At 67.0% G+C, this 57234-nt stretch carries 53 protein-coding genes (1 of these 53 only partly in view); 32 read left to right on the plus strand and 21 right to left on the minus strand.

What is annotated here, in order from left to right; all coding sequences use genetic code 11:
- The first annotated feature begins 70 nt into the window (after nt 1-70).
- The 5 genes from RHM57_RS07180 (at nt 71) to RHM57_RS07200 (ending at nt 5977) form a co-directional block, all read left to right on the plus strand.
- On the plus strand, nt 71-994 hold the full coding sequence (locus tag RHM57_RS07180; RefSeq protein ID WP_322135862.1) for a PAC2 family protein: 924 nt from the start codon (nt 71-73) through the stop codon (nt 992-994).
- Nucleotides 995-1030: 36 nt separating this feature from the next.
- On the plus strand, nt 1031-2362 hold the full coding sequence (locus RHM57_RS07185) for an MFS transporter (protein WP_322135861.1): 1332 nt from the start codon (nt 1031-1033) through the stop codon (nt 2360-2362).
- A 246-nt stretch (nt 2363-2608) separates the two neighbouring features.
- Nucleotides 2609-3976 carry an RNA polymerase sigma factor gene (locus tag RHM57_RS07190; protein WP_134561085.1) on the plus strand — a complete coding sequence of 456 codons (1368 nt, stop codon included), beginning with the start codon at nt 2609-2611 and terminating at the stop codon, nt 3974-3976.
- Nucleotides 3977-3982: 6 nt separating this feature from the next.
- Entirely contained in the window at nt 3983-5245 is a 1263-nt protein-coding gene (locus RHM57_RS07195) for a MurT ligase domain-containing protein (RefSeq protein ID WP_322135858.1), read from the plus strand.
- A gap of 3 nt (nt 5246-5248) precedes the next feature.
- The gene (locus RHM57_RS07200) at nt 5249-5977 is read left to right on the plus strand and encodes a type 1 glutamine amidotransferase (RefSeq protein WP_134558416.1); all 729 of its coding nucleotides are present in this window, start codon (nt 5249-5251) and stop codon (nt 5975-5977) included.
- A 78-nt stretch (nt 5978-6055) separates the two neighbouring features.
- Here the strand turns inward: RHM57_RS07200 and RHM57_RS07205 are convergent, their stop codons facing one another.
- The 6 genes from RHM57_RS07205 to RHM57_RS07230 all read right to left on the minus strand — a co-directional run bounded on the left by RHM57_RS07205 (nt 6056) and on the right by RHM57_RS07230 (nt 13130).
- Complete coding sequence (locus RHM57_RS07205; RefSeq protein WP_134446517.1) at nt 6056-6289, minus strand: hypothetical protein; 234 nt, start codon at nt 6287-6289, stop codon at nt 6056-6058.
- 120 nt (nt 6290-6409) lie between these two features.
- Nucleotides 6410-7864: a cardiolipin synthase gene (cls, locus tag RHM57_RS07210; protein WP_322135855.1), complete on the minus strand. Its 1455-nt coding sequence runs from the start codon at nt 7862-7864 to the stop codon at nt 6410-6412.
- 9 nt (nt 7865-7873) lie between these two features.
- Entirely contained in the window at nt 7874-9463 is a 1590-nt protein-coding gene (locus RHM57_RS07215) for a leucyl aminopeptidase (protein WP_322189675.1), read from the minus strand.
- Nucleotides 9464-9470: 7 nt separating this feature from the next.
- Complete coding sequence (locus RHM57_RS07220) at nt 9471-9773, minus strand: SHOCT domain-containing protein (RefSeq protein ID WP_134558414.1); 303 nt, start codon at nt 9771-9773, stop codon at nt 9471-9473.
- 59 nt (nt 9774-9832) lie between these two features.
- Nucleotides 9833-11395, minus strand: a complete 1563-nt coding sequence (locus RHM57_RS07225) for an SLC13 family permease (RefSeq protein ID WP_134558413.1) — start codon at nt 11393-11395, stop codon at nt 9833-9835.
- Between the two features lie 46 nt (nt 11396-11441).
- A complete protein-coding gene (locus tag RHM57_RS07230) occupies nt 11442-13130 on the minus strand; it encodes an MFS transporter (protein ID WP_322135850.1) in 1689 nt (562 codons plus the stop codon).
- 291 nt (nt 13131-13421) lie between these two features.
- Between RHM57_RS07230 and RHM57_RS07235 the strand changes: the two genes are divergently transcribed.
- The 3 genes from RHM57_RS07235 to RHM57_RS07245 all read left to right on the plus strand — a co-directional run bounded on the left by RHM57_RS07235 (nt 13422) and on the right by RHM57_RS07245 (nt 17361).
- A complete protein-coding gene (locus RHM57_RS07235; protein WP_322189676.1) occupies nt 13422-14399 on the plus strand; it encodes a helix-turn-helix transcriptional regulator in 978 nt (325 codons plus the stop codon).
- A 31-nt stretch (nt 14400-14430) separates the two neighbouring features.
- Nucleotides 14431-16512, plus strand: coding sequence for a DNA gyrase/topoisomerase IV subunit B (locus tag RHM57_RS07240; RefSeq protein WP_134446524.1), 2082 nt, complete (start codon nt 14431-14433; stop codon nt 16510-16512).
- Nucleotides 16513-16584: 72 nt separating this feature from the next.
- Nucleotides 16585-17361 (plus strand): SDR family NAD(P)-dependent oxidoreductase, encoded by a 777-nt coding sequence (locus tag RHM57_RS07245; protein ID WP_134446525.1) that lies wholly within the window; start codon nt 16585-16587, stop codon nt 17359-17361.
- 20 nt (nt 17362-17381) lie between these two features.
- Here RHM57_RS07245 and RHM57_RS07250 read toward each other — a convergent pair whose 3' ends face one another.
- Nucleotides 17382-18086, minus strand: a complete 705-nt coding sequence (locus tag RHM57_RS07250; protein WP_134446526.1) for an SDR family NAD(P)-dependent oxidoreductase — start codon at nt 18084-18086, stop codon at nt 17382-17384.
- Nucleotides 18087-18160: 74 nt separating this feature from the next.
- Nucleotides 18161-20710, minus strand: a complete 2550-nt coding sequence (locus tag RHM57_RS07255) for a DNA topoisomerase IV subunit A (RefSeq protein ID WP_322189677.1) — start codon at nt 20708-20710, stop codon at nt 18161-18163.
- Nucleotides 20711-20817: 107 nt separating this feature from the next.
- Here RHM57_RS07255 and RHM57_RS07260 point away from each other — a divergent pair, with 107 nt between their 5' ends.
- Complete coding sequence (locus RHM57_RS07260) at nt 20818-21981, plus strand: alkaline phosphatase family protein (RefSeq protein WP_322189678.1); 1164 nt, start codon at nt 20818-20820, stop codon at nt 21979-21981.
- 71 nt (nt 21982-22052) lie between these two features.
- Here RHM57_RS07260 and RHM57_RS07265 read toward each other — a convergent pair whose 3' ends face one another.
- Nucleotides 22053-22661 (minus strand): DUF3043 domain-containing protein, encoded by a 609-nt coding sequence (locus RHM57_RS07265; RefSeq protein WP_134446529.1) that lies wholly within the window; start codon nt 22659-22661, stop codon nt 22053-22055.
- Between the two features lie 37 nt (nt 22662-22698).
- On the opposite strand from RHM57_RS07265, the gene RHM57_RS07270 reads away from it, so the two are divergent.
- The 5 genes from RHM57_RS07270 to RHM57_RS07290 all read left to right on the plus strand — a co-directional run bounded on the left by RHM57_RS07270 (nt 22699) and on the right by RHM57_RS07290 (nt 27824).
- On the plus strand, nt 22699-24135 hold the full coding sequence (locus tag RHM57_RS07270) for a dipeptidase (protein ID WP_134561090.1): 1437 nt from the start codon (nt 22699-22701) through the stop codon (nt 24133-24135).
- Nucleotides 24136-24247: 112 nt separating this feature from the next.
- Nucleotides 24248-24604 carry an iron-sulfur cluster insertion protein ErpA gene (gene erpA, locus RHM57_RS07275; RefSeq protein WP_134446531.1) on the plus strand — a complete coding sequence of 119 codons (357 nt, stop codon included), beginning with the start codon at nt 24248-24250 and terminating at the stop codon, nt 24602-24604.
- 163 nt (nt 24605-24767) lie between these two features.
- The gene (coxB, locus tag RHM57_RS07280; protein ID WP_166787268.1) at nt 24768-25655 is read left to right on the plus strand and encodes a cytochrome c oxidase subunit II; all 888 of its coding nucleotides are present in this window, start codon (nt 24768-24770) and stop codon (nt 25653-25655) included.
- Between the two features lie 3 nt (nt 25656-25658).
- Complete coding sequence (gene ctaD, locus RHM57_RS07285; protein WP_134446533.1) at nt 25659-27401, plus strand: cytochrome c oxidase subunit I; 1743 nt, start codon at nt 25659-25661, stop codon at nt 27399-27401.
- The gene (locus RHM57_RS07290) at nt 27402-27824 is read left to right on the plus strand and encodes a cytochrome c oxidase subunit 4 (RefSeq protein WP_134446534.1); all 423 of its coding nucleotides are present in this window, start codon (nt 27402-27404) and stop codon (nt 27822-27824) included.
- A 65-nt stretch (nt 27825-27889) separates the two neighbouring features.
- Here RHM57_RS07290 and RHM57_RS07295 read toward each other — a convergent pair whose 3' ends face one another.
- The 5 genes from RHM57_RS07295 to RHM57_RS07315 all read right to left on the minus strand — a co-directional run bounded on the left by RHM57_RS07295 (nt 27890) and on the right by RHM57_RS07315 (nt 33159).
- Nucleotides 27890-28798, minus strand: coding sequence for a methyltransferase (locus RHM57_RS07295; RefSeq protein WP_134446535.1), 909 nt, complete (start codon nt 28796-28798; stop codon nt 27890-27892).
- 52 nt (nt 28799-28850) lie between these two features.
- Entirely contained in the window at nt 28851-30473 is a 1623-nt protein-coding gene (locus RHM57_RS07300; RefSeq protein WP_370294571.1) for a cytochrome b, read from the minus strand.
- Complete coding sequence (locus tag RHM57_RS07305; RefSeq protein WP_134446536.1) at nt 30470-31540, minus strand: ubiquinol-cytochrome c reductase iron-sulfur subunit; 1071 nt, start codon at nt 31538-31540, stop codon at nt 30470-30472. Before RHM57_RS07305 ends, RHM57_RS07300 begins: the two co-directional genes overlap by 4 nt.
- A gap of 93 nt (nt 31541-31633) precedes the next feature.
- Nucleotides 31634-32446 (minus strand): c-type cytochrome, encoded by an 813-nt coding sequence (locus tag RHM57_RS07310; protein ID WP_134446537.1) that lies wholly within the window; start codon nt 32444-32446, stop codon nt 31634-31636.
- A gap of 23 nt (nt 32447-32469) precedes the next feature.
- Nucleotides 32470-33159 (minus strand): cytochrome c oxidase subunit 3, encoded by a 690-nt coding sequence (locus tag RHM57_RS07315; protein ID WP_134446538.1) that lies wholly within the window; start codon nt 33157-33159, stop codon nt 32470-32472.
- 85 nt (nt 33160-33244) lie between these two features.
- Here RHM57_RS07315 and trpD point away from each other — a divergent pair, with 85 nt between their 5' ends.
- Entirely contained in the window at nt 33245-34297 is a 1053-nt protein-coding gene (gene trpD, locus RHM57_RS07320; RefSeq protein ID WP_134446539.1) for an anthranilate phosphoribosyltransferase, read from the plus strand.
- A 123-nt stretch (nt 34298-34420) separates the two neighbouring features.
- Here trpD and glpK read toward each other — a convergent pair whose 3' ends face one another.
- The gene (glpK, locus tag RHM57_RS07325) at nt 34421-35935 is read right to left on the minus strand and encodes a glycerol kinase GlpK (protein WP_322189680.1); all 1515 of its coding nucleotides are present in this window, start codon (nt 35933-35935) and stop codon (nt 34421-34423) included.
- A gap of 115 nt (nt 35936-36050) precedes the next feature.
- Nucleotides 36051-36767 carry an MIP/aquaporin family protein gene (locus RHM57_RS07330; RefSeq protein WP_241975266.1) on the minus strand — a complete coding sequence of 239 codons (717 nt, stop codon included), beginning with the start codon at nt 36765-36767 and terminating at the stop codon, nt 36051-36053.
- 267 nt (nt 36768-37034) lie between these two features.
- Between RHM57_RS07330 and dhaK the strand changes: the two genes are divergently transcribed.
- The 8 genes from dhaK (at nt 37035) to RHM57_RS07370 (ending at nt 44527) form a co-directional block, all read left to right on the plus strand.
- The gene (dhaK, locus tag RHM57_RS07335) at nt 37035-38036 is read left to right on the plus strand and encodes a dihydroxyacetone kinase subunit DhaK (protein WP_134446542.1); all 1002 of its coding nucleotides are present in this window, start codon (nt 37035-37037) and stop codon (nt 38034-38036) included.
- 11 nt (nt 38037-38047) lie between these two features.
- The gene (gene dhaL, locus RHM57_RS07340) at nt 38048-38695 is read left to right on the plus strand and encodes a dihydroxyacetone kinase subunit DhaL (protein WP_134561095.1); all 648 of its coding nucleotides are present in this window, start codon (nt 38048-38050) and stop codon (nt 38693-38695) included.
- The gene (gene dhaM / locus RHM57_RS07345; RefSeq protein ID WP_134446544.1) at nt 38688-39428 is read left to right on the plus strand and encodes a dihydroxyacetone kinase phosphoryl donor subunit DhaM; all 741 of its coding nucleotides are present in this window, start codon (nt 38688-38690) and stop codon (nt 39426-39428) included. The genes dhaL and dhaM overlap by 8 nt, the downstream gene beginning before the upstream one ends.
- 86 nt (nt 39429-39514) lie before the next feature.
- Nucleotides 39515-39718: a hypothetical protein gene (locus RHM57_RS07350; protein WP_134446545.1), complete on the plus strand. Its 204-nt coding sequence runs from the start codon at nt 39515-39517 to the stop codon at nt 39716-39718.
- A 132-nt stretch (nt 39719-39850) separates the two neighbouring features.
- A complete protein-coding gene (locus RHM57_RS07355; protein WP_322135841.1) occupies nt 39851-41011 on the plus strand; it encodes a hypothetical protein in 1161 nt (386 codons plus the stop codon).
- Nucleotides 41012-41056: 45 nt separating this feature from the next.
- Nucleotides 41057-42298 carry a toxic anion resistance protein gene (locus tag RHM57_RS07360; RefSeq protein ID WP_134558403.1) on the plus strand — a complete coding sequence of 414 codons (1242 nt, stop codon included), beginning with the start codon at nt 41057-41059 and terminating at the stop codon, nt 42296-42298.
- A gap of 2 nt (nt 42299-42300) precedes the next feature.
- A complete protein-coding gene (locus RHM57_RS07365; RefSeq protein WP_134558402.1) occupies nt 42301-43902 on the plus strand; it encodes a VWA domain-containing protein in 1602 nt (533 codons plus the stop codon).
- On the plus strand, nt 43889-44527 hold the full coding sequence (locus tag RHM57_RS07370) for a hypothetical protein (protein WP_322135839.1): 639 nt from the start codon (nt 43889-43891) through the stop codon (nt 44525-44527). The genes RHM57_RS07365 and RHM57_RS07370 overlap by 14 nt, the downstream gene beginning before the upstream one ends.
- A 1-nt stretch (nt 44528) precedes the next feature.
- Here the strand turns inward: RHM57_RS07370 and RHM57_RS07375 are convergent, their stop codons facing one another.
- Entirely contained in the window at nt 44529-45158 is a 630-nt protein-coding gene (locus RHM57_RS07375; RefSeq protein WP_134446550.1) for a dihydrofolate reductase family protein, read from the minus strand.
- 134 nt (nt 45159-45292) lie between these two features.
- Here RHM57_RS07375 and RHM57_RS07380 point away from each other — a divergent pair, with 134 nt between their 5' ends.
- From RHM57_RS07380 to RHM57_RS07395, 4 genes are all read left to right on the plus strand, one after another.
- On the plus strand, nt 45293-45913 hold the full coding sequence (locus RHM57_RS07380) for a helix-turn-helix domain-containing protein (RefSeq protein WP_322189681.1): 621 nt from the start codon (nt 45293-45295) through the stop codon (nt 45911-45913).
- A 1-nt stretch (nt 45914) separates the two neighbouring features.
- Complete coding sequence (locus RHM57_RS07385; protein ID WP_322140807.1) at nt 45915-46601, plus strand: SRPBCC domain-containing protein; 687 nt, start codon at nt 45915-45917, stop codon at nt 46599-46601.
- Between the two features lie 73 nt (nt 46602-46674).
- Nucleotides 46675-47025: a hypothetical protein gene (locus RHM57_RS07390; RefSeq protein WP_198413353.1), complete on the plus strand. Its 351-nt coding sequence runs from the start codon at nt 46675-46677 to the stop codon at nt 47023-47025.
- An 11-nt stretch (nt 47026-47036) separates the two neighbouring features.
- Entirely contained in the window at nt 47037-47390 is a 354-nt protein-coding gene (locus RHM57_RS07395; protein ID WP_134558400.1) for a VOC family protein, read from the plus strand.
- 175 nt (nt 47391-47565) lie between these two features.
- On the opposite strand, the gene RHM57_RS07400 is transcribed toward RHM57_RS07395, so the two are convergent.
- On the minus strand, nt 47566-49932 hold the full coding sequence (locus tag RHM57_RS07400; RefSeq protein ID WP_322189682.1) for an excinuclease ABC subunit UvrA: 2367 nt from the start codon (nt 49930-49932) through the stop codon (nt 47566-47568).
- 151 nt (nt 49933-50083) lie between these two features.
- On the opposite strand from RHM57_RS07400, the gene RHM57_RS07405 reads away from it, so the two are divergent.
- Nucleotides 50084-50677: an HdeD family acid-resistance protein gene (locus RHM57_RS07405; RefSeq protein WP_166787271.1), complete on the plus strand. Its 594-nt coding sequence runs from the start codon at nt 50084-50086 to the stop codon at nt 50675-50677.
- A 5-nt stretch (nt 50678-50682) separates the two neighbouring features.
- Here RHM57_RS07405 and RHM57_RS07410 read toward each other — a convergent pair whose 3' ends face one another.
- Nucleotides 50683-51447 carry an SDR family oxidoreductase gene (locus tag RHM57_RS07410; protein WP_134446556.1) on the minus strand — a complete coding sequence of 255 codons (765 nt, stop codon included), beginning with the start codon at nt 51445-51447 and terminating at the stop codon, nt 50683-50685.
- Between the two features lie 116 nt (nt 51448-51563).
- Here RHM57_RS07410 and RHM57_RS07415 point away from each other — a divergent pair, with 116 nt between their 5' ends.
- The 4 genes from RHM57_RS07415 (at nt 51564) to RHM57_RS07430 (ending at nt 54333) form a co-directional block, all read left to right on the plus strand.
- Complete coding sequence (locus RHM57_RS07415; protein ID WP_134558398.1) at nt 51564-52034, plus strand: NfeD family protein; 471 nt, start codon at nt 51564-51566, stop codon at nt 52032-52034.
- Nucleotides 52031-53041 carry an SPFH domain-containing protein gene (locus RHM57_RS07420; protein ID WP_134446558.1) on the plus strand — a complete coding sequence of 337 codons (1011 nt, stop codon included), beginning with the start codon at nt 52031-52033 and terminating at the stop codon, nt 53039-53041. Before RHM57_RS07415 ends, RHM57_RS07420 begins: the two co-directional genes overlap by 4 nt.
- A 4-nt stretch (nt 53042-53045) precedes the next feature.
- Complete coding sequence (locus tag RHM57_RS07425; RefSeq protein WP_134446559.1) at nt 53046-53858, plus strand: glycerophosphodiester phosphodiesterase family protein; 813 nt, start codon at nt 53046-53048, stop codon at nt 53856-53858.
- A 109-nt stretch (nt 53859-53967) separates the two neighbouring features.
- A complete protein-coding gene (locus RHM57_RS07430; protein ID WP_134446560.1) occupies nt 53968-54333 on the plus strand; it encodes an RNA polymerase-binding protein RbpA in 366 nt (121 codons plus the stop codon).
- A gap of 13 nt (nt 54334-54346) precedes the next feature.
- On the opposite strand, the gene lnt is transcribed toward RHM57_RS07430, so the two are convergent.
- Nucleotides 54347-56044, minus strand: a complete 1698-nt coding sequence (gene lnt, locus RHM57_RS07435; protein ID WP_322189683.1) for an apolipoprotein N-acyltransferase — start codon at nt 56042-56044, stop codon at nt 54347-54349.
- A 9-nt stretch (nt 56045-56053) separates the two neighbouring features.
- Nucleotides 56054-57234: the 3' portion of a DEAD/DEAH box helicase gene (locus tag RHM57_RS07440; RefSeq protein ID WP_134446562.1), read on the minus strand. The gene runs 1279 nt beyond the window's last position; 1181 of the gene's 2460 nt are visible here — the last part of the coding sequence; the start codon falls outside the window, past its right edge; its stop codon occupies nt 56054-56056.

The following is a 57234-nucleotide window of genomic DNA, read 5'->3' on the forward strand; positions in this document are numbered from 1 at the left end:
CGCTTACGGCACTATGCGGGGACCCGCGGATTCCCACCCGGCCGCGAGGACGCGGCCTAGTGTTAACGGCATGCGCGATCCTGGTGACATCTACGAGCTGACGGCTGAATCGGCATCCGTGCCCGAGGGCCTGAACCTCGTCGCGGGCCTGACCGGGTTCGCAGACGCCGGGGGAGCGGTGGCGCAGTTCACCGAATACCTGCTCGGAAACCTCACCCACACGCTGATCGCGTCCTTCGACGCGGATGTCCTCCTCGACTACCGGGCCAGGCGGCCGATCATCTACTTCGATCGCGACCACCTCACCGGCTACCAGCCGCCGGTGCTTCGGCTCTACCTCGCGCACGACGAGATCGGCCAGCCGTTCCTGCTGCTGTGCGGTTTCGAACCGGACTTCCGCTGGGAGCAGTTCACCGCCGCCGTCCTCGAGATCGGCAAGCGTTTCCGCGTCGCAGCGACGACGTGGGTGCACTCGATCCCGATGCCGGTTCCGCATACCCGCCCGATCGGCGTCACCGTGAGCGGCACCCGCTCAGACCTGATCGAGGGCATGTCCGTCTGGCGTCCGCACACCCAGGTTCCGTCCAATGTCCTGCACCTCGTGGAGTTGCGCCTGCACGAGAGCGGCGCCGCGGTCGTCGGGTTCGTGCTGCTCGTCCCGCACTACCTCGCAGACACCGAATTCCCGGCTGCAGCGCTGTCCGCCCTCGAGAGCACGAGCGCGGCAACCGGCCTGATCTTCCCGACGGACCAGCTCCGCGAGCAGAATCGCGATTTCATCAATCGGATCGACGAACAGGTGCGCGAGAACCCGGAGCTCGCGAAGCTCGTTGGCACCCTCGAGGAACGCTACGACACCTACATGGAGGGCAGCAGCGTGCGGTCGCCCCTGACCGATGAAGATGGCGAGCTTCCCAGCGCCGACGAGATCGCAGCAGAACTCGAGAACTTCCTCGCGACCCGCCGCAGCCGCGACGACGGCACGGGCGCCTGAGCCGAGGAACGGCCCGGACCGGATAGATTGGGAGCAATGAACTCCCGTCGCTCCTGGCTCATCTTCTCCATCGGGTCGTTCGCGTACCTATCGGCAGTCCTGCAGCGCACGTCGCTCGGCGTCGCCGGAGTCGCGGCGTCTGAGCGCTTCGGCGGCACCGCCGCGCTGCTCTCCAGCCTCGCCGTCGTGCAGCTCGTGGTCTACGCAGCGGCGCAGGTGCCTGTCGGGGTGCTCATCGACCGGTTCGGACCCCGGATCCTCGTGATCGTCGGGACAACGCTGATGATCGGCGGACAGGTCACCCTCGCGTTTTCCACCGACATCACCGCCGCCGTCGCCGGTCGGATGCTCGTCGGTGCGGGAGACGCCGCCATCTTCATCTCCATGATCCGCCTGATCGGATCCTGGTTCGACGGCCCCCTTGTGCCCCAGCTTTCGCAGTGGCTCGGCAACATCGGCCAGCTCGGCCAGGTCCTCTCCGCCGTTCCGCTCGCCTGGGTGCTGCACACCTTCGGCTGGACGCCCGCGTTCCTGTCCGCGGCATCCGTCGCCGTCGTCGCGCTCGTCGTCGTGATCGTCGTGATCGAGGACCGGCCGGTGGGATCGACGGACGAGGCTCGGCCGACGAGCCTGCGGGAGGCGCTCGTGCTGCTCAAGAAGAGCTTCCGCAGGCCGGGAACGCAGCTCGGATTCTGGTCGCACTACGTGACGCAGTCGCCAGGAACCGTTTTCAGCATGCTCTGGGGTTTCCCCTTCATGGTCTACGGCCTCGGCTACGACCCCGCTCTTGCCGCCTCGATGCTGATGGTGCTCGTCGCGGCCGGCATGGTTTTCGGCCCCATCCTGGGCATCCTCACCGCACGCTACCCCCAGCGCCGCAGCAACATCGTGCTCGCCGTTGTCATCCTGATGGCGGCGGCCTGGACCGTCGTCCTCGCCTGGCCGGGAACGCCACCGTTCTGGCTCATCATCCTACTCCTCGTCACCCTCGGAATCGGCGGCCCTGGCTCCCTGATCGGGTTCGACTTCGCTCGCAGCTTCAATCCGAAACGCAGCCACGGCTCGGCCAACGGCGTCGTGAACGTCGGCGGCTTCACGGCGAGTTTCGTGATGGTGTACCTGATCGGGGTCCTGCTCGACCTTCAGAATGGCTGGCGAGTCGCCGGGGGAGCGCCGAGCAACCTGTACTCCCTGGAATCCTTCCGGGTCGCCTTCCTCGTGCAGTTCCTGGTCGTCGGGATCGGCGTCGTGTTCCTGCTCCGCGCCCGGCGCCGCACCCGATTCCTGTTGTCCCGCGACGAGGGCGTCGAGGTGGCGCCCCTCTGGATCGCCGTGGCGCGGGCCTGGCGGCGTCCGCGTTCGCGCTGAGCGTGTTCGAGAGGCCGTGAACTGGCTCGTTATATACACAAAGCATGCAATAATTGTCAATAGGGCCCGTTCTGGTCCTGGGTGCACCGTTACCAGTTGATGGTGCGCAGCCCGGGACTTGACATGGGTCCTAGTACTGCCCAAAATCCATATCTGCCCGGCTTGGCGCACGGACCGTTTCCCCCGGTTCACCGCACCTGCGGGCAGCGCCGCCGGTGCACACCCGACGGCATGAGAGGTGTTCGAATGGCAACCCGCACAAAGACCGAGCCAACCGAAGAGACCACCGTTGCCGAGACGGATGCCGCGAAGAAGGCCCCCGCCAAGGCCCCGGCCCGCAAGGCAGCGGCGAAGGCCCCCGCCATCAAGCGCGCCCCCACCAAGGCCGCCGTCGCGAAGGCAGCCGCAGCGGCAGCTGCATCCGATGCCGCCGCCGTCGCTGCTGCCGGTTCAGGCAACGACGACGATGACGACGACGATGACGAGCACCGCACGCCGCGCAAGCGGGCCGGCGCGAAGTCCAAGGCCGGCGCGGACGACCACGACGACCTGAACGGTCACGATGAGGTCGAAGACGACCACAACGACGACGACCACGGCAAGAAGACGCCGACGGAGCCCCTCCCGAGCGGCGCGCTCGTCCTGTCCCTCGTCGACGACGAGGACGAGGTCCCCGTCTACTCGAGCGCCATCACCGGCGCAACGGCAGACCCCGTCAAGGACTACCTGAAGCAGATCGGCAAGGTCGCCCTGTTGAACGCGGCCGAAGAGGTCGAGCTCGCCATGCGCATCGAGGCCGGGCTGTTCGCAGAGGACAAGATGTCCCAGATGACCGACGCGGAAAAGAAGAGTGCGCTCGGGCGCGAACTCCTCTGGGTCGCCAAGGACGGCGCGCGCGCCAAGAGCCACCTTCTGGGTGCGAACCTGCGCCTCGTCGTCTCGCTCGCCAAGCGCTACACGGGCCGTGGAATGCAGTTCCTCGACCTGATCCAGGAAGGCAACCTTGGACTGATCCGCGCCGTCGAGAAGTTCGACTACACCAAGGGCTTCAAGTTCTCCACATACGCCACGTGGTGGATCCGCCAGGCGATCACACGCGCCATGGCCGACCAGGCCCGTACCATCCGCATTCCCGTGCACATGGTCGAGGTCATCAACAAGCTCGCCCGCGTGCAGCGCCAGATGCTCCAGGACCTCGGTCGCGAACCCACGCCGGAAGAACTGAGCCGCGAACTCGACATGACCCCGGAAAAGGTCGTCGAGGTGCAGAAGTACGGCCGCGAACCGATCTCCCTGCACACCCCGCTCGGCGAAGACGGCGACAGCGAATTCGGTGACCTCATCGAGGACACCGAGGCCGTCGTCCCCGCGGACGCCGTCGGATTCACCATGCTGCAGAAGCAGCTCGAGAGCCTGCTCGACTCGCTCTCCGAGCGCGAAGCCGGCGTGATCCGGATGCGCTTCGGCCTCGGCGACGGCATGCCCAAGACGCTCGACCAGATCGGTGACACCTTCGGAGTGACCCGCGAGCGCATCCGCCAGATCGAATCCAAGACGATGGCCAAGCTGCGTCACCCGTCGCGGTCGCAGTCACTACGCGACTACCTCGAATAGAATCCCGTGCGCTATGCACCGGCAATCCTGGTCGGCCGAACTGTGCGGGTCCTCGCGCGCTGGCGAAAGCCGGGCGGGGGATCCGCGGTTCCCGGCCTCGTCGTCAACAAGATCGCTCCGGGGTTCCTCGCGAGCGTTCTGAACGGCTTTCCAGACGGTCTCGTGATCGTGTCCGGCTCGAGCGGCAAGTCCACGACCACCAAGATGCTCGTCGCGGCCCTCCGTGCGCACGGCGTCACGGTGTTCACGAACCAGTCGACCGCCAACATCAGCCAGGGACTCACCTCCGCCCTGCTCGAGGAGGTCAGCCTCACCGGTCGGATCCACGGTGACATGGCCGTGCTCGAAATGGATGAGGGGCACGGCGCCCTCATCTCGGCGACGCTCAACCCCCGGGTCGTGGCACTGACGAACGTCATGGTCGACCAGATCGACCGTTTCCACGACTCCGACATGGTCGTGGCCATGCTGGCCAGGATCGCGAACCGTGCGAGCGGGACCGTCGTCATCAACGCAGACGACGCGTCCCTCCTCGGCCTCGTCGACCACCTCGACGGCCCGGCCGCCGTGGCCCGCTACGGTGTGACGGCGGAGATCCTCGCGGAGAACCCGCGCGGTCTCGGCTACAGCGTGACCGCGTCCGAGCGGATGCCGCCGGTCGGCGGCATCCTGCTCACGCGCGTCTCCGGTCGCTCGGCTTCGGTCCTGCTCGACGGCCGGTCCTTCGACCTCGGCTTGCCTGCGCGCGGCGTGCACTACGCCGTGGACGCACTCACCGCGATCGCGGCCGCCCGGGCCGCTCTCGGGGACCGCTTCGACGCGGCAACGGCCTGCGCCGCCGTATCCGCGATCCCGCCCGTCTTCGGCAGGGGCGAGATCGTCACCGTCCGCGGCCGCCGCGTCGAGTTCGTGCTCGTGCAGAACCCGGCGAGCTTCCAGCTCAACGTCGACAGCCTCGAACCCGGCCTCGACCAGGTCCTGGTCGCTATCGGGTCCGATGTCCGCGATCCGTCATACTTCTGGCCGGTCGACACCTCCGGCCTCGGCCGGGTGCTGATCGTGTCTGGATCGAAGGCCCACGACATTGCACTGCAGCTCGCATACGACGGGGTTGTCGTCGACCGGATCGAGCCAGACCTCGGCCGGGCACTCGACGACTTCCTGGCCCTGCCGGATCCGGAGCACGGCATCAAGACCATCATCTTCTCGGCGGATTCGATGCGGCGCACCCGCGCACACCTCGGCCTCGCCTCGAACCGGGAGGGTTGAGCCATGCGCGCACTCACGATACTGTCCGTGCTTCCCGAACTCCTCGACACCAACGGGGACGCCGCCAACGCACGCGTGCTCGCACAGCGCGCCCGCTGGGCCGGCTTCGACGCGACCATCGTGCCGGTCAGGTCGCTCGAGGAACTCCCGAGCAAGGTCGACGCGATCGTGATCGGTTCCGGAAACGACTCCGACCTCCTGGCGACGCGCGATCTCCTGGCCCCCCTGGTCAATGCTCTGCGCGCGTGGACAACGGCGGGCGTTCCCGTGCTCGCGGTCGGAACCGGCTGGGAACTCCTGAGCTGGGGAGTCGAACTCGCGGACGGCAGCGTCGTCGAAGGTCTCGGTCTCGTCGCGGGGCGTGCTGTCCCGCTCGCGGAGCGTGCGACGGGCGACCTTGTCGTCGAATCAGCGTTCGGCCGGCTCGTGGGCTTCGAGAACCACGCCCGCAGCTACGTCGGAGCGGAGGCATCCGTTCTCGGCCGGGTGCTCAGCGGCGTGGGCAACGGGGCGAAGACGGAGGGTCTCCGAATGGGGAGCTTCCTCGGCACGCACCTGCACGGTCCGGTCCTCGCCCGCAATCCGGGTCTGGCGGACCATATCCTCTCCGCAGCGGTCACGCGGGCAGGCGGCGTCTATGTGCGTTCGGAGCGCGCAGCTGCCGCCGATGCGATCGCGGAGGCCGCGACGGCCGTCGTGGTCTCCACCCTCAGCCTCGACGCGGACTCCTAGAGGCACAGCGGACAAGAAAACGGCGCCGCCGCGACCTCAGTCGCGTCGACGCCGTTTCCGGTCGTACTGCCTGTCGCGTTACGAACGCTGGTCTTCGAGGAGCCTGCTGGACTCGTCGTGCCAGCTGTCCGCGATGGCGGAGAGTTTTTCCTGGTGCTTGCGACCGTGGTGGGCGCAGAACATCAGTTCGCTGTTGTTGACGCTGACGCGAATGTACGCCTGCGCGCCACACGCGTCACACCTGTCGGCGGCCGTGAGCTGGTGCGTGGCGCTCTGGTTTTCGATGGCACCATGTGCTGCGATCTGGGACATTTTTTTCCTCCTCCAGACTGATACCAAGCGATACCAATTGAACTTGGTCCTATACAAACACGGCCGAGCCTCGATAAGGAGTCGATTCGGTTACATTTCGCTTACCGCGTAGCGGATTGCTCACTGCAGTGAGGAGGTGAGTCGCGCCAGGCTGTCACCGATTTTCTGGGTGACCGGCCGTGCGAGCCAGTCGGCTAGTTCGAGCCTGACGCTGTTGGCCCGGTAGCCGTCTTCGACGAGCCGCATGCCGGTTGTGAAGTCCCGTCCGTGGACGAGCACCGAAATCTCCATGTTGAGACGGAATGAGCGGATGTCCATGTTGCTCGATCCGATCACGGCGATGTCATCATCGATCGTGAAGTGCTTGGCATGCAGCACCGTCGGGGCTCGGTACAGGTAGATGGAGACGCCTGCGCGCAGCAATGCCTCGTAGTACGACCGCTGGGCGTGGTAGACGAGGGCCTGGTCTCCGACAGCGGAGACGAACAGCTCGACGTCGAGTCCGCGCGACGCCGCGGTGATGATCGCGAGGAGCGTGGACTCCTCCGGCACGAAATACGGGCTCGTGATACTCACCCGGCGTTCGGCCTTGTGGATCAGCAGGGCGTAGAGCTTCAGGTTGTTGTCGTTCTCGAAACTCGGCCCGCTCGGGACGACTTGCGCGTCCAGGCGCTCCACCCGGGGCTCGAGCAGCAGCGGGGTCGTGTCGAGCGGGAGCAGGGCATCTGTCTCGCTGTACCAGTCGGTGACGAAGACGGCGTCGAGCTCCCGGACGACCGGCCCGTCGAGCCGCACCATGAGCTCGTGCCAGCGCAGGCCTCTCGCGAGATTCTTCTTCTTCAGGTAGGTCGGGTCGATCAGGTTCTGCGAACCGGTGAACCCGATCCGACCGTCGACGACGACGAGTTTGCGGTGGTTGCGCAGGTCGGGTCGTTGCCAGTGCCCGCGCAACGGCCGGAGCGGGAGCATGGCGTGCCATTCGGCGCCCATGTCCGACAGGGCGGCGAGTGTCTCGGCCCGCCGGGGCAGGAGGAACCCGGAGAGATGGTCTGAGAGCACCCGGACGGTGACACCCCGCGCGATCGCCCGGCGCAGCGCGTCGAAGAACGGCTCCGTGACGCTGTCGAGCACGAGGATGTAGAACTGGACGTGCACGTACTCCGTCGCGGTGTCGACGGCCGCCGTCATGGCAGCAAGGGATCCTTCGTAGTCCGGAAGCAAGGCGGCTCGGTTGCCGCCGACCATGGGCAGCGCACCGAGGTTGACATTGAGCTGGACCGCGGACGGCAGCCACTGCGGCCACTGTTCGCGGTGGCTGACCTGGTGGAACCCTTCCGTCCGGGACAGGATGAGTTCGTTGACCTCGCGTTGCTTGTCCCGCCGAGGGGCGGGGAGCCGTCCGAACCCCACGAGCAGGAACGCGACGGCTCCGAGGTAGGGGATGAAGACGATCGTGAGTACCCAGGCGATCGCGCTCGCGGGCGACCGGTTCGCCGACACGAGCACGGTGGCCGTGAAGCCGACGATCACGTGCACCATGATCAGGACGAGAGCGACGGTTTCGAGATCCTGCATCCGGGTGCCTCAGCGGGTGTTCCGGGTCGGCGCGATGCTGTCCGCCGTGAAGTTCAGTGCGAGGTCGATCAGCAGCCGGGTGCCGAACCCCGTCGCCCCCTTGGTATTCCACAGCTCGTCTGTTTCCGACTGCATGGTACCCGCGATGTCGAGGTGAGCCCAGGGCACGTCCTTGACGAACTCGGCGAGGAACAGGGCGGCGGCCGTCGCCCCGGCGTACTTGCCGCCCATGTTCGACAGGTCGGCGACGTCGGACTTCAACTGGGGTCGGTAGCGGTGTTCGAGCGGCAGTTGCCAGATCGACTCCGCCGTAGCGCGAGACGCGGCGATGGCGCGGTCGACGAGGGCCTGGTTGTTTCCGAAGACGGCGGCCGTGTGCGTGCCCAGGGCCATCAGCGCGGCCCCGGTGAGCGTAGCGACGTCGATGATCGCGTCCGGATTCTCCTCGCCGGCCAGGACCAGGGCATCGGACATGACGAGGCGGCCTTCCGCGTCGGTGTTCTTGATCTCGACGGTGGTTCCGCCTCGGATGGTGAGGACGTCGCCGAGCTTCATGGCGGAGCCGCCCGGCATGTTGTCCGTGCACATCAGGAAGGCGGTCACCGCGGACGCGCAGTCCAGGGCGCGGAGTGCCGTCATCATGGCCAGGACGGCGGCGGCGCCGGCCATGTCCATCTTCATCAGCAGGTGCATCGGGTCGGAGGGCTTCAGCGAGATCCCGCCGGAGTCGTACATGATGCCCTTGCCGACCAGCGCGAGGTGGGCGGGAGGCGCCTCACCGTCCGTTGGCGCCGCACCGACCGTTGGCGGGGGAGAGTACGTCACCTTGATGATCCGTGGCTCTTCGACGCTTCCGGCATTCACGCCGAGGAGACCGCCACAGCCCAGCTCGATGATCTGCTGCTTGTCGAAGACATCGACGGCCAGCCCGTGTTCGAGGCCGAGGCCGATCGCGATGGTGCCGAGATCGGTGGCGGTGAGGTGACTCGGCGGAGTGTTGGCCAGGTCCCGGGCGAGATTTGTGGCGCGTGCGGTGATCTCGCCGACACGGACCCCCACGCGAGCCTGATCCGCGACCCCGGAGCCGGTACTCGGGGTGTCGAGGACGATGTCGAGGGTGACGAGCGCGCAATGGTCGGAGGAAGGCTGCAGCTCGACGTATCGGTAGCGGGCGAGCAGGACCCCTTCGACGACCGCCTGGCCGACGGTCGCAGCGTCGAGGGGGAAGGTGTCGCCGATCGCGAGTGCGATCCGGGGATAGCGCTGGGCCGCCCGCGCGAAGGTGGCCGCGACGTCGCGCAGGAGATCCGCATCCTGGGCATCCGCGGGTCCGGCACCGACGACGATGAAGATCGGACCGTTCGGTTGGGGGAGAAGCAGGGTCTGCCCGATGCTGCCGGTGAAGCCGGCAGAGACGAGGGTGGCCCGTTCGGCACCCAGCGTCAGGGGAAGGGGGCCATCCGGGCCGATGAGGAATCCGACGGCGTCAAGACCGACCGGCACCTCGGAGACGACGAGGATTCCGACAGCGGAGGCCGGAGTCTGGGATGGCGTCCGGGTGAACGATTCCGGGATGAGTTTGTATGTGCCGAGGGACATGCGCGGTCTACGCGATCGCCTGGGCCTTGAGCAGGGCGAATTCCGCATCGGTGAGGGCGCCGGCAGTGTGCAGCGCAGCGAGGCGCTCGATCTTGCTGATGATGTCCTCCTGGGGTGCCGCTGGCGGGACGGCGACAGGCGCCGTCGCAGCGATGGGCGCAGCGACGGCCGGGGCGGCTGCAGCAGCGGCCGCCTGCTTGCGTGCGGCGGAGCCGTGAACGGCATTGCTCGTCGCGGTTGCTGTTCCGACGATGACGGCAGTGCGTGCCGCACTTGCCGCGAGTCCGCGTGAACGTCGTCCGAATGCCATGGTGTTCCTCTCGAGTGGTTTAGCCGGGGTGGTGTTCGTGGTGTTGTGGTCGGGTCAGGTCAGGGGTGGAAAGGCCAGAAGACTGGAACCAGGAAGGTGGCAACGGCGACGAAGAGCAGCAGGAGGGGCAGCCCGAGCTTCCAGTAGTCGCCGAAGCGGTACGCTCCAGGCCCCATCACCATGGTGTTCGCCGGGGTCGCGACCGGGGTGAGGAACGATGCTGCCGCTGCGACCGTGACGCCCATCAGCAGGGGGAGCGGTGAGATCCCCGTTTCGGTTGCGATCGCGATGGCGATCGGACCAAGGATGAGTGCTGTGGCCATGTTGCTGATCAGCTGCCCGAGCACGCTCGTGACGACGGCGATACCGAAGAGCAGCAGATAGGGGCTCGAGGTGCCCACTGCGGCGACGAGCCCGTTCGCGATGACGTCGGCAGCGCCGGAGACCTGGATGGCGGTCGACAGCGGAATCATCCCGCCGACGAGGATGAGGGTCGTCCAGGAGATCGAGCGGTGCGCCTGGGAGACCGTGAGCACGCGCAGGAGGACCATCGCCGCCGCAGCGGTCAGGGCTGCAACCGCCGCAGGCACGATCCCGGTGGCAAGCAGGACGACCATGCCGGCGAGGATCACGAGGGCGGTCGTTGCGCGCGGGCCCATCGGCACGGCCTGGCGACGAATCAGCTGGGGTGCGTCGACGACGACGACGTTGGGGTCTGCGGTGTTCCGGTCGAGCGCCTGCCACGGGCCGCGCAGCAGCAGCACGTCTCCAGCGGCGAGGACGGCATCCGTCAGGTCCTCCCCGCTCCGCTGGATCGCGATGACGACGAGTTCCCCACTGTCCGTCACCATTCCCGTGAAGACGCTTTCACCCACGAAGGACGAGCGTGGTGCGATGACGACCTCTGTGACACCGTTCTTCCGGCCCAGCAGGCTTCCCGCGTCCGCGAGAGAGTACTGGGCTGCGAGGGTACGCGCGTGGTCGCTGAGATCCTTGGGCGCGACCTGGGCGGTTCGGTTGGGCAGGAGCCTCGGGCCGAGGAATACGGTGATCAGGATGGTCCCGACGACGAGCGGGAGGCCGACGAGGCCGAATTCGAAGAATCCGAACGGTGCATGGCCCGTGCTGACCGCGAGCTCGGAGACGAGCACATTGACCGGGGTTCCGGTCAGGACGAGAAGGGACCCGGCATGTGCGCCGAAGGCGAGTGGCATCAGCATCTGGGAAGGAGGCTGCCGAATCCGGATCGCGAGCACGACGACCATCGGGAGCAGGGACGCGACGGCGCCGTTGACGCTGATCAGGGCGGTGACGACCGCAACGAGCAGCATCACGAACGTCACGATGATGCGCCGGTTCGTTCCGGTGCGTTTGGTGAGCTGCTGGCCGGCCCAGGTGGTCACCCCGGTCGCGTCGAGTGCTTCGCTGACGACGAACAGGGCGGCGATGAAGACGATGACCGGGTCGCCGAACCCCGCCAGGGTCTGCTCGAAAGAAATCACACCGGTCAGGAAAAGCGACAGCGCGACGCCGATGGCGACGATCTCCACGGGAACCGCGTTCCAGACGAAGAGCACGATCGCGGCGAGAAGCACGAGCAGGGTGATCGAGATGTCGTTCACGGCTGCGCCCCAGGATGCCGGTGAACGGCGTCGCCGCGTGGCCTGCTCATGACCGGGAGGCCGGCCGTTCCAGGCCGTCCTCGTCGTCGTCCGGTTCCTTGCCGCTCGAGAGCGCCGCGGGGATGTCCCCGGGAATGTAGTCCGGCATCCGCCCGGCCGGGATGATCGCGAGGAGTGCGATGCCGGCGAGGCCGAGCAGCGAGATCTGCAGGGCACGGAGCCGCGCGTCCTCGTTGATGGCAACGGCCTCTGCAACCTGCTCCGGGGTGGCGGATGTCTGGCTCAGGACCGACTCGAGGTGGTCGTTGGTGACGAAGTTCACACTGTCGAGGGGCACTTGCGCGACCAGTTCCGGCGGCAGGGCCTGGCTGCTCGCGACACTCGACGCCACGATCGCGCTGAGGATTCCGACGGCGAAGACGCTCGCGACGGCGATGCCGACGCTCCCCGAGATGTTGTGGACGAGGCCGCGCCAGGCGCCTACGTCTCCGGCGAGGCGTTTCGGGGCCGCGGAGAGCAGGGTGTTGAACACGAGCGCCACAATCGCCCCCTGGCCGAGGCCGAGGATGATGAGGCCGATGACGACGGCGAACTGTTCCCATTCGTTCCGGATCGTGAAGGCGAGGATCACCAGCCCGAGGGCGACGACGACGAACCCCACCCGGGCGATCTGGTGCGGCGGGTACCGCTTGTACAGGGTGGCCACGACGGAGCTGGCGATGAAGATCGAGAGGGTGTACGGGATGATCGAGATCGAGGTCTGGAAGCTCGACCGGCCCTGCACGATCTGGATGTAGAGCGGGATCAGGAAGTTCGCCGCGGTTCCCACGAACAGCATCGCCGCCATCGCGAAGGTCGTCGCCTTCTCGGATCCGGACTTCAGCACCTCGAGGTCGAAGATCTGCGGCAGGTGCGCGGCCTTCCTCCGGCGCAACCACACGAAGAACGCCTGCCCGCCGATCGCCCCGAGGAGGATCAGGACCGGCGCAGGGGAGACCCCCAGGACCGTGAAAGGCGCGCTGGGCGTGGCCAGGACCACGCCCCAGGAATTCAGGCCGCTGAACCCGAAGCTCAGCAGGATGATGGACCCCGCAGCGAGGACGGCGCCGACCCAGTCGATCACGACGGCGGGCTGGGGCGGCACGACCTTCAACCGGAAACTCAGCAGCAGGTTCACTGCCGCGAGCGCCACGATCAGGGCGAAGGAATACCGCCAGCCGATCGTGGACGCGAAGGTACCCGCGATGAGGAGCGCGAGCACCCCGGCCGCGGGGATGGCCGCCGCGAGGAACCCGATTGAGCGGGCCTGCTGCTCACCGGAATAGTTCGCCGCGATGAACACCACGAGCGCCGGCGCGATCAACGCGATCACCGCACCGGACGCGGCTTGCGCGATGAACAGCATCGTCGGACTCACACTCACGGCAACGGCCGCCATCGCGAGTCCATGGATGACGACTGCGATCTGGAACACCCGGCGGGACCCGAACTTCGCACCCAGCTTGGCACCGAGCAGGATGAACGCCGCCATCGCGAACGTGCCCGCGGTGATCGCCGTCCCCACACTCGTCGCTGGAGTGTTCAGATCCGTCGTGATGCCCTGCATCGACACCGTCAACGCATTCACCGCGAACGACGCCTGAATCTGCGTGAGCACGACCACGACCAACGGCAACCACGACGCTGCAACGGCAGGGCGGGTGGCACCCCCGGGTACGACGGTCTCTGAGGACATCCTTCACGCTCCCATCTGGGTTTCCGACTGGTTCTGTCTGGGTCTGTCCGGCGAATTCTTGTCAGACTAGGGCCACTGATCCGGCGTCCAGCAGAGTTGGCGCAGGACTGCGCTTGTGCTGGCGCAAGAACGCCGTGCCGGGTCCGGAGCTGTCAGGCGACAACCCGGAGTTCTTCCGCGTTGCATTGTGTTCCCGTTTGGGGGGCGATAGCCTGCGGTTCTGGAATGGATCGCAGGTCTGCGTCGCAGCGGGCCGCGCGGAGATCGCGCAGCAGAAGTGAGGGGTTTCAGATGTGGGTGCCGGTGTCCAGCGACGCGGTGCGGCATCTCACCGTTCAGTCCGGCATCCCGGTTCCGCTTCCCGACGACGCTGTCGGCTTCCTCGCGCAGCGCCTCGAGGTTCCGGCCTCTGACGTGTTTCATTTTTCGGCGATCAGGAAAGTGATCGGCAGCACGACGGTGACGCTCGCCACCCAGTCGGCCTTCCGCTACACAGGGGGCACCGATTCCACCGCGGGGGTCCTGCACGTCGGTTTCATGCTCAATGGCAGCATGACGATCGGACTCGGTCAGCACCCGCCCCAACGGTTCAGCCCGATCAGCGCATACGTGATGCCGGCGGGGGTCGCGTCGTCCGTCCAGACGACGGAGGTCACGCGCGGACTCGGCATCCAGCTTCCCCAGGCCCGCCTGATAGCGAGGGGGATCCAGCTCGAGGGTGAACGCCTGCGCCTCGAACGCTCGGCGTCTCTCGCCGCGCCCCTGCGGGTCCTGGCGCTCGCGGTGGTCGAAGCGGCCTGGACGCCGACGGCCATCGGAGTGTCTGTCACAGAGAGGACGATCGAGGACCTCGTGGTCGGCATTTTTCTGGAGGGCGACGGTTATGCCATGGACAGCGCTGACCTCCGGGCGGGCCTGCGCATGCGCGCCGTCGCCCACATCGAGGCCAGGCACCGGAACCGCGATCTCAGTCCTGCTGTCGTTGCCGCCCAGCTGGGGATCTCCCTGCGGCACCTGCAGCGCGCGTTCGAGGGCGGGGGCAGTACTGTCGCCGCGGAGATCAGCCGGTGTCGCGCGGAGTCTGCCGCCCAGCTGCTGCTCGCACCGCGCACGGCGGGGCTGACAATCGCCGACATCGCAACGCGTTCCGGATACACGTCCGCTTTCGAGCTCCGCGCCGGGTTCCGCGCACGGTATGGCGTCCTGCCCTCCCAGTACCGCATCGGCGGCATCGCCCTGCCGGAGACACGAGCGTCCGGACGTGCGTAATCCCCGGTCCTCGGCCAGTATTCTTGGGACGGTGAGTTCTTCTGACTATTCCGCCCGCCACCTCTCGGTCCTCGAAGGCCTCGAGGCCGTGCGCAAGCGCCCCGGCATGTACATCGGCTCGACCGACTCCCGGGGGTTGATGCACTGCCTCTGGGAGATCATCGACAACTCCGTCGACGAGGCGCTCGGCGGATTCGGTGCCGGAATCGACATCGTGCTGCACCCGGACGCGAGCGTCGAGGTCAGCGACACCGCCCGCGGTATCCCCGTTGACATCGAACCGAAGACCGGACTGACCGGCGTCGAGGTCGTCTTCACCAAATTGCACGCCGGCGGCAAGTTCGGCGGCGGTTCGTATGCGGCGTCGGGTGGACTGCACGGAGTCGGCGCATCCGTCGTGAATGCCCTGTCGGAGCGCCTCGACGTCGAGGTCGACAGGGACGGCAAGACCTGGGCGATGTCCTTCCACCGCGGTGAACCCGGACTGTTCGCCGACACCGGGGAGAAGAGTCCGGACGCCCCCTTCACCCCCTTCGAACACCAGAGCGAACTCCGTGTGGTCGGCAAGGTCCGTCGAGGCGTCACGGGAACCCGTATCCGCTATTGGGCGGATCGGCAGATCTTCACCAAGGGCGCGACGTTCCAGACCGAGGAACTGCTCGAACGGGCCAGGCAGACGGCGTTCCTCGTTCCCGGGCTCGCCTTGTCGATCGACGACCGCCGTGGCGATGAGCCCGTTGTCGAGGTATTCCGGTTCGAGGGTGGCATCTCCGAGTTCGTCGAGCACCTCTCGACGGATGCCGCGATCACGGACACCTGGCGCCTCACCGGCCACGGCACGTTCACCGAAACCGTTCCTGTGCTGATGCCGACGGGTGCCATGGTCCCGACCGAGCTCGTCAGGGACTGCGCCGTCGATATCGCGCTGCGCTGGGGGACCGGCTACGACACGATCGTCCGCAGTTTCGTGAATATCATCGCGACGCCCAAGGGCGGCACCCACCAGGCCGGATTCGACGCCGGGCTGATCAAGTTCCTCAGGGCCCAGGTCGAACTCAACGCGCGCAGGCTCAAGATGGGTTCTGACAAGCTCGAGAAGGACGACGTGATGGCGGGGCTCACCGCCGTGCTCACCGTGCGTCTGCCCGAGCCGCAGTTCGAGGGACAGACCAAGGAGGTCCTCGGAACGCCCGCCGTGCGCGCGATCGTCGCGAACGTCGTCGCCCAGGCGATGAACGAACGCTTCGTGTCCACCCGGCGCGACGACAAGACGCAGGCGGCCGTGCTGCTCGACAAGATCGTCGCGGAGATGAAGTCGCGCATTTCCGCCCGTGCCCACAAGGAGACGCAGCGGCGCAAGAACGCCCTCGAAAGCTCCTCCCTGCCCGCGAAGCTCGTCGACTGCCGCAGCAACGACGTGCTGAACAGCGAACTGTTCATCGTCGAAGGCGACTCGGCGCTCGGCACCGCCAAGCTCGCGCGCGACAGCGAGCACCAGGCCCTGCTGCCCATCCGCGGCAAGATCCTGAACGTGCAGAAGGCATCCGTCGCCGACATGCTCTCCAACCTCGAGTGCGCCTCGATCATCCAGGTCATCGGCGCCGGCTCCGGCCGCAGCTTCGATCTCTCGGCGGCGCGCTACGGCAAGGTCATCATCATGAGCGATGCGGATGTCGACGGGGCGCACATCCGCACCCTGCTGCTAACCCTGTTCTTCCGGTACATGCGCCCGATGATCACAGAGGGGCGGGTGTTCGCCGCGGTGCCGCCCCTGCACAGAGTGGTCGTGATGAACCCGGGCTCGAAGCCCAATGAGACCATCTACACCTACTCGGAACCCGAGCTGCACAGCGTGCTTGCGGCCCTGAAGAAAAGCGGAAAGCGGTACCAGGACCCGATCCAGCGGTACAAGGGGCTCGGCGAGATGGACGCGGACCAGCTGGCGACGACGACGATGGAGCGCTCGCACCGGATGCTCCGCCGCGTGCGGGTCGCCGATGCCGAGCAGGCCGGCAAGGTCTTCGAACTCCTGATGGGCAACGACGTCGCCCCGCGCAAGGAGTTCATCATCGAAAGCTCGGACAAGCTCAGCAGGGACCGCATCGACGTGTAATGCCTGTTCACGGTGATATGGTCGCCGCACACTGCCGGCACTGGCGCCGGCACAAGGCGGAGGGCATTCCAGATGAGCACCCAGGCGGACCAGGCAGGATTCCAGCAGGCACGGTTCACGGGCCGGACCGTCATCGTGACCGGGGCGGGCAGCGGCATCGGGAGGGCGACGGCGCTCCGGCTCCTCAGCGAGGGCGCCCGCGTCATCGCCGCCGATATCTCGGCGGAGCGTCTCGCGGCTCTGGAGCAGAGCAGCGGCAGCGGGGAGCTCGTCGGCGTGGCCGGCGACGTGAGCCTGCAAGCGGATGTCGACGCGCTCGTGCTGGCCGCGGGACCCACGGTCGACGGGCTGGTCAACAATGCCGGGATCATGGACTCGTTCCTCCCGACGGCGGAGATCACCGACGAGGTGTGGGAGCGGGTCTTCCGGGTGAACGTGACCTCGCAGATGCGGCTGATGCGTGCCGTGCTGCCCGGCATGGTCTCGGCCGGTTTCGGGCGGATCGTGAACATCGCAAGCGAGGCAGGCATCCGCGCGGGAGCATCGGGCACCACGTACAGCGCGTCCAAGCACGCCGTGATCGGACTGACCAAGAGTACGGCGTTGTTCTACGGGCCGAAGGGGGTGCGCTGCAATGCGGTGGCGCCCGGCGCGGTGAAGACGAACATCGAGGCTCCGTTCCTGTCCGCGTGGGCCGCCGAGCGTCTCGGACCGATCATGCAGACGACCATTCCGGCCCCTGCGGAGCCGGAGGAGCTGGCCGCGTCCATTTGCTGGTTGCTGAGCGAGGACTCGCCCAACGTCAATGGAGCCGTCCTGATGTCCGACGGCGGCTGGTCGACAATCTAGCGAACGCCGGTCTGCGGAGGTCAGGCGGGCGGGGCGAACGCGGAACTGGGCAGGTCGCGCTCCCCGGCGGCGATGGCGCCGACGATCCGCGCGGCCACGGCCTCCGGCTGCAGACCGGCAGGGAAGTTCGGCGCGACGCCTGAGATCGGGTGGTCGGCGAGGCCGGTTTCGGTGTGTCCGGGGCGGGCGTCGATCATGCGGATGCCGCTGCGGCGAAGCTCCCGCCCCGCGGCCTGTCCGAATGCTGCGAGGGCGGCCTTGGACGCCGAGTACGCCGCAAGGCCCGCGGTCGGGCTCTCGCTCACGACACCGCTGAGGGTCACGAAGAACGGTTCCCTGCCGGCGGCGGCGGATGCCGTGAGGCTGTCCGCTGCGGCGCGGAGCAGGCGGATGGGCGCGAGCGTGTTCACGGCGAAGAGTTCCTCCATGGCCGCGTCTCCGAGCTCACGTGCCGGCCCGAAGGCCACAACACCGGCCGCGTTGACGACCCCGTCGAGTCCTCCGGTGGCCTGGACCGCACGGGCGACCAGGGCGTCGACTGCCGAAACGTCGGTGAGGTCACCCGTGACGAGCGTGCCGGGGATCCCGAGGGCTGCGAGCCTGGCCGTGTCACGCCCGGCCAGGACAAGGGTCGCTCCGGCGGCCGAGAGCTGCCGGGCGATTTCACGGCCGAGGCCGCCGGTCGCGCCGACGACGAGGACGACCGAGCCGGGAAGTGTAGTCATTCGGACACTGTAGCCGTCTGAGCCGGCCGTCTGAGCCGGCCGCATGAGCCGGACGCATGAGCCGGCCGGCCGGTTCAGGCGATCCGGGCGCCGATCGTGCCGACCAGAGCTTCGAGCATCGTCCCAGAGGCATCCCGCCTGGCCCCGGTTTCCGGAAGGGTGCGCGGGGCTCCGTCCGGACCGACCGCGCGGGCGGGCATCGGACCGACCCACGCGACGGCGATGGCGTCTTCCCCCTTGAGGAAGCGGTGGGCGCGGACTCCGGACGTCGCCCGGCCCTTCGCGGGGAATTCGGTGAACTCGGAGACCTTGGCACTGCCGGGGTCCGTTCCGGCGAGGGTGTGGCTGGACGCTGCGACGGTGGCGACGACGGCCGTCTCCGCGTCGTCGGCCGCGAGACTCGTGAAGAACACGGCCCGGGCATCCGCTGCGAGTTTGATCCCGGCCATTCCGCCGGCAAGGCGGCCCTGGGGCCGCACCGATGCGGCCGGGAACCTCAAGAGCTGGGCGTCGGACGTGACGAAGACGAGCTCGTCGTCCTCCGTGCCCTGCTCGGCCCCGATGACGGAGTCCTTCGGCTTGAGCTGGATGATCTCGAAGTCAGGCCGGTTCGCCCAGTCGCCCGCGACGACGCGCTTGACGGTGCCGAAGGCGGTTCCGAGCGCGATGGAGCGGTCGGACTCGAGGGAAACGAGCGCGAGCACGGTCTCGGACCTGTCGGTCAGGCCCAGGTAGTCGGCCACGCGCACGCCGGCGCCGAGCTGGATGGATGTGGGCGGCATCACGGGCAGGTCGACCGGGGTGAACCGGATCAGCCTGCCGCGGCTCGTGACGGCGCCGACCTCTGCACGGCTCGTCGTGTCCAGGGTGGAGAGCACGGCGTCGTGCTTGCTGCGCCGCTGGGTGGGTACGGTCCTGGTCCGGGGCGCGGATGCCGCGTCACCGGTCTCCGTCGCGGCGTCTCCAGCCGGGAGGGCATCGGGATCGAAGGGGTCGTCAGCAGTGGGCTCGATGGCGGCGAGGTCGACCCTGGCGATGCGACCGGTGGCACTCAGGTAGACCCTGGTCGGCGTGTCGGTGAGTTCGAGCACCGGGGCGTTGCGTTTGGCGACGGCGCCGGCGATGCTCGGCTTGGCCTCGGTGAGGAGGGTGCGGCGCGGGGTGCCGAACTTCTCCGCCACGGCGGCGAGCTCGTCGGAGACGAGGGTGCGGATGGCCTGCTTGCTCCCGAGCAGTTCTTCGAGGAGGGCGATCTCGGCGAGGAGCTGGTCGCGTTCGGCCTCGAGTTCGATCTGGGAGAAGCGGGTGAGGCGGCGCAGACGGAGTTCGAGGATGTACTCGGCCTGGATCTGGCTCAGCTCGAAGACGTCGATCAGGCGCGTGCGGGCCTGCTCGGTGTCGTCGCTCGTGCGGATCACCTGGATGACCTCGTCGATGTCGACGATGGCGATGAGGAGGCCCTCGACGAGGTGCAGGCGTTCCGTGCGCCTGGCCAGGCGGTAGGCGCTGCGCCGGGTGACGACCTCGATCCGGTGGCCGACGTAGACGGACAGGAGCTCGCGCAGGCCGAGGGTCTGCGGTCCGCCGTCCACGAGGGCGACCGCGTTGATGTTGAAGGAATCCTCGAGGGGGGTGTAACGGTAGAGCTGTTCGAGAACGGCGAGGGGGCTGAAGCCGGTCTTGATGCCGATCACGAGCCGCAAGCCGTGGGTGCGGTCGGTGAGGTCTGTGACGTCGGAGATGCCGCTGAGCTTCTTGGAGGTGACGCCGTCCTTGATTTTCTCGATGACCCGCTCCGGGCCGACGAGATAGGGGAGCTCCGTCACGACGAGGCCCGATTTCCGGGCCGTGATGGCCTCGACGGAGACCTTGGCGCGGGTCTTGAAACTGCCGCGGCCCGTGAGGTAGGCATCCTTGATCCCCGAGAGACCGACGATCGTCCCCCCGGTCGGCAGGTCGGGTCCCGGCACGTATTCCATCAGCTCGTCGAGCGTCGCGTCGGGGTGCGCGAGCAGGTGCCGCGCCGCGCCGACGACCTCGATGAGGTTGTGCGGCGCCATGTTCGTCGCCATGCCGACGGCGATGCCCGCGGCCCCGTTGACGAGCAGGTTCGGGTACGCGGCAGGGAGCACATCCGGCTGGGTCAGCTGGTTGTCGTAGTTCGGGACGAAGTCAACGACGTCCTCGTCGAGGTTTTCCGTCATGGCGAGGGCGGGGGCTGCGAGGCGCGCCTCGGTGTACCGCGGCGCGGCGGGGCCGTCGTCGAGGGACCCGAAGTTGCCGTGGCCGTCGATGAGGGGAACGCGGAGGGTGAAGGCCTGGGCCATCCGCACGAGCGCGTCGTAGATCGCGGTGTCACCGTGCGGGTGCAGCTTCCCCATGACTTCGCCGACGACGCGCGCCGACTTCACGTGGCCCTTGTCCGGACGCAGGCCCATCTCGGCCATCTGGTAGAGGATCCGGCGCTGCACGGGCTTGAGCCCGTCCCTCGCGTCGGGGAGGGCGCGGGAATAGATCACCGAGTACGCGTACTCCAGGAACGATCCCTGCATCTCCGTCGAGACATCGACGTCCTCGATGCGTTCGGTGAATGCTGCGGGCGGGGTAGCGGGTGTGCGACTCATTCGTGAATTCTGCTTGGGGTGCTCCGGTGGCAGGACCAGCGGCACGATCGGGTGGGCGCGCAGGCTGCGCGCCAGTGCAGGGCCGTGTCCATGACAGACTTGACCCAATGCCCCCCATGCTACCGGCCCGCCAATTCAGTGCGCTGCGCCTTGCCGACGTCCTGTCAAGTTGCCACGCTGCGGTCCTCGGCCGGGAGAATGCGCTTGCCCTCGCCGCTGTCGACAAGGCCGTCGTCGTGCTCGTCGACGGCCTCGGCGTCAGCTCGCTGCGGGCACGGGCAGGCCACGCCCGGTACCTCATGTCGAAACTGACCAGGGCCGGGGTCGTCGATACGGTCTTCCCCGCCACGACCGCCGCAGCGATCACGAGCCTGACCACCGGGGTCGAACCCGGTCGGCACGGGCTCGTCGGCTACCGGGCCCTCGACGCCGCCAACGACAGGGTCGTCAACCAGCTGAGTGGCTGGGACGAACGGATGCCGCCGGAAACGTGGCAGCGGACCCGTACCGTCTTCGAACGCGCCGCCGATGACGGTGTGCCGAGTTTCACCATCGGCCCGAAGCGCTACGCCCACTCCGGATTCACCCTCGCGTCCCTCCGTGGTGCGCACTACGTGCCGGCGGAGAGCATCTCCGATCGGTTCGCGGCGGCCCGTGCCCTGCTGGACACCGAGTCGCGCGCCCTCGTCTACCTGTACGTGCCCGAACTCGACGTCGCCGCACACGCGCACGGCTGGGAGTCCGCGAAATGGCTCGCGGCCCTCGAGGCCCTCGACTCCGCCGCCGGGCGCTTCGCTGCCGGTATGCATCGGGACGAGGGGCTCATCGTCACCGCAGACCACGGCGTCCTCGACGTCCCCGCCACGAAACACGTGCTCTTCGACAGCGTTCCCGAACTCGTCGCGCCGGTGCGGCACATCGGGGGAGACCCGCGCTGCCTCTACCTGTACCTCGACGAGTCCCGCGGCGACGCCGGAACGTCCGCATCAGAGGCGGCGACCACGCTGGCCGAAACCTGGCGCGAGGTCGAGGGCGACCGGGCGTGGATCTTCACGCGTGCGGAGGCGGTCACGGCCGGACTCTTCGGCAGGGTCGATGACGAAGTGCTGCCCAGGATCGGCGACGTGATCGTGGCCGCGCGGAAGGCCGTCGCATACTACGACTCCCGCGAGCCGAACCAGTCCGCCCGGTCGATGATCGGCCAGCACGGGTCGCTCACGGACGAGGAACTGCGCGTCCCCGTGATCCGCGACGGTGCCTTCGGCGCGTAGCCGCGGCTTCCGCCCGGGGGAACACCTCAGGCCCGCCCCCGGGGGGACGGGCCTGAGGGAGAGCCTGATGCTCAGGAGGGGTACTGGCCGCGCTTGACCTGGGGCTTCGGAAGCCGCATTGCTCGCAGCTGGAGCGCGCGCATCGCCGCATACCAGCGCACGCGCTCCGCCTTCGCGTCGCCGAACTTCGCCTTGACCTTCCGGGTGAGGGTGAAGCCGAGCACCGTGCAGTCCACGACGGCGATGAGGAAGAAGGCCCAGAGCGCGAGGATCCCGTAGGTCTGCACGTTGCGGTCGGGGAAGAACGTGAGGAGGATGACGAGGAACATCACCGGGATCATGAACTCGCCGATGTTCACCCGGGCGTCCACGTAGTCGCGCACGAAGCGCTTCTGCGGACCACGTTCGCGGACGGGGAGGAACTTGTCCTCACCCGCGGCCATGCCGATCCTGGCCCTGTCGCGGGTCTCCGCGGACTTGGCGCGTGCCTGGCGTGCGGCGAGCTTGCGGTCGTCGGGCACGAGGGGGCGCCGGTTGGCGGCCTCCTGCTCCTTACGACTCGGCGTCGGCTGGCCCTTCCCTTCCGGGTGGCCGGCGGGGTGGGCGGCCGCGAGGCGCGCCCTCGTCTCGTCGATCGATTCGATCGGCGGTTGTGCGTCTGGGTTCACTGGCTTGGCCACATCAGTTCCTTGCAATTAGTTGGCTTAAGATTACCTGATGACCGTTACCCCAGATACTGCACCCGAAGCCGCACTCGCCGACGCGCCTGTGCGCGCCGCGGTCGAGGCCGCCCTTCCCGCCACGATTGCCGACCTGTGCGCCCTCGTGCGCATCCCGTCCGTGTCCTGGGACGCGTTCGATCCGGCCAGGGTGGCGGAAAGCGCGGAGGCCGTCGCCGCCCTGGTGCGGGGGCTCAACGTCTTCGACGAGGTTGTCGTGACCCGGTCGGGAATTCCCGGCACCACGGAACTGGGCCAGCCTGCCGTGCTCGCCCACCGGCCGGCCCGCAACGGCCGACCCACGGTCCTGCTCTATGCCCACCACGATGTGCAGCCCCCCGGCCACGACATCGACTGGGAATCCACCCCGTTCGAGCCGACCGTTCGCGGGGATCGGCTCTACGGAAGAGGCGCAGCGGACGACAAGGCAGGGGTGATGGCGCACGTAGCGTCGATCCGGGCACTCGCCGAGACGGCCGGCCCCGACTTCGACCTCGGAATCGCCGTGTTCATCGAGGGTGAGGAGGAGTTCGGCAGTCGCTCGTTCGCGGCATTCCTCGAGGACAACCGGGAGTCGCTCCGCGCCGACGTCATCGTCGTCGCCGACTCCAACAATTGGGACGTGGACACCCCCGCCCTCACGGTCGCCCTGCGGGGCAACGTCACCTTCCGACTGACCGTGCGCACTCTCGACCACGCCTCCCACTCCGGAATGTACGGGGGAGCGGTGCCCGACGCCATGATGGCGACTGTGCGCCTTCTCGCGAGCCTCTACGCGGAAGACGGCTCCGTGGCCGTCGACGGGCTCACGAGTCGGGACGTCCCCGCACCCGAATACACCGAGGAACAGCTGCGCCTGGAAACCGGCCTCCTCGATGGTGCGACGCCCATCGGCCACGGCCCGCTGCTCAGCAGGCTCTGGTCCCAGCCCGCCATCACGATCACGGGCATCGACGCCCCGAGCGTCGCGAACGCGTCGAACACCCTGTCCCCGGTCGTGAGCGTGCGTCTCAGCACCCGGATCGCACCAGGACAGCCCGCTGCTGAGGCTTACCAGGCCCTCGAGGCGCACCTGCGCGCCCACGTCCCGTACGGGGCGAGCATCACCATCGACGACGTCGACACCGGCGAGGCGTTCCTCGTCGACGACAGCGGCTGGGCCGTGCCGCTCGCGCTCGGTGCGATGACGGATGCCTGGGGCAAGCCCCCGGTCAACGTCGGCATCGGCGGCTCCATTCCGTTCATCTCGGACCTCGTGCGGGTGTTCCCGGAGGCCCAGATCCTCGTCACGGGTGTCGAAGACCCCGATTCCCGGGCGCACAGCCCCAACGAGTCCCTCCACCTGGGCGTGTTCAAACGGGCAGTCCTCGCCGAGGCGTTCCTGCTCGACCGGCTCAACCGCCGCACCGGGACTCTGGAGGCCCCCACCCGATGAACCCATCAGCCCCGGTCAGAGACGAGAGACCGGCAGGCGGGAATTACTGCGGCGGACTCACCGTTGCTGCAGGTAGAATCTGTCAGAATTCGAGCACAGCGCAAGGAGCGTCATGACCGACACCATCACAACCAGCACCGCCGCCCACGGAGTGGGCCTGAGCGAGGCCGCAGCGCTGAAGGTACGAAGCCTGCTCGCCCAGGAGGGCCGTGAGGACCTGCGCCTCCGCGTCGCCGTCCAGCCCGGCGGCTGCTCCGGCCTCATCTACCAGCTCTACTTCGACGAGCGTGTGCTCGACGGTGACGCGCTCGTCGACTTCGACGGTGTCGAGGTCGTCGTCGACAAAATGAGCGTTCCGTACCTGGACGGGGCCTCGATCGACTTCGAGGACACCATCCAGAAGCAGGGCTTCACCATCGACAACCCCAACGCCGGCGGCAGCTGCGCCTGCGGGGACTCGTTCAGCTAGGGAACCACAGACGATGCCGGGCGGGCCGCCCGGCATCTTGGCGTGGATTCGTTACCGGATCAGCGCCTGCGCTGCACCCCGAAGCGCATCCCGCGCAGTAGGCTGTCATTCACATAGAGGCACTTCCGATGAAGTGATGTCGAGACTCCCCGAAAGGTTACTGGTGCGCAAAAACCACCGTCTCCGATGGGCTGCAATTCCGATCGCAGCGTCGTTGGTCATTGTTCTAGCGGGGTGCACCCAAGCCCAGCTCCACGGCTTCCTGCCCGGCTTCGTCGAGGGCGAACCGGCGGTGACGAACCAGACCGACCGCGTCGCCGGACTCTGGACGACATCCTGGATCGTGCTCCTGATCGTCGGCCTGATCACCTGGGGCCTGACAATCTGGGCCGTGATCGTCTACCGGCGCCGCAAGGGCCAGACCGGACTTCCGGTCCAGCTGCGGTACAACATGCCGATCGAGATCTTCTACACGATCGTTCCTCTCATCCTCGTCATCGGTTTCTTCGCATTCACCGCGAGGGACCAGGCCGCCATCGAGGCCCGCTTCGACTCACCGGACGTGAAGATCGAGGTCATCGGCAAGCAGTGGGCCTGGGACTTCAACTACGTCAACGAGAATGTCTACTCCGCCGGCATCCAGGGCCAGCCGAACCTCGACGGGCCCAAGGGCTCGCTCGTCGAAGCCGAGTTGCCGACGCTGGTCCTCCCGGTGGGCAAGAAGGTCGAACTCGCGCTCGAATCCCGCGACGTCATCCACTCCTTCTGGGTCATCGACTTCCTCTACAAGAAGGACATGATCCCGGGGAAGACCAACTACATGTCGGTCATCCCTGAACGGATCGGCACCTATTCCGGCAAGTGCGCCGAGCTGTGCGGTGAGTACCACTCGCTCATGCTCTTCAACGTCAAGGTCGTGTCAGAGGCCGACTACGAGGCGTACACGGCCTCGCTCAAGGCCGCGGGCAACTCCGGGCAACTCGACAACGGGTACAACCGCAACCAGAATCTTCCGGGCACGTCCGCCCCGGCGGTAGAGGAAGGCAAGTAGGCCATGACCACAACCGCACCCGCAGCACCCGCGACGCCGGCAGCCCCGGCCGCTACCCGTCGTCCCACGGGCGTCGAGCGCAAGGGCAACGTCCTCGTCCGCTGGATCACCTCCACCGACCACAAGGTGATCGGGTACATGTACCTCATCACCTCCTTCGTCTACTTCTGCCTCGCCGGCGTGATGGCGCTCGTCATCCGCGCGCAGCTCTTCGAGCCCGGCCTCGAGGTCGTGCAGACCAAGGAGCAGTACAACCAGCTCTTCACGATGCATGGAACGATCATGCTGCTGATGTTCGCGACGCCGTTGTTCTTCGGCTTCGCGAACTCGCTGATGCCCCTGCAGATCGGCGCTCCTGACGTCGCCTTCCCGCGCCTCAACGCCTTCTCGTTCTGGGCATTCTTCTTCGGCAGCCTCATCGCCGTCGGCGGGTTCCTGACGCCGCAGGGAGCAGCATCCTTCGGCTGGTTCGCCTACCAACCGCTCGCGAGCACGACCTTCTCGCCCGGCGTCGGCGGAAACCTGTGGATGGTGGGCCTGGGACTGTCCGGTTTCGGCACCATTCTCGGCGCGGTGAACTTCATCACGACCATCATCACGATGCGCGCCCCCGGCATGACCATGTTCCGGATGCCGATCTTCACCTGGAACACGCTCGTCACCTCGCTGCTGGTCCTGATGGCGTTCCCGGTGCTCGCCGCGGCCCTCCTTGCAGCGGCCTCTGACCGCATCTTCCTCTCGCACATCTACGACCCGGCCAACGGCGGTGCCATCCTCTGGCAGCACCTGTTCTGGTTCTTCGGCCACCCCGAGGTGTACATCATCGCGCTGCCGTTCTTCGGCATCGTCTCCGAGGTGTTCCCGGTCTTCAGCCGCAAGCCGATCTTCGGGTACAAGACGCTCATCTACGCGACCATTTCGATCGCCGCCCTGTCGGTGGCGGTCTGGGCCCACCACATGTACGTGACCGGTTCGGTGCTGCTGCCGTTCTTCTCGCTCATGACGATGCTCATCGCGGTTCCGACCGGTGTGAAGATCTTCAACTGGATCGGCACGATGTGGCGGGGGTCCCTGACCTTCGAGACGCCGATGCTGTGGGCGCTCGGCTTCCTCGTCACCTTCACGTTCGGCGGGCTCACCGGTGTCATCCTCGCCTCGCCGCCGCTCGACTTCCACGTCTCCGACACGTACTTCGTCGTGGCGCACTTCCACTACGTCATCTTCGGAACCGTCGTGTTCGCCATGTTCAGCGGCTTCTACTTCTGGTGGCCGAAGTGGACGGGCAAGATGCTCAACGAGAGCCTCGGCAAGTGGCACTTCTGGTTCCTGTTCATCGGATTCCACACCACCTTCCTCGTGCAGCACTGGCTCGGAGTGGTCGGCATGCCGCGCCGCTACGCCTCGTACTCTCCGGAGGACGGCTTCACCTGGATGAACCAGCTGTCCACCATCGGGTCGATGATCCTCGCCGTCTCGATGATCCCGTTCTTCCTGAACGTGTACATCACTGCCCGCAAGGCGCCGAAGGTCACGGTCAACGACCCGTGGGGCTTCGGAGCCTCCCTCGAGTGGGCCACGTCGTGCCCGCCGCCGCGGCACAACTTCACGTCGATTCCGCGCATCCGCTCAGAGCGGCCGGCCTTCGACCTCAACCACCCCGAGGTCGCCATGCCGGTCGGGATCGGGCCGGGCAAGGACGCGCCCGATGCCCCCGTCTACGACGCCGCAACGAACGAGGTCAAATAAATGAGGGCAAACACCAACCTGCTCTGGCTGCTCGCGGGCTTCTTCGCCCTCGTCACGGTCGCGTACATCGTTTGGGGTCTCGTCGACCCGCACCAGCACAGCATCGAATGGGCGGGAACCTTCGCCCTGGCACTGAGCTCCGTGTTCGTGAGCTTCGTCGCCTTCTACCTGTCCCGGGTGCACGGCGCTCAGGGAGGAGAGCTTCCAGAGGACCGCCTCGACGCCAACGTCGACGACGGCGATCCCGAAGTCGGCTTCTTCAGCCCGTGGAGCTGGTGGCCCATCCTCCTCGCCGCGAGTGCTGCGTTGCTTTTCCTCGGCCTCGCGATCGGGTTCTGGATCTCGATCATCGCGGTCGGCATCGGCGTGATCTGCCTCATCGGCTGGGTCTACGAGTACTACCGCGGTAACTTCGCGCGCTAGCCGGTCCGCGAAAGCGGGTGAGCAGTCGGTCTCGATTCCTGAGAACGACGGCTCCCGCTTTCGCGTTAATGGGGGAGAGCGTGCAGGGCGCGGCGCCGGAAGCCGAGCACGTCGAAGGAGAACGTCACGGGACTGCGGGAAGGCCAGCGGCCTGCGATGGCCTCCGTCCCGGTGTGATGTGCCGACGGGCCCATGCCGATCAGGACGGCAACGGCGTCCGCGCCGAGGTCGTGACGACTGGTGACCCTGATCCGGGTCTCCAGGGCGAACCAGGGCTGCAGGGAGTCCCTGAGGTCCTCGGCTTTGTTCGGCGGGATATCGAGGGCCAGTCCGGCATCCCTGAGCTCGCGGAGATGGTCATCGTGGGGAACGACGACGGCGAGGAGACCCCTGTCGCGCAGCACGCGATGGAATTCGGCCGGGTTCCGCGGTGCGAAGACGTTCAGGAGGGCATCGGCGACTCCGGTCCGCACCGGAAGGTCGGCCCAGACGTCGGCGACGAGCCCGTCCACCTGCGGCGGTTCAGGGAGTTTGCCGCCTGAGGCTGCAGCATGTTCGTGCCCAGGCGCGGCGACGGTGCGGGCAGCGGCCACAGTTCGGGCCACGGCGACGGGGGAGAGGTCCATTCCGAGGTATCCGGCGGTCGGACAGGCTTCGGTCACTCCGCGGAGGTAGTACCCGGTGCCACAGCCGATGTCGAGCACCCGAGCGGGCTGTTCCGCTGCGACGAGCGTCGTGACGGCCGTGCGCAGGTCTTCGTACCAGCCGGCTTCGAGGAAGGCCTCACGTGCGTCGAGCATCGCGGCGCTGTCACCGACCACGTGGCTGCGCCCGCCCAGGAGCGACAGATAGCCGCGCCGGTTGGCGTCGAAGGAATGCCCGGAAGCACACCGCAGCACGAGGCCGCCGTTCGCCGCGAGGGGCGACAAACAGTTCGGGCACCTAAGCCACTCCGACAGGGTCTGGAGGGACATCGATGCCCGATCTGTTCATGTTGTGTTGTGGTGATTGTGGAACTACCGCTGGTTAGTGGTGGTCTCCGTGGCTCTGCTCGAGCTCCGTCGTGGTGACCGGAACAATCCGGTCCTCGAAGAACCAGCGAGAGAGTCCGCCGCGCAGGCGCTGGCCGGTCGTGATCTTGCCCTGGTCGTTCGGGCGGATCATCAGCGGCTTGTAGTCCGAGTAGCTCACGAGCTTCCAGCGCTCGTACTCGTCGACGGGCTGGTGCACCTCGATGTACTCGCCACCGGGCAGGCGGACGATCCGGCCGGATTCGTAACCGTGCAGGACGATCTCGCGATCCTTCTTCTGCAGCGCGAGGCAGACTCGCTTGGCGACGAAGAACGCGATGAACGGTCCGACGATCGTGGCGAACTGACAGGCGTGGATGACGCCCTCCATCGTCACGTGGAAGTGCGTGGCGATGATGTCCGAGGATGCGGTCGACCAGAGCGCGGCGTAGAACGTCACGCCGGCCGCGCCGATCGCCGTGCGGGTCGGGGCGTTGCGCGGGCGATCGAGGATGTGGTGCTCGCGCTTGTCCCCGGTGACCCAGGCCTCGATGAAGGGGTAGATCAACACGACCAGGATGAAGAGTCCGAGGCTGATCAGAGGGATCAGGATGTTGAACGACCAGGTGCGATCGAGCCAGACGAACTCGAGTCCCGGCGGAATCAGGCGCAGGGCCCCGTCGGCAAAGCCGATGTACCAGTCCGGCTGGGTACCCGCCGAGACGGGGGAGGGGTCATAGGGTCCGTAGTTCCAGATCGGGTTGATCGTGAACAGTGAGGCGATCAGCATCACGACACCGAAGACGATGAAGAAGAACCCGCCGGCCTTGGCGGCATAGACCGGGAGGACCGGGTAGCCGACGACGTTCTGGTTCGTGCGTCCGGCACCGGGGTACTGGGTGTGCTTGTGCACGACGACGAAGAGCAGGTGCATCGCGATGAGGGCGATGATGATCGCGGGCAGCAGCAGGATGTGGAGCGAGTAGAGCCGACCCACGATCGCCTCGCCCGGGAACTCGCCGCCGAAGAGCAGGAAGGAGATCCAGGTTCCGATCAGCGGGATGCCCTTGACCATTCCGTCGATGATCCGCAGGCCGTTGCCGGAGAGCAGATCGTCGGGGAGGGAATATCCGGTGAAGCCCTCTGCCATCGCGAGGATGAACAGGATGAAGCCGATGACCCAGTTGAGTTCGCGGGGCTTGCGGAACGCACCCGTGAAGTAGATCCGGAGCATGTGCAGGCCGATGGACGCCACGAACAGCAGCGCAGCCCAGTGGTGCACCTGGCGCATCAGGAGGCCGCCGCGGATGTCGAAGGAGATATTGAGCGACGAGGACATCGCCGCCGACATTTCGACGCCCTTGAGCGGAACGTACGAGCCTTCGTAGTGGACGGGTGCCATCGAGGCGCTGAAGAAGAACGTCAGGAACGTCCCGGACAGCAGGATGATGACGAAGCTGTAGAGGGCAACCTCACCGAGGAGGAAGGACCAGTGGTCTGGAAAGATCTTCCTGCCGAGTTCCTTCACCGCGGTGGAGATGCTCGTGCGCTCGTCGATGTAGTTCGCCGCCGCGCCCGTGAAGCCGCCGTTGGTTTTCGTCGTCTCGACCACGCCTGTGGTCGTTTTCGTGATACTCAATGCCGCTCCCAGAAACTCGGTCCGACGGGTTCAGTGAAATCGCTCTGCGCAATGAGGTAGCCCTCAGAGTCTACGGCGATGGGCAGCTGGGGGAGCGGCCGCTTGGCCGGCCCGAAGATGACCTCGCAGTGGTTCGACACGTCGAACTGTGACTGGTGGCACGGGCAGAGCAGGTGGTGGGTCTGCTGTTCGTAAAGGGCGACGGGGCAGCCGACATGGGTGCAGATCTTGGAATACGCGACGATGCCGTCGTACGACCAGCCTGCACGCTCGGGGAGTTCGTTGAGGTCCTCGGGCTTGAGGCGCATCAGCAGCACGGCCGCCTTGGCCTTCTCTTCCAGACGACCGCTCGGCAGGTCCTGCAGACCCTCCGGAATGACGTGGAAGGCGGAGCCGAGGGTGACGTCCGAGGCCTTGATTGGTGTGCCGGTCGGGTCGATCGCCAGCCGGGTCCCCTTCGTCCACATCGTGTGGGTGAGCAGCTCGGAAGGGTTCTCGTTCATCGGGCCGAGGCCGCGGAAGAGCACGACCGCGGGAAGGGGGAAGGCGATGAGCGCGCCGATCAGGCTGTTCCGGATGAGGCTACGTCGTCCGATCCCGGATTCCTCGTTGGCTTCGGCGAAGATTTCGACCGCCCTGGCCCTCGTCTCGTCTGAGCCGCGGACGGGGTGCCGGACATCGATGCCTTCGTGGTCGCTCATCAGCGCCTTGCCCCAGTGGACGGCGCCGATGCCGATCGCCAGGAGCGCGAGGGCCAGACCGAGGCCGATGAAGAGATTGTTCAGCCGCACGGAACCCGGGTCGGTTTCCACGATCGGGAACGCCATGTACGCGGCGATAGCAAAAACGCTGCCGACGATCGAGAGGTAGAAGAGCGTGTACACCGTGCGCTCGGCACGGCGCTCGGCGCTCGGGTTCAGGTCGGTGACGCGGGGGCGGTGCGGCGGGAATCCGGGGTTGTCCACGGCGTCGCGCACGACAACGGCCGTGCCGGCGTTCGCGGGGTCGTGCCCGGCGCCGGAGTCAGCAGCGGTGAGGTCCTTCCCGCTGTTATCGTCCGTGGCCATTGTGCTCCTTTGTCTGCTGTGTGTCGTGCAGTTGTGTGCTGAGCAGGTGTGTCTGCTGCATGATTCTGATTCCGCGCCCTGTTCGGATGCGGGTCAGTTCGATTTTGCGGTGATCCACACCGTCAACCCGACGATCGCGCCGAGTCCGAAGATCCAGAGGAACAGTCCTTCGGAAACCGGACCGAGCGAGCCGAGGGCGTATCCGCCCGGGGACGGGTTGTTCTCGAGGTACTTGAGGTACGTGATGATGTCGCGTTTGCTCTCCGGTGAGATGTTCATGTCGTTGAAGACCGGCATGCTCTGCGGTCCCGTGATCATGGCCTCATAGATGTGCTGGGCGGAGACGCCGTCGAGTGCGGGTGCGAACTTGCCCTCCGTGAGGGCGCCTCCGGCGCCTGCGACGTTGTGGCACATCGCGCAGTTGATGCGGAAGAGCTCGGCGCCCTTGGCGGAATCGCCCTGCGCGTCGAGGTACCGCGCATCCGGGATGGCCGGCCCGGGGGCGAGGGAGGCGACGTATGCGGCGAGGGCTGCGATCTGTTCGTCCGTGAACACGACGGCCTTCTTCTCAGCCTGAGGCCCGTCCATCTGCATGGGCATCCGGCCGGTGCCGACCTGGAAATCGACGGATGCCGCACCGACACCGATGAGGCTCGGGCCGGATCCGGTTCCCGCGGCGCCGAGGCCGTGGCAGGTGGCGCAGTTGCTCGCGAAAAGCTTCTGGCCCTCTCCGATGGTCTGCTGAGACGAGGCATCCGTCTGGGCACTCGCGGTGCTCGTGCTGAACAGCGCATAGGCGCCGCCCGTGAAGAGGAGGCCGATGGCGATCAGGGCGACACTGGCAAGTGGGCTGCGGCGGCCGGACTTGCGCACGCGGGCCGGCTTGGGGGTGTTGGTCTTGGTCATTCTGAGGTGTCCGCTCCGGATCTCTATTTGAGGACGTAAATGACGAGGAAGAGGCCGATCCAGACGACATCGACGAAGTGCCAGTAGTACGAGACGACGATGGCGCTCGTCGCCTCCTTGTGACCGAAGTTCTTGACCGCGAACCCGCGGCCGATGACGAGGAGGAAGGCGATCAGGCCGGCCGTGACGTGGATGCCGTGGAAGCCGGTGGTGAGGTAGAACGCCGATCCGTATGCGTTGCTCTGCAGCGAAACGCCCTCGGAGACCAGGGTGGCGTACTCCCAGATCTGCCCGGAAACGAAGACGGCGCCGAGGGCGTACGTCAGGAAGAACCACTCGACCATGCCCCACTGGCTGGGCTTCCAGCCCGTTGAGCGGGCCTGGAGACGCTCCGCGGCGAACACGCCGAACTGGCAGGTGATCGACGAGGAGACGAGGATCAGGGTGTTCACGAGTGCGTAGGGAAAATTGTGCTTCTCGGCTTCGAATTGCCAGAGTTCCGGCGATGTCGACCGGAGCGTGAAGTAGATGGCGAACAGGCCCGCGAAGAACATGACTTCGCTGCCCAGCCACACAATGGTGCCGACAGCAACGCTGTTGGGCCGATTAACCACGGGCGCTGTGGCTGAATAAGTTATCGAAGGGCTCGTCACTCGTCCATTATGGCCGATTTCGCAGCCGGGGTGCGCACCATGCGGACGCGGGTGCGTCATTTACCCAAAAGGTGACCAGATTGGAACGAAAGCGCCGCTGGAGCAGATTCGGAACGCGGGAGCCGATGCGCTTAAGATCGGTTTCATGCTCGAAATCCAGTCCTGGCCCAATGTCCTCAGCGCCCTGCTCAGTGGAGAGGACCTGAGTGTCTCCGATGCGGCGTGGAGCATGGAGCAGGTGATGCAGGGGCACGCGACCCAGGCCCAGATCGCCGGGTTCCTCGTCGCCTTGCGCGCCAAGGGGGAGACCGTCGACGAGATCGTCGGTTTTCGTGACGCCATCCTCGAGCATGCCGTCGCCCTCCCGGTCAACCCGATGGCGCTCGATATCGTCGGCACCGGCGGTGACCGTTTCGGCACCGTCAACATTTCGACGATGGCTTCGATCGTCTGTGCCGGCGCGGGCGTTCCGGTGATCAAGCACGGGAACAGGGCCGCGAGTTCGGCATCGGGCGCCTCGGACGTGCTCTCGGCGCTGGGCATCGACCTGACCCTCTCCGCCGAGAAGGTCGCCGAGATCCTCGAGGCGACCGGGATCACCTTCGCCTATGCGGCGGCATTCCACCCAGGATTCCGTCACGCCGGACCGGTCAGGGCCGAGCTGGGCATCCCGACGGTGTTCAACTACCTCGGCCCGCTCTGCAACCCGGCGCGTCCGGAAGCCTCCGCTGTCGGTGTCGCCGGACTCGACCGGGTACCGCTCATCGTCGGTGTCTTCCAGACCCGCGGAGCTGCCGCGCTCGTCTTCCGCGGGGACGACGGTCTCGATGAACTCACGACGACCGGTCACAGTCACGTCTGGGAGGTCTCCCGGGGACTCGTGACCGAGCATGACATCGACCCGCGCGAGCTCGGCATCCGCCGCGCCTCGATGAGCGAACTCCTCGGCGGCGATCCGGCGCACAACGCGGAGGTCGTGCACCAGACGCTCGCCGGACAGGCGGGCGCCGTGCGCGACATCGTGCTCCTCAACGCAGCGGCCGGTCTTGTCGCCTTCGATCTTGCGAAGAATCCGGTGTCCGCGCAGTCGAGCATCCTCGACCGATTCCGCGACAAGCTGGCCGTGGCAGCGGAATCCATCGATTCAGGGGCCGCTACGGCCAAACTCGCCGAATGGGTCGCGGCCAGCCGCGCCTAGCCAGCCTGCACGCACCGATTCGACGGAGATTCTGGTGGGAAAGCGCCTGAGACGCGCTCCCGCGTGTGTGGAACCCGGAATCTCCGTCGAATCGGTTGGTTGTGCGGCAGCGAGTTGTGCGGCTTAGAGCACGTCCTCGTCGACCCAGCCGAAGGTCTTCGTGACGGCCTTCTTCCAGTTGCGCAGCTGCCGGTCGCGCTCGGCGACCGTCATCTGCGGCGTCCAGCGACTGTCCTCCTGCCAGTTGGCGCGGAGCTCGTCGAGGTCGCTCCAGAAGCCGACCGCGAGGCCGGCCGCGTATGCGGCACCGAGCGCCGTGGTCTCCGCGACGACGGGCCGGACGACGGGCACACCGAGGATGTCGGCCTGGAACTGCATGAGCGTGTTGTTGGCGATCATGCCGCCGTCGACCTTGATCTCGGTGAGCGGGACCCCGGAGTCGGCGTTGACGGCGTCGATCACCTCCCGGGTCTGGAACGCGGTCGCCTCGAGGGCCGCCCTTGCGATGTGACCCTTGTTCACGAACCGGGTCAGCCCGACGAGGGCGCCCCGGGCGTCCGAACGCCAGTACGGCGCGAACAGCCCGGAGAATGCCGGCACGAAGTAGGCGCCGCCGTTGTCGTCGACGGACTTCGCGAGCGTCTCGACCTCTTCGGAGGAACTGATCATGCCGAGGTTGTCGCGCAGCCACTGCACGAGCGCGCCGGTGACGGCGATCGAGCCCTCGAGCGCGTAGTGCGTCTCGCCGTCGCCGAGCTTGTAGCCCACGGTCGTGAGGAGGCCGTTCTGGGAGTGCACGATCTCGGTGCCGGTGTTGAAGATCAGGAAGTTACCGGTGCCGTAGGTGTTCTTCGCCTCGCCCTGGTCGAACGCGGCCTGGCCGAACGTTGCGGCCTGCTGGTCGCCGAGGATGCCCGAAATCGGGGTCTCGCGCAGCAGGCTGTGTTCGCTCGCGATGCCGTAGACCTCGGAGGAGGAGCGGATCTCGGGCAGCATCGACCGGGGCACGTTGAAGGCGGCGAGGATGTCGTCGTCCCATTGCAGGGTTTCGAGGTCCATGAACAGCGTGCGGCTCGCGTTGGTGACGTCGGTCGCGTGCACGCCGCCCTCGAGGCCGCCGGTGAGGTTCCAGAGCACCCAGGAGTCCGTCGTGCCGAACATCAGCTCGCCGGCATCCGCCTTGGCCCTGGCGCCTTCGACGTTCTCGAGGATCCAGACGATCTTCGTGCCCGAGAAGTACGTGGCGAGCGGCAGGCCGACCTGCTTCTTGAAGCGTTCGACGCCGCCGTCGGCGGCGAGGCGGTCGACGATGGGCTGGGTGCGGGTGTCCTGCCAGACGATCGCGTTGTAGACGGGGAGCCCGGTGGTGCGGTCCCAGACCACGGCGGTCTCGCGCTGGTTGGTGATGCCGACGGCGGCGATGTCGTGCCGGGTCAGGTTCGCCTTGGACAGCGCCTGCCCGATGACCTCACGGGTGTTGTTCCAGATCTCCATCGGGTCGTGCTCGACCCAGCCGGCCTGGGGGAAGATCTGCTCGTGCTCGAGTTGTCCGGTCGAGACGATCGAACCGGCCTTGTCGAAGATGATCGCCCGCGAACTCGTGGTGCCCTGGTCGATGGCGATGACGTATTGGGCCATGGAATACCTCCTTGTATTGTTCTGACACGTTGTGCTGAGACATACTGACTACTGATGGACATGCAGAAGCCGACCGGTCGGTCCTGGTTGGGGAACCGGCCGGTCGGCAGGCGCACTAGGTGAGAATGGGCAGGAGAGCGTACGAGGCCCATCCGGCGAGGACGCCGCCGATGACGGGGCCGACGACCGGCACCCAGGAGTACGCCCAGTCGGACGAGCCCTTGCCCTTGATCGGCAGGATGAAGTGCGCGATGCGCGGTCCGAGGTCACGGGCCGGGTTGATCGCATACCCGGTCGGGCCACCGAGCGAGGTGCCGATCACGATGACAAGCAGAGCCACCGGCAGGGCGCCCAGGGCCGCGAGGCCGCCGGACGTGCCCTGGCGACCGCCGCCGAAGGCGATCACGACGAACACCAGCACGAAGGTGCCGATGATCTCGGTGACGAGGTTCCAGCCGTAGGAGCGGATGGCCGGACCGGTCGAGAAGACGCCGAGCTTGTTCGCCGGGTTCGGTTCCTGGTCGAAGTGCTGCTTGTAGGCGAGCCAGCAGAACACGGCCCCGATGATGGCGCCGAGGAACTGAGCCGCGATGTAGACGAGCACCGACAGGAAGTTCACCGGGACCCCGGAGCCGAACTCGGTCGCGCCCGATGCGACGAGGCCGAGGGTGACGGCGGGGTTCAGGTGCGCACCTGAGTTGTACGCCACGATGACGCCGGAGAAGACGGCGAAACCCCACCCGATGGTGACCATCAGGAAGCCGCCGCCGAGACCTTTGTTCTTGGCCAGGGCGACGTTGGCTACGACACCGGTACCGAGGAGGACGAGCATCGCGGTGCCCACGACCTCCGACAAAAATACGACTCCAATATTGTCCACGTTGACCTTCCTAGGTAGGGCTCGAGCGCTGAACAGTCTGGTCGCGGTGAGCGACTGGCAACACCATAGCGCGCTGGTATCCCGAGCGAAATGGGCAGGTCGAGGCGTGGTTCGTCCCTTACTTCCCCGGCTACCTGCGCGTAGGTTAAGGACAGCTCCGTATCGAATCGCACGATGCGACGCCGACCGATCGTCACCATCCGACCCGAAGGAAGAGTCATGAAAAAGCTCGTCAATGATCCCAAGAACGTTGTCGATGAGGCCGTGGCCGGCTTTGCAGCCGCGCACGGCGACATCGTGCGCGTATCCAGCGACCCTACTTTCATCGTCCGCGCCGATGCCCCGGTGTCGGGCAAGGTCGGCCTGGTCAGCGGAGGCGGAAGCGGCCATGAGCCGTTGCACGGCGGATTCGTCGGCGTCGGCATGCTCGACGCCGCCGTGCCAGGCGCGGTCTTCACCTCGCCGACCCCCGATCCCATCCTCGCGGCGACGCAGGCGGTCAACGGCGGCGCAGGGGTGCTGCACATCGTGAAGAACTACACCGGCGACGTCCTCAATTTCGAGACGGCTGCCGACCTGGCCCTCGCGGATGGGATCGAGGTCCGCACGGTCATCGTCAATGACGACGTCGCCGTGAAGGATTCGCTGTACACCGCCGGACGTCGCGGAGTCGCCGGAACGGTCCTCGTCGAGAAGATCGCCGGAGCTGCGGCCGAACGCGGCGATGACCTCGCCTCCGTTGCCGCCGTCGCGGAGAAGGTGATCGGGCAGGTGCGCACGATGGGTGTGGCGCTGACGCCGTGTGTCGTCCCGCACGCGGGAGAACCGAGCTTCACCCTCGCAGAGGACGAGATCGAAATCGGCATCGGCATCCACGGCGAGCCGGGCCGGGAGCGGATCAAGCTCGAACCCGCAGACGCCATCGTCGACCGTCTCCTCGGACCGATTCTGGAGGACATCCCGTTCGTGAGCGGGGATTCGGTGCTCCTCCTCGTCAACGGCATGGGCGGCACTCCCCAGATCGAGCTCTATATCGTCTTCCGGAGGGCCGCCGAGGTCCTTGCTGCCAAGGGGATCACTGTCACGCGGACGCTGGTCGGGAATTTCACCACCTCCCTCGAAATGCAGGGCATGTCCATCACGGTTCTCAAGCTCGATGACGAGCTCACCGCGCTCTGGGATGCGCCGGTGCAGACTGCGGCGCTACGGTGGGGACGGTAGAAGGAGATTCGATGAATCTGAGTGTCACCTGGGCTGAAGCCTGGATCCGGCAGTGTGTGGACGTTATCGCTGACCATCGTGTGGAGCTGATCACCCTCGACAGGGACATCGGCGACGGCGACCACGGCGAGAACATGGACCGTGGTTTCCAGGCGGTGCTGGGGAAACTCGACACGCTCCCGGCAGACGCCGTTCCCGGCGACGTCTTCAAACTCGTCGCGACGACACTCATTTCCACGGTGGGCGGCGCCGCGGGGCCGCTCTACGGAACGGCTTTCCTGAAGGCGGCCGTCGCCGTGGCGGGGAAGCCGGACCTGGACGGTGCCGCGGTCGTCGCACTCCTGACGGCGGCACGCGACGGAATCGTGCTCAGGGGCAAGGCGGAGAGCGGCGACAAGACCATGGTCGACGCCTGGACGCCCGCTGTGAACGCTGCAGCGGCCGCGGAACGCGCCGGAGCGACGCCCGTCGCCATCCTCGTCGAGGCCGCGGATGCTGCGGAGGCCGGCGCGGTTGCGACGGAGCCGCTCATCGCGCACAAGGGACGCGCGAGTTACCTCGGCGAACGCGCCATCGGGCATCGCGATCCGGGTGCCCAGTCCAGTGCCCTGCTTCTGCGTGCTGCCGCCGACACCGCCGAGCAGGTTGCGGATGAGTGATTCAGAACCCGCCGTCCCCGCCGTACTCGTCGGCCTTGTCTTCGTGTCGCACAGCTCGCTGATCGCGAGGGGCCTCGTCGATCTCGCCCGCCAGATGGCTCCGACCGTGCGGATGCTGCCGGCGGGCGGCACCGACGACGACCGGATCGGAACGAGCTTCGCCAAGGTGGCGGCGGGCATCGAGGCCGCAGAAGCAGGCAGGGGAGTCGTCGTGCTTTGCGACCTCGGCTCCGCAATCCTGACGGCGGAATCAGCGCTCGATTTCCTCGATGACGACACTCGATCCCGGGTCGTCATCGTCGACGCACCCCTTGTCGAGGGCGCCGTCGCCGCCGCCGTCGCCGCACAGATCGGTGGCGACCTGCCTGCCGTGGAGTCTGCGGCCCGGTCGGCTGGGGCAGCGTACTCGGGTGCGCCCTCGGCCCAGGCGCCGGTCCCGGCCGCAGATGCCGGGTCCGGTCAGTCGGGGGCCGACACGACGGTGATGAGGACGGTGACCCTGATCAACGCTGACGGCCTGCACGCCCGGCCCGCCGCGGAGTTCGTGACCCTCGCCGCGACGCTCGGCGTTCCGGTCACGGTCAATGGCCGCGATGCCGCGAGCCTGCTGGCCATCATGGGCCTCGGGTTGACCCGGGGCGCACGGGTTGAACTCTCGGCAAGCGGTGCCGGCGCGGCCGCGGCGGTCGACGCCCTTGCCACACTCCTCGAATCGGGGTTCGGCGAGGCCTGAGAGTCCCGGGGGAGCCAGCGGCACGGCGGAAGATCGCGCCGGGAAATTTCGGCTCATACCGACCCGATTGGTTCTATGCTGGCCGCATGATCCAGGACACCACAGTGCCGTGCCCCGTGTGCGGCCATGCCATGAGTGAACACACGATCGTGCACGGCGTGCACGACACGATCCTGAACTGTCCGGTGCCCCATCCGGGCGCCTGGGACAGGGACGCATTCGAACCTGTGAACGAGTTCGGCATGGTCACCCACCAGCACCCTGCGGAGGACCCTCCCGTTCACGGCTGAATTCTCCTGCTCCGCACCTGCAACGGCTGGTCAGCGTACGAGTTCACCAAGAATTTCCCCGGATGCCCTATTGTCTGCAGTGCAGATCTCCTGCACAACGTCGTCCCACCTAATCCAGACGGTATCCATCGAATGAGCGCCACAGCCAAGCGTGTGATCGGGCTCGTCCTCGCGGGCGTGCTCGTCGTCGGCGTGGTCATCGTCGTGGTCGGCGGTCGCCTGTTCGGAGCACCGACAGGGACGGCTCCGGTGACCACGGACCTCGCTGTCGTCCACGGGGTCATCGGCTCGGAGAAGAAGCCGTTCTTCGACGACCCGGCCGTCCGGGCGGTCTTCGCCGAGAAGGGCCTCGACGTCGAGGTCGTGACGGCGGGATCACGCCAGATCGCCACATCCGTCGACCTCACCGGAGTCGATTTCGTGTTCCCGTCCTCCGCGCCCGCCGCCGAGAAGATCCGGCGCGAAGCCGGGGCGCGCAGCGTGTTCTCACCGTTCTACTCGCCGCTCGCCATCGCGACCTTCACGCCGATCGTGACCCTCCTGCAGTCCGCGGGGATCGCGAACCAGGACGCCGCGGGCACCTGGCACCTGAACGTCGCGGAATACCTCAAGGCCGTCGCCGCGGGAACCCGCTGGAATCAGCTCCCCGGTGCGGCGGCGAGCTACAACAGCTCCCGTTCGATCCTGATCTCCAGCACGGACATCCGCCAGTCGAACTCAGCGGCCATGTACCTTGCGATCGCGTCCTACGTCGCCAACGGGAACAGCGTCATCAGCTCCGCCGACGCGGAGGCCGCCGTCATCGACCCGATGGCCGCACTCTTCCTCGAGCAGGGCTTTTCGGCCTCCTCCTCCGAGGCACCATTCGAGGACTACCTCTCCCAGGGAATCGGCTCGAAACCGCTCGTGATGGTCTACGAGGCACAGTTCCTCGGCCGGCAGATGAGCGTCACCGGCCGCAGTGCCATCACCCCTGACATGGTCCTGATGTATCCGGACCCGACCGTGCTCTCCAAACACACGGTGGTCCCGCTGACCGAGCAGGGAACCCAGGTCGGCGAACTCCTCCAATCCGACCCCCGCCTCGCCCGGCTCGCGGCGCAGTACGGGTTCCGGCCTGCCGACCCGGCCGTGTTCACGGCAGCCCTCGCCGGCAACGGCCTCGCGGCGCCCGCAAGCCCCGTCAACGTCATCGACCCGCCGAGCTACGAGACGCTCGAGGCGATGATCACGACCATCAGCGGGCGGTACGACACCCCTCTTGCCTCACCAGACGCCAACGTCGACAAATGACCCGACGAACACCCGCCGAACGATCCCCGGAGACCAAGGAGCACCATGGCAGACTCATCCCTCGATCTGAGCACTCCCACACCGGGCGAGAGGCCGGCCGCCGCTGCAACGACAGCACCGCGCGTCGACACCGGACTTGTGCTCGTGCCGCCGAACGCTGTCCCGGACATCGGTGGCACCCAGGCCAGCGCGATGATGCCGATCGACGACGCCCGCACTGAGGAACTCGCCGGACGAGCCAGGGCCTTCGTCGCCGACCTCATCGACCGCGATCCCTCGGCCCCGGAATTCCAGAAGAAGATCTCGGACGTGGCCCAGATGGGCCGGGACGAGATCCGGGCCGCGTCCGAGGTCAGCAACCGGATGCTCCAGCGCCCGGTCGCAGCGCTTGCCGCCGCGCGCGGAAAAGGCGACGAGGCCGACGCGCAACGGCGCGTCGCCAGCACACTCGTCGAACTGCGCGGAACGATCGAAGACCTTGACCCGTCCAGGGCCGACGGCGGGGTCGCCCAGTTCCTCCTGAACCTGATCCCGTTCCGGGACAAGCTCCGCAGCTATTTCGCCCGGTACGCCTCCGCACAGAGCCAGCTCAACAAGATCATCCACTCGCTTCAGAACGGCCAGGACGCCCTTCTCAAGGACAATGCGGCGGTCGAGGGGGAAAAGGTGCGGCTCTGGGAGACGATGAATCGCCTGCAGGAGTACGCCCTCCTCACGAGCGCCCTCGACACCCAACTGGTGGAACAGATCGACACGGTCAGGACGACCGACCCGGCCAGGGCCGACGCGCTCACGAGCGATCTCCTCTTCACGATCCGACAGAAGCACCAGGACCTGCTCACCCAGCTCGCCGTGAGCGCCCAGGGCTACCTCGCCCTCGACGTCGTGCGGAAGAACAACGTCGAACTCATCAAGGGCGTCGAACGGGCAACGACGACGACCATATCCGCCCTGCGCACGGCCGTGATCGTGGCACAGGCACTGGCCAACCAGAAGCTCGTCCTCGACCAGATCACCGCCCTCAACACGACGACCTCGAACCTGATCGTCTCGACCTCGCAGATGCTCAAGACCCAGTCTGTCGCCATCAGCGAGCAGTCGGCATCCGCCACCATCAGCCTCGAATCGTTGGAAACGGCCTTCCAGAACATCTACGAGACTATGGACGCCCTGGACAGCTACAAGCTCAAGGCGGTCGCGACGATGGCCCAGACGGTCGACACCCTTCAGACCCGCCTGGCCGAGGCAACCGCATACCTCGAGCGAGCCCGGCCGGAAGCTCGCTGAGCATGCTTCGCCTCCTGAGGAGCTTCGGCGTGGTCGCGGTCGCGGCGCTGCTGCTGGCGGGCTGCACCGTTGCGCAGCCGAACGAGCAGGACGGCCTGCCCAACGACGCCACGACTCTTCGGGTCCTTGCGGGCAGCGAGGTCAAGGACATGGCTCCGATCCTGGAGTCCGCGGCCGCGGACAAGGGAATCCGGGTGGTCTTCGACTACACCGGCACCCTCGCCGGCACGGAACTCGTCGCATCCGGTCGTGCCGTCGGTCGCTACGACGCGACGTGGTTCCCGAACAACCGCTACCTGTCGCTGCTTCCCGGGGCGGCCAAGGCCGTCTCCTCGAGCGTCAAGATCATGAGCTCCCCGGTCGTCCTCGGGCTTCGGCCCGCAGTGGCGGCGCGGCTCGGCTGGGACTCCGCCCCGCCGACCTGGGCGGACCTCGCCACCGCCGCTGCCGACGGTGAATTCACCTACGGCATGACCAATCCCGCGGCCTCGAACTCCGGGTTCAGCGCCCTCGTGGCGGTCGCGACGGCACTGTCCGGAACGGGAACCGCGCTCACCGATGCGGACGTCACTGCGGTCGGTCCTGAGCTGACCCGGTTCTTCTCCGGGCAGAAACTGACCGCCGGGTCCTCCGGCTTCCTTGCTGACAAATTCGTCGCAGACCCCACCCTCGTCGACGGCGTCATCAACTACGAGTCCGTACTCCTCGGTCTCGCCGGCAAGGGTGCACCGCTCACGATCGTCCGGCCGACCGACGGAGTCGTCACGAGCGACTATCCGCTCACCCTGCTGGCCTCGGCCGACACGGGCAAGCGTCCACTCTTCGACACCCTGACGGCCTGGCTCACCACTGACGCCGTACAGAAGCGAATCGTGTCGGAGACCCACCGTCGGCCAGGCGTTCCCGGGATCGACACCGGGTCGGCCTTCCCGGCCGGCATCCTCTTCGAGACGCCGTTCCCGAACACGCTGGACGTCGCCAACACCCTGATCGCGACCTACCTCGACACGGTGCGGGCTCCCGCGCAGACGCTCTTCGTGCTCGATACCTCCGGGTCGATGGCGGGGGAGCGGCTCACCGCGCTCCAACAGGCGCTCAAGAACCTCGCCGGGGCAGATTCCTCGACGACGGGCGGTTTTGCCGCGTTCCGCAACCGTGAGCGCGTGACCCTGATCCCGTTCAGCACCGCCCCGGATACCCCGACGATCGTCGACGTGCCTGCGGCGGACAAGACCGAGGCCCTGCAACGGATTCGCGATGTCGCGGATGGACTCTCCGCAGACGGCGGCACGGCGATCTATGCCTCGCTGGAGCGGGCGTATGCCCTCGCGCGGCAGCAGAAGGCCGAGCGGCCGGATACCTTCGTCTCGATCGTGCTCATGACCGATGGTGAGAACACCGACGGTGCAACGGCGAAGGACTTCGCGGACTACTACGCGGCCCAGGGTGCGGATACCCGGTCCATCGCGACCTACGTCGTTCTCTTCGGCAATGGCAACGTCGATGAGCTCACGAGCGTGGCGAAGCTCACGGGCGGGCAGGCCTTCGACGCCCTGAACGGCGACCTGTCGAGCGCGTTCCAGGACATTCGTGGGTACCAGTAGCGTGTCGCGGTGGCTCGCCTCCACGAAGAACATCGTGGGTTCGGTACTCGGCATCGCGACCCTCGGCGCGCACGTCGCCGTCGGCCTCGGTCCGCTGTGGCCCGTTGTCGTCGTCGCGATGTACGCGGTCGGCGCGCTCGTCGCACCGCGAGACAGGGTGGACCTGCGGCCGGGACCACTGCATGGAGACGGGGGAGTGGCGTCAGCCGCGGACCTTGCTGCCCAGCTGGCCGTGCTGAGGAGATCGATGACGGCGGAGAACCGCCGCCTGCCGGACGAAGCGACCTCGAGGCTCGCCCGAATCCTGGATGCCCTCGATCAGGTCATCGCCCGCTGGACGGACCTGACCGAAGCGGCCGATCAGGCTCACACGGTAGAGCAGATGATCCTCGACTACCTGCCCACGTCGATCCAGCGGTTCCTGAACCTGCCGCGGAGCTTTGCGATCGCAAGCCGGGTCGAAGGGAAGAAGACGGCTGAGGACGAACTGATCGAGCAGTTGGACATCCTCGAGACGGAGAGCGATCGCATCCGCACCGCACTCTACGCGAAAGACCTCGCGGCGCTCGAAGACCAGAGTCGTTTCCTGCGTGAGAAATTCGGCCGATCCGAACTGGACCTCTGATTCAGGCGAGCCCGGGCAGGGGGACCGGCGGCGCCGGTGCGACGGGGGCCGCTGGGCGATAGGTCGCGATGATGACACCCGTGCTCGTCGTCGTGCTGTCGACGAGGTCGAGGGATGCCGAGGGGCCACCGTCCGGGAAGAGGCGTCGACCGGTGCCGAGCACCAGGGGGTGGATCAGGAGCGTGTACTGGTCGATCAGGCCCCAGCGCATCAGTGCACGCACGAGCTCGCCGCTGCCGAGGATCACGATGTCCTTGCCGGGCTGCTGGCGCAGTTCCGCGACGGTCGTCGTCGCCTCACCGCTCAGGAGGATCGAGTTGTTCCAGGCCAGGGGGCCGGGGAGGGTCATCGACGTCACGTACTTCGGGATGTTGTTGATCACCTCGGTATACGGGTTCTCCAGGGTCATCGCCGGCCAGATCGAAGCGAAATCCGCGTACGTCTTGCGTCCGAAGAGCAGGGCGCCGGCATCGCCGATTCCCGCGGCCATGACGCTGCCCATCACCGAGTCGGCATAGGGCTGGGCCCAGCCGCCGAGGTCGAAGCCGTCCCGGCGATCCTCGTTCGCCCGGCCGGGCGCCTGCATCACGCCATCGAGGGTCACGCTGTTGGTGACCACGATTCTGCTCATCGAAATCCTTTCCTCCGTCTGCAAACTTACTGCCCGATGCCGAATCTCCTAATTCGGGGGACAACAGATGACGCCTGCTCCAGACAGCCTTTCACCTTCTTGACAAAAAATATTGTCGGTGGAAGGCTGGTTGCATGCTCGAAGTCGCCGTCATCGACACCGCCGGAGCGGCGGCAGCGTCGCTCGAGCCCACACGGAGCCGGCTGCTCGCCGAGCTCGGCGAACCGGGTTCGGCCACGACCCTGGCGGCCAGGCTCGGCCTGCCGCGCCAGAAGGTCAACTATCACTTGCGCGAACTGGAACGCCACGGTCTCATCGAACTCATCGCCGAGCGTCGCAAGGGGAACATGACCGAGCGGGTGATGCGGGCGACGGCACAGTCATTCGTGATCTCGCCAACGGCGCTCGGGGGAGTGGCTCCCGATCCGCGGCGTGGCGTGAATGAATTCTCGGCGCGCTGGATGCTCGCGGTTGCCGCCCGGCTCGTCCAGGAGGTCGGAATCCTGCTCGACCGCGCGGGGCGCGCACACCGCCCGCTTGCCACATTCACAATCGACAGCGAGCTGCGCTTCGCTTCGGCGGCCGATCGTGCCGATTTCAGCGCGGAACTCGCTCTCACGGTCGCCACCCTCGTCACGCGCTACGACGCGCCGCAGTCCCCGGGCGGTCGCGCCCACCGGCTCGTCCTCGCGCTGCACCCGAGCATCACCCGACCTCCGGAAGAACCCGGTAACCCAGCAGACAAGGAGAACTGACATGAGCAAGGACTTCGAGATCGTCGTCGAGGGGGAGTTCCCCGGCGATCCTGAACAGATGTGGGACGCCATCACCCAGAACACGGCGGCGTGGCTGTTCCCGACGGACGACATGCCCGGGGTTGACCTGGTCTCGGAGCGCCCGACCCATCACGTGAATCGGATGGAGGGACCCGACGGCTGGTTCAACCAGCTCGAACAGGTCATCGAACCGCGTCCGGGTGGGCATTCGTTCCTCCGCTGGGTGCACAGCGGCGTCATCCAGGACGACTGGGACAACCAGTACGACAGCGCGAGCAAGCACACCCTGTTCTACCTGCACACCCTGTCCGAGTACCTCGAGCACTTCGCCGGCCGCAGTGCCGTCTACGCCGATGTCCAGGGACCGGAGGCCTCTTGCGGTCCCGAGGGATTCGAGACGCTCCGGAGCGCACTGGGTTTGACTCCCACGTCGGCCGTGGGGGAGACCGTCACCGTCGCCCTGCCCGGAGTCCCGGCGGGAACGGCAAGCGTCGACTGGAACGCAGAGCACTTCATCGGCCTCCGCACGGCCGACGGTCTCTACCGATTCTTCGGTCGGAACGCCTTCGGTGCTGTCGTCGGGCTGACCGTGCACCGGTTCGGCGACATCGGGAGCGCGGGACTTCCCGAGGACTGGAAGACCTGGCTCGACGCCCTGTATGGCTGACGCCGGTCGGGAAGCAACGTCCGGGGACGTCGGACCTCTGGAAACCGTGTGCCTCGCGCGCTACCGTGGCAGCATGAGCGCAATGGATCTGGCCACCCTCCGCCGCCTGGCCGCGGAGGGCAACGAAGAGGCCGCGAACCGGCTCGCCGAACTCGCGGCGACTCGCGGCGACCTGGCCGAACTGCGCGAGCTAGTGGATTCCGGCAACGAACTCGCCGGCGAGAAGCTCGCGCAGCTCGCGGGGGAGCGCGGCGACATCGACGAGTTGCGCCGTCTGGTCGGCGCGGGAAACGAACTGGCGGCAGACAAGCTGGCCCAGTTCGCCGCGGCGCGGGAGGACATCGACGAACTCAGCCGTCTCGCCGACGAGGGCAACGAGGTTGCTGCGACACTCCTGACCCAGCTCATCCGTGGAACCGGGTAGGGGAGCCAACCATGGCAGTGACGGGTATCGGCGGGCTCTTCTTCCGCAGCAATGATCCGGACACCCGGGCGGCCTGGTACCGGGAGCACCTCGGTATCGAAGCGGGCCAGGCCGGCGTCTGGCAGCAGCAGGCAGGCCCGACCGTGTTCGCGCCGTTCCCCTCCGAAAGCGACTATTTCTCAGAGAAGCACTCGTTCATGCTCAACCTCCGTGTGACGGACCTCGACGCGCTCACCGCACGGCTCACGGCGGCGGGAGTCCACGTCGAGCGTCGCCCAGAGTGGGATACGACCGACTACGGCCGCTTCGCCCGCATCCACGATCCCGAGGGGCTTCCGATCGAGCTCTGGGAGCCTCCGGCCTGAACGGGCCGGATCGCATCAGCCTACCCATTCGCCCTGCCAACTGACATAATGTGCATTATCGGTCATTACCGGATGCCTGTAATCTGAGCCGTGTCGTCGTTGTTTCGTCGTCGTTGTTTTGTCGGCGTTATCGCGTCGGATTCTGTCTGACGGCCACCGGAGCCGGGCGGCCCGGTCAGGCGCCGACGTACGCAGCGAGGAACTGGCCGGTGAGGGTCGACCGGGCGGCGACGAGATCGGCGGGCGTTCCTTCGAAGACGATCCGTCCGCCGTCGTGGCCCGCACCGGGGCCGAGGTCGATGATCCAGTCGGCGTGTGCCATGACCGCCTGGTGGTGTTCGACGACGATCACGGACTTGCCGGAGTCGACCAGCCTGTCGAGCAGGCCGAGAAGCTGCTCGACGTCGGCGAGGTGGAGGCCGGTGGTCGGTTCGTCCAGGACGTAGATGTCGCCTTTCTCTGCCATCTGGCTCGCGAGCTTGAGCCGCTGTCGTTCGCCCCCGGACAGGGTCGTCAGCGGCTGTCCCAGGCCGAGATAGCCGAGTCCGACATCGGCCAGCCGGACGAGGATCGAGTGAGCGGCGGGCGTGCGCGCCTCCCCCGAACCGAAGAAACTTTCGGCCTCGGTGACCGACATGGCAAGGACCTCGCTGATGTCGCGCCCGCCGAGGTGGTAGTCGAGCACGGATGCCTCGAACCGCTTGCCCTCGCAGACCTCGCAGGTCGTCGCGACGGTGGCCATCACGCCGAGGTCGGTGTAGATGACGCCTGCCCCGTTGCAATTGGCGCAGGCGCCCTCGGAGTTGGAACTGAACAGCGCAGGCTTGACCCCGTTGGCTTTGGCGAAGGCCTTGCGGATCGGCTCGAGCATTCCGGTGTACGTCGCCGGGTTGCTGCGTCGGGAACCCCGGATGCCACCCTGGTCGATCGACACCACATCCGCGCCTGCCGGGATGGAACCGTGCACGAGCGAACTCTTTCCCGACCCGGCCACCCCGGTCAGCACGACGAGCACGCCGAGCGGGATGTCGACGTCGACGCCCTGCAGGTTGTTCCTCGTTGCGCCGCGGATCTCGAGCGCCCCCCTGGGCGTGCGCACGGTGTTCTTGAGGGCGGAGCGGTCGTCGAAATGACGACCGGTCAGGGTGCCGCTGGATCGGAGTTCCTCGACGGTGCCCTCGAAGCAGACCGTGCCGCCGGCCGTTCCCGCGCCAGGGCCGAGGTCGACGACGTGGTCGGCGATCACGATCGTCTCCGGCTTGTGCTCGACGACGAGCACCGTGTTCCCCTTGTCCCGCAGCTGCAGCAGCAAGGTGTTCATCCGTTCGATGTCATGGGGGTGCAGCCCGATGGTGGGTTCGTCGAAGACGTAGGTCACGTCGGTCAGCGAGGATCCCAGGTGCCGGATCATCTTGGTGCGCTGGGCTTCACCGCCGGAGAGGGTGCCGGCCGGCCGGTCAAGGGAGAGATAGCCCAGTCCGATCTCGACGAAGGAATCGAGGAGCTGGCGCAGCGCGGTCAGGAGCGGCAACACGGAGGGTTCGTCGAGAGCGCGAACCCACCCGGCCAGGTCGCTGATCTGCAGGGAGCAGGCATCCGCGATACTGATGCCTGCGACCTTCGAGGACCGCGCGGCCGCACTGAGGCGGGTCCCCCGGCACTCCGGGCAGGTCGTGAACGTGACCGCGCGGTCCACGAACACGCGGATGTGCGGCTGCATCGCCTCGCGGTCTTTGGAGAGGAAGGCCTTCTGGACCTTGGGGACCAGACCCTCGTAGGTCATGTTGATGTCCCCCACCTTCACCTTGGTCGGTTCCCGGTACAGGAAGTCCTCGAGCTCCTGCGCGCTGTAGTCGCGGATCGGCTTGTCCGCGTCGAGGAAGCCCGACCCCGTGAAGATCCGCACGCCCCAGCCGTCCGGGGTGTAGCCGGGAATCGTGAGCGCACCCTCGTTGAGCGATTTGGCGGAATCATAGAGCTGGGTGAGGTCGATGTCGTTGACCGTGCCCATGCCCTCGCACCGGGGGCACATGCCGCCGGTGATCGTGAAACTGCGTCGTTCCTTCACGGTCTTGCCCGCCCGTTCGAGCGTGACCGCTCCCGCTCCGCTGATCGAGGCGACGTTGAAGGAGTACGCCTGCGGCGAGCCGATATGCGGCTGCCCCAGCCGGCTGAAGAGGATGCGCAGCAGCGCGTTCGCGTCGGTCGCGGTTCCGACCGTTGACCGGGAATTGGCGCCCATGCGCTCCTGGTCGACGATGATCGCGGTCGTGAGCCCCTCGAGCACGTCCACATCCGGCCGCGCGAGGGTCGGCATGAAGCCCTGCAGGAAGGCGCTGTACGTCTCGTTGATCATCCGCTGGGACTCTGCGGCGATCGTACTGAACACGAGGGAACTCTTTCCCGAACCGGAGACGCCGGTGAACACCGTCAGGCGACGTTTCGGGATGTCGATGGTGACGTTCTTGAGGTTGTTCTCCCTCGCGCCCTGAACCCGAATCAGATCGTGGATGTCGGCGGCGTGCGGAGGAAGACTCATCATGGCTCCATTCAACCAGCATCGCGCAATGCGCGAGCGGGGTGAACTCCCCCGGCGACCATTGCGCGCCAGGGGCCCTCCTCGCTACAGTCTGGGTGACCGAACCAGACGCCCAGGCGTCCCCAGTGGTATTTCGAGTCCGAGGAGCGCAGTCATGTCTCATCCCGTCACCGAATTCGATCTCACGGTGGACACGAGCCGCCTGAGCAAGCCCGAACTGACCACGATGCGAACCGCCATGGCCGTCGGCGGGGTCGTCGCCATCGTGCTCGGCGTGATGATCCTGGTCTGGCCGGGAGCGACGCTCACCATCGTGGCCGTCCTCTTCGGCCTCTACTTCCTGATCGGCGGAATCGTCCGGATCGTGCGCGGCATCGTCATGGCCGGCGGCGGCGCAGGCGTCCGGGTGCTGAACATCCTGCTCGGTGTGCTGCTGCTCGTCGCCGGTGTCATCGCGATCCGCAATCCGATCGGGACGATCGCCGTGCTCGGCATGGTCATCGGGATCTCGTGGCTGATCGAGGGTGTTGCGGCGCTCGTCGAAACGGCCTCGGACTCGAGCAGGTGGTTCGGCATCCTCTTCGCTGTGATCAGCATCGTGGCCGGAATCGTGGTGCTGCTCTCCCCCGTGAACTCGCTCGGCGTGCTCGTCATCGTCGGCGGGGTGTTCCTGATCGTGTCCGGCCTGGTCCAGCTGGTTGTGTCGTTCACGCTCGGACGCGGCGCGCGCACCAGCGTCACAGACTGACCTCGCTAGTCGGTGACCATGTCGGTGGTGTCGCCGACGTACCGGGTGTTGCCCGCGGGAACCGGCTCGACGGCGGCCAGGGCCACCTCTGCGGCGAATTCGCTCACGTTGTACAGGCGACCTGCGGCGACCTTGCGGGCGCTCATCGTTCCGGGGCTCGAACGCTCGAGGAGCGTCGCGGTGACGGTGCCCTCGATAATGTCTCCGGAGACCACGACGAAACCGATGCCTTCGGAGTCGAGTTCGGGGATGAGCGCGCGCAGCGCGTCCTCACCCGCACGCTTGCTCCGCGCGACCGGTACGTACTCCGGCATGGTCGGGGCTGTCTCGAAGAAGTGCGCCTGGTGGCTCGTGACGAACACGACCCTGGCGCCGGCGCCCAGCAGGGGGCGAGCGGCCGCGAGCAGGTTGAGCTGGGCATCCCGGTTGAGCTTCATCGCGTAGTCGGGGGCCATCCCGGTTTCCATGCCGCCTGAGGCATTCATCACGAGGATGTCGAGTCCGCCGTATTCCGCGCGGATCGTTTCGATCATGGCTGCGACCGAGGCCTCATCGGTGAGGTCGGCGCCCGCGGTAATGGCCGTTCCGCCGGCCGCGCGGATGGCGTCGGCGACTTTGATCGCCCGCGCCTCCTTGTTGCGGAAGTTGATGACGACGCTCGCTCCGGCCTCCGCGAAGATTCCGACGGTCGCGGCTCCCACGCCCCGGGAAGAGCCGGTGACGAGGACACGCTGTCCGTTCAGTGAACCTGCGGCAAGTGGGTTGGTCACACGAACTCCTCAAATAACGAACTGGGTCTAGCAGAAGACCTTACCAAGAACCCCGACCCCGCCCTTGTCGGCACACCTGCTAGTTTGAGAAGGGGAACACAATGGGGAGGGTCACTATGGACGTATTCGCTGCGAATTACGCGTGGGTTGTCTGGCTAGTGCTCATATTGATCTTCATCACGATCGAGATGGTCACTCTTGACCTCACGTTCCTGATGATTTCCCTTGGCAGTCTCGGCGGCCTGATTTCCGGCCTGTTCGGTGTGCCGTGGTGGGGCCAGCTCGTGATCGCGGCGCTCCTGTCCATGGTGCTGCTGCTCGGCATCCGCCCGCCCCTGCTCCGGGTGCTCAAACGAGGTGGCGACCCGACCCTCAGCAACGTCGACGCCCTCCTCGGCCAGGACGGTCACATCGTGAGCTCGACCGGCGCCCTCGCCCAGGTGCGCCTCGCGAACGGTGAGACCTGGACCGCGCGCTTCTCCCCCCTCGTCGAGCCGGCCGTTTTTACGCCGGGCGAACGCGTCATCGTCATCGCCATCGACGGGGCGACCGCAGTGGTCATCCCCGCAGAAAGGAACATTTCATGAATGATCCGACCCAGGTCGTCGTGCAGGTGATCGTTGTGGCCTTCGTCGCGGCGCTGGTCATCTTCGTGATCGTCACCCTCGCGAAATCCATCCGCATCATTCCCCAGGCCAGGGCCGGGGTCGTGGAAAGGCTGGGCAGGTACCACAAGACGCTCATGCCCGGCCTCAACATCCTGATCCCGTTCGTCGACAGGCTGCGTCCCCTCATCGACCTGCGCGAGCAGGTCGTGTCCTTCCCGCCCCAGCCGGTGATCACCGAGGACAACCTCGTCGTGTCGATCGACACGGTCGTGTACTTCCAGGTGACGGATGCCCGGGCAGCGACCTATGAGATCGCCAACTACCTGGGCGCGGTCGAACTGCTCACGACGACGACCCTCCGTAACGTCGTCGGCGGGCTGAACCTCGAGGAAGCGCTTACGAGCCGTGACAACATCAACGGCCAGCTCCGCATCGTTCTCGACGAAGCAACGGGCAAGTGGGGCATCCGGGTCGGCAGAGTCGAGCTCAAGGCCATCGATCCGCCGCACTCCATCCAGGACTCGATGGAGAAGCAGATGCGCGCCGAGCGTGACCGTCGCGCGCTGATCCTGACCGCAGAGGGCACCAAGCAGTCCGCCATCCTCACGGCGGAGGGCGCCCGACAGGCGGCCATCCTCTCCGCGGAGGGCGACGCGAAGGCGGCTGTGCTGCGGGCCCAGGGTGAGGCCGAGGCCATCACGACCGTGTTCCGGGCGATCCACGAAGGCGACCCCGACCCGAAACTCCTCGCCTACCAGTACCTGATGACCCTGCCGAAGCTCGCAGAGGGCAGTGCGAACAAGCTGTGGATCGTGCCGAGCGAACTCACCGAGGCGATGAAGGGCATCGGCCGCGCTTTCGGAGAGCGGCCCGTCGCCGGTTCCTCCACCTCCCCGGCCGCCGCTCCCCCGGCTGCCGCGTCCGCCGGGCCGTCCGTGGAGATTCCCGCCGACGCGCCGGCCGGCTCACACGCCGCAGAGGGGTAGCCCCGTGGTTTCGGGCGGCCCCCCTGCATTCCTGGCCGGGTCGCCCCCGCGCATTTTCGCGCACCGCGGCCTCGCACTGAACGCCCCCGAGAACACGGTCCTCGCCTTCCGGCACGCGCTCGAGCACGGCGCGACCCACCTGGAGACCGACGTGCACGCCTCCCGTGACGGGGTCGCCGTGCTCAGTCATGACGCGAGTCTGGCACTGCCCGAGTTGGACATCCCGCTCGAGGAGCTGCGTATCGCCGAACTGCAGCGGATCGACCTCGGCTACGGCCAGTCCTTCTCCTCACTGACGGAAGCCCTCGAGGCCTTCCCGGAGGCGCTGTTCAACCTCGACGTGAAATCCGAGGGCGCCATTGCCGCGACGGCGGCCGCCGTTCTTGCGGCGGGAGCGACCGGGCGGGTCCTGGTGACCTCGTTCTCCGAGGAACGACGCAGGAAGACGCTCCGGCTCCTTCCCGGAGTCGCGTCGAGCGCGTCCGCGCCGGTTGTGGCTCAGTCCGTTGTCGCCGCGCGGCTCGGGAACAGGGCGCTGCTGCGACGCGTTCTCAACGGATGCGTTGCGGTCCAGGTTCCGGAGACGGCATCAGTGCTGCGAGTGGTGACACCCCACTTCGTAAGGGCCATCCACTCGGCGGGCGTCGAGGTTCACGTCTGGACGGTCAACGACCCCGCCGCCATGGAACGACTGCTGGACACCGGTGTCGACGGCCTTGTCACCGACCGACCAGACCTCGCCGCCGCGCTCGTGGACCGCAGATCCGACCGTGGAACCGACCGCGGAACAGCCCGCGACACGCCCGGCATGCCATAAATCCCACTTCCGAAACTGAGAGTTATCACCGAGTAGGGGCATAACGGAAAGATAACGCCCAGCTTGACGGTTTATAACTGAGAGTTGCATCGCGAGAGGAGACCACACAATGGCGGATCGCAGTTTGCGTGGCATGAGGTTGGGCGCACAAAGCCTTCAAAGCGAAGAGGGCGTAACCTTTTCACCACGAGTTAGTCACACATACCTGTGTGCAACGTGCTCACGAGAGACGGTGATGATCTTTTCGGCGGAGGCGGAGGCCCCCGACGAGTGGGAATGCCGGTTCTGTTCCCAGACGGCCACCCGGCTCGTCGATTCCAAGCCCGTCATCGTCGATCACTCGGCCGAGAAGGTACCGCGCACACACTGGGACATGCTCCTGGAACGTCGCACCCGTCCCGAGCTCGAGGAACTGTTGCAGGAGCGCCTCGCGTTCCTCCGCGCACGTCGCGGCCAGCAGAAGATCGGCGCCTGACACCGAGCAGACACTACGCACGCACCCGATTCCGTCGGGTGCGTTCTGCGTTAACCGGCCGGATCGATGCCACCTCTGCACGCCGGCGCGCATCGCTCCGGGCGGACGGCGCGAAGAACAGGCAGAAGACGAGCCCCGCGAGTCCGAGCCCGGAGACAAGCCACTCGATGCCCCGACCGGCAACCATCGCGGGGGTCAGCGTCGTGCTGAGCGGAACGGTCTGCACCATGGCCCCTGGCACCCACGTCGGCAGGCTGTCCATCGTGTGGCCGTCGGGCGCGATGATGGCGCTCGACCCGACCGTCGAAATATTGACGACGGTCCGCCCGGCCTCGATTGCGCGCAGACGGGCGATCGCGAGCTGCTGGACGCTCTCGTCCGTGTGCCCGAAGTCGGCGTTGTTGGTCTGCGCCAGGATGACCGTGGCCCCGGAGTCGATCATCTGGTGAACCAGCTGGTCGTCTGCGATGTCGAAGCAGATCGCGATGCCGGCCAGGATCCCGTTGACGTCGAAGACGTTCGGCTGGGTGCCGAGCTGGTAGTCCCGCGAGATCAGGTCGATCAACTCCGGGGCAAAGGGGCGCCAAAATGCCCGATCAGGCATGTATTCTGCGAACGGTACCGGGTGGACCTTGTCGTAGAGCGCTGTGACGCCCTCCCCCGCCTTCCAGAGCAGGCTCGTGTTGTAGTACTTGCCGTCCCGGTACGTGATCGTTCCCGTGATGAGCGGGGCCACCATCGCGCGGCTGACGTAGTCGAGGACGTCGGCGGCGTCCTGCGACCGGGTCGGGTCGATGTCACTGCCGTTCTCCGGCCACACGACGAAGTCGACCGGCTGCCCGACGAGCGGGAGGGTGGCTGAGGTGTGGTCGGCGAGGATCTGCCCCGGCGAATACCGCGCAAAGAGCCCGGCATCGGAAGCGCCCTGGACGGCGGCGATCCTGGCCTCCCCCGACTGGGCGATGGACACCGCCGGCACGAGGAGGAGCAGGGCGACGGATGCCGTGAGCACGGTCCACCTGGCCAGCACGCCCCAGCCCACCTCACGCAGCAGCTGCAGCGCGAGGGCACTCAGCCAGACGATCAGGAAGGTGAGCCCGGACATCCCGACCCAGGCGACGAGGCCGGCAAACGGACTCTCCGACTGCGAGATCGCCACGCGGCCCCAGGCGAAGCCGCCGTACGGCCAGACCGCGGAAATCGCCTCACGCGCCGTCCAGAGGCCGGCCACGACCAGCGGAACCATGCCCAGGCGTCCCCATCGGGTCGGCCAGGCCAGCGGTCCGCGGTTGAGGACCACGGCGATGAGCCACAGCCCGACGCCGAAGAAGATCGCCTCGAGTCCGCCGAGGGCGAGCCAGGGCACCGGGCCGAGGTAGAGGGTGATCCAGCTGATGTGGATCAGCCAGAAGGACAGTCCGGCGACCATGCCGACCAGAAGCGCCGGTCCCGGCCGGCGGCCGAGCAGGGCGAGGAACATCAGCAGTACGCCGACCGGAGCGAGGATCCACCAGGAGCGGTCGGGGAACCCGCCGTCGAGGATGGCGCCCGCGCCCGCTGCCAGCACCAGGGCGGCCGGGAGCGGCAGGCGGAAGTCCCCGCGGTCCGCGGACCTCCCGACGCGGTTCACCTGTACGTCGACACGCTTCACCGGGGCGACACTCACCGGCACGACACTCACCGGCACGACACCCGCCTGCACGACACTCATCTGCACGGCCTAGGCGAACGACGAGTATGCGACGATGCCGCGTCGAATGGCATCGAGCGCGATCCGGGCTGTCGCGCCGACCGGGGCATCGGCGACGACGGACAGCTGATCAAGGAGGTCGATGGTCTGCTTGGTCCAGCGCACGAAGTCCCCCGCGGCCATTTCGGCCTCGTCGAGGACGTCGATGAGCGAGCCGTCACGGGCCCATTTCCACATGGCAAGGCTGAGCCCGACCGCGAGCGGGTTACTGCCAGGCAGCTGGTGGTCCCGTTCGAGGTCGTCGAGGCGGCTCCAGAGCTCCTGGGTGTCGTGCAGGGCTGCGCGGAACGGGCCCCGCGGCAGGTAGCGCTCGTCGATCAGTCCCTCTTCGCGTCTCGGTTCGAACACGAGGGCGCAGGCCATCGCCGCGAGTCCGGCCGGGTCGAGGTCGTTCCACAAGCCGCGGCGCAGGGACTCGGCGACGAGCAGGTCCCTGTCGGCATAGATCCGCCGGAGGATGAGGCCGCTCTCGCTCAGGGTCACCGCACCGTCCCGGTCTTCGAGCAGGTAGCCGTAACCGAGGAGGACCTCGGTGACGCGGTCGAAGACGCGGGCGACGGCTCCCGTGCGGGTCGTGATCTGCTTGGTGAGGGCATCCGTTTCGCGACGCAGTTTCCACCACCGCTGCGCCCAGCGGGCGTGCGACTCGCGCTCGGGGCAGTTGTGGCACGGATGCGCGCGCAGCCGCTTCCGGAGGCTCGCGAGCTCGCGCTGGCGGCGTTCCTTCGCCGCGCGGGCGCCGGTCTCCCCCGTGAGCGTCTCGCGTTCGACCTCGGTGAGCCGGCGGCGGATCGCCGAGTACTCGGTGAAGTCTCCGAGGTGGCAGACCATCGAGGCGGCGAAGCCCGTGAGGGATTCCTCCTGCTGGCGGACGGCCCTCGCCATGTCGACGACAGCCCTGTCGGCCTGGAACTGGGCGAATGAGGATTCCAGGACCGTGCGGGTGCGGTCACGGCCGAACTGGTCGATCAGGTTCACGGCCATGTTGTAGGTCGGCTTGAAGCTCGAATTGAGCGGGTACGTGCGCCGGGAGGCGAGCGATGCGACGGTCTGCGGGTCGAGTCCTGAGGCCCACTGGATGACCGAGTGGCCTTCGACGTCGATGCCGCGGCGGCCGGCGCGGCCGGTGAGCTGGGTGTACTCCCCCGGCG

The sequence above is a fragment of the Cryobacterium sp. 10S3 genome (assembly GCF_034344045.1).
Taxonomy (GTDB): Bacteria; Actinomycetota; Actinomycetes; order Actinomycetales; family Microbacteriaceae; genus Cryobacterium; species Cryobacterium glucosi.

Coding starts and splice junctions, on each gene's coding strand:
- RHM57_RS07385 (WP_322140807.1), top strand. CDS start 45,915: ATGAGCAAGGACTTCGAGATCGTCGTCGAGGGGGAGTTCCCCGGCGAT.
- RHM57_RS07395 (WP_134558400.1), top strand. CDS start 47,037: ATGGCAGTGACGGGTATCGGCGGGCTCTTCTTCCGCAGCAATGATCCG.
- RHM57_RS07360 (WP_134558403.1), top strand. CDS start 41,057: ATGGCAGACTCATCCCTCGATCTGAGCACTCCCACACCGGGCGAGAGG.
- RHM57_RS07185 (WP_322135861.1), top strand. CDS start 1,031: ATGAACTCCCGTCGCTCCTGGCTCATCTTCTCCATCGGGTCGTTCGCG.
- RHM57_RS07205 (WP_134446517.1), bottom strand. CDS start 6,289: ATGTCCCAGATCGCAGCACATGGTGCCATCGAAAACCAGAGCGCCACG.
- RHM57_RS07200 (WP_134558416.1), top strand. CDS start 5,249: ATGCGCGCACTCACGATACTGTCCGTGCTTCCCGAACTCCTCGACACC.
- RHM57_RS07220 (WP_134558414.1), bottom strand. CDS start 9,773: ATGGCATTCGGACGACGTTCACGCGGACTCGCGGCAAGTGCGGCACGC.
- erpA (WP_134446531.1), top strand. CDS start 24,248: ATGACCGACACCATCACAACCAGCACCGCCGCCCACGGAGTGGGCCTG.
- RHM57_RS07235 (WP_322189676.1), top strand. CDS start 13,422: ATGTGGGTGCCGGTGTCCAGCGACGCGGTGCGGCATCTCACCGTTCAG.
- RHM57_RS07310 (WP_134446537.1), bottom strand. CDS start 32,446: ATGACCAAGACCAACACCCCCAAGCCGGCCCGCGTGCGCAAGTCCGGC.
- RHM57_RS07295 (WP_134446535.1), bottom strand. CDS start 28,798: ATGTCCCTCCAGACCCTGTCGGAGTGGCTTAGGTGCCCGAACTGTTTG.
- RHM57_RS07380 (WP_322189681.1), top strand. CDS start 45,293: ATGCTCGAAGTCGCCGTCATCGACACCGCCGGAGCGGCGGCAGCGTCG.
- RHM57_RS07215 (WP_322189675.1), bottom strand. CDS start 9,463: ATGTCCCTCGGCACATACAAACTCATCCCGGAATCGTTCACCCGGACG.
- cls (WP_322135855.1), bottom strand. CDS start 7,864: ATGCAGGATCTCGAAACCGTCGCTCTCGTCCTGATCATGGTGCACGTG.
- dhaK (WP_134446542.1), top strand. CDS start 37,035: ATGAAAAAGCTCGTCAATGATCCCAAGAACGTTGTCGATGAGGCCGTG.
- lnt (WP_322189683.1), bottom strand. CDS start 56,044: ATGAGTGTCGTGCAGGCGGGTGTCGTGCCGGTGAGTGTCGTGCCGGTG.
- RHM57_RS07330 (WP_241975266.1), bottom strand. CDS start 36,767: ATGCTCGTCCTCCTCGGTACCGGTGTCGTAGCCAACGTCGCCCTGGCC.
- RHM57_RS07270 (WP_134561090.1), top strand. CDS start 22,699: ATGACCGTTACCCCAGATACTGCACCCGAAGCCGCACTCGCCGACGCG.
- RHM57_RS07255 (WP_322189677.1), bottom strand. CDS start 20,710: ATGAGTCGCACACCCGCTACCCCGCCCGCAGCATTCACCGAACGCATC.
- RHM57_RS07180 (WP_322135862.1), top strand. CDS start 71: ATGCGCGATCCTGGTGACATCTACGAGCTGACGGCTGAATCGGCATCC.
- RHM57_RS07290 (WP_134446534.1), top strand. CDS start 27,402: ATGAGGGCAAACACCAACCTGCTCTGGCTGCTCGCGGGCTTCTTCGCC.
- RHM57_RS07365 (WP_134558402.1), top strand. CDS start 42,301: ATGCTTCGCCTCCTGAGGAGCTTCGGCGTGGTCGCGGTCGCGGCGCTG.
- RHM57_RS07405 (WP_166787271.1), top strand. CDS start 50,084: ATGTCTCATCCCGTCACCGAATTCGATCTCACGGTGGACACGAGCCGC.
- glpK (WP_322189680.1), bottom strand. CDS start 35,935: ATGGCCCAATACGTCATCGCCATCGACCAGGGCACCACGAGTTCGCGG.
- RHM57_RS07260 (WP_322189678.1), top strand. CDS start 20,818: ATGCCCCCCATGCTACCGGCCCGCCAATTCAGTGCGCTGCGCCTTGCC.
- RHM57_RS07355 (WP_322135841.1), top strand. CDS start 39,851: ATGAGCGCCACAGCCAAGCGTGTGATCGGGCTCGTCCTCGCGGGCGTG.
- dhaL (WP_134561095.1), top strand. CDS start 38,048: ATGAATCTGAGTGTCACCTGGGCTGAAGCCTGGATCCGGCAGTGTGTG.
- RHM57_RS07430 (WP_134446560.1), top strand. CDS start 53,968: ATGGCGGATCGCAGTTTGCGTGGCATGAGGTTGGGCGCACAAAGCCTT.
- RHM57_RS07390 (WP_198413353.1), top strand. CDS start 46,675: ATGAGCGCAATGGATCTGGCCACCCTCCGCCGCCTGGCCGCGGAGGGC.
- dhaM (WP_134446544.1), top strand. CDS start 38,688: ATGAGTGATTCAGAACCCGCCGTCCCCGCCGTACTCGTCGGCCTTGTC.
- RHM57_RS07230 (WP_322135850.1), bottom strand. CDS start 13,130: ATGTCCTCAGAGACCGTCGTACCCGGGGGTGCCACCCGCCCTGCCGTT.
- RHM57_RS07375 (WP_134446550.1), bottom strand. CDS start 45,158: ATGAGCAGAATCGTGGTCACCAACAGCGTGACCCTCGATGGCGTGATG.
- RHM57_RS07415 (WP_134558398.1), top strand. CDS start 51,564: ATGGACGTATTCGCTGCGAATTACGCGTGGGTTGTCTGGCTAGTGCTC.
- RHM57_RS07420 (WP_134446558.1), top strand. CDS start 52,031: ATGAATGATCCGACCCAGGTCGTCGTGCAGGTGATCGTTGTGGCCTTC.
- RHM57_RS07245 (WP_134446525.1), top strand. CDS start 16,585: ATGAGCACCCAGGCGGACCAGGCAGGATTCCAGCAGGCACGGTTCACG.
- RHM57_RS07350 (WP_134446545.1), top strand. CDS start 39,515: ATGATCCAGGACACCACAGTGCCGTGCCCCGTGTGCGGCCATGCCATG.
- RHM57_RS07190 (WP_134561085.1), top strand. CDS start 2,609: ATGGCAACCCGCACAAAGACCGAGCCAACCGAAGAGACCACCGTTGCC.
- RHM57_RS07305 (WP_134446536.1), bottom strand. CDS start 31,540: ATGGCCACGGACGATAACAGCGGGAAGGACCTCACCGCTGCTGACTCC.
- RHM57_RS07315 (WP_134446538.1), bottom strand. CDS start 33,159: ATGACGCACCCGCGTCCGCATGGTGCGCACCCCGGCTGCGAAATCGGC.
- RHM57_RS07400 (WP_322189682.1), bottom strand. CDS start 49,932: ATGATGAGTCTTCCTCCGCACGCCGCCGACATCCACGATCTGATTCGG.
- RHM57_RS07250 (WP_134446526.1), bottom strand. CDS start 18,086: ATGACTACACTTCCCGGCTCGGTCGTCCTCGTCGTCGGCGCGACCGGC.
- trpD (WP_134446539.1), top strand. CDS start 33,245: ATGCTCGAAATCCAGTCCTGGCCCAATGTCCTCAGCGCCCTGCTCAGT.
- ctaD (WP_134446533.1), top strand. CDS start 25,659: ATGACCACAACCGCACCCGCAGCACCCGCGACGCCGGCAGCCCCGGCC.